Here is a 57,671-nt window from a genome sequence, read left to right on the forward strand (position 1 = left end):
TGAAATTCGGCAACACCGGTTCTGGCGGCAACGGCGGCAGCACCGGCACCGGCGGTGGCGCAGCAGGACGAGGGGCAGGCGCCTCATCCGTGGACGCAGCCTCTCGCACTGGCGGCTGCGGAGGCTCAGGTGAGAGCGGCACAGCCGCAGCGACCGGCCGCAGGAACGGCGGATCGGCGCCGGCCGAGGGCGTGACCACAGGCCGTTCAGGCGCATGCGCAGGCGTGGTGGCGGCCGGTCTGCCGGTGGCTGGCGCGGCGGCCAGCGCGCTTTCCAGCGCGGCCACGCGGCGGCGCAGGCCGGAGATCATCACCAGTGCCACCACCAGCAGCAGCGGGATGGCCAGCAGGACCAGTACGACCAGGGCGATCAGAGCTTCCATTGCGTGCTTCCATTGCGTTCCCGCGCCCCAGCGGCAGCGGTCGACCGGCCCATGCTACGACAGGGCTGGCCCCATAAACGACGAACCCCGGCCAGGCCGGGGTCCGTGTGCGATCTTCGCCGGCCTTACTTGGCGGCGATGACCTTGGCCATTTCCAGGCACTTGTTCGAGTAGCCCCACTCGTTGTCGTACCAGGTGACCAGCTTGACGAAGGTGCCGTCCAGGGCGATGCCGGCGTCGGCGTCGAACACCGAGGTGCAGGTCTCGCCGCGGAAATCGGTGGCCACCACCTTGTCCTCGGTGTAGCCCAGGATGCCCTTCAGCGGGCCTTCGCTCTGTGCCTTCACTTCAGCGCAGATCTCGGCGTAGGTGGCTTCCTTTTCCAGCTCGACGGTCAGGTCGACCACCGACACGTCCGAGGTCGGGACGCGGAAGCTCATGCCGGTCAGCTTCTTGTTCAGTTCCGGAATGACCACGCCGACGGCCTTGGCCGCACCGGTGGACGACGGAATGATGTTTTCCAGGATGCCACGGCCACCGCGCCAGTCCTTGTTGGACGGGCCATCGACGGTCTTCTGGGTGGCGGTGGCCGCATGCACGGTGGTCATCAGGCCGCGCTTGATGCCCCACTTGTCATTGATGACCTTGGCCAGCGGGGCCAGGCAGTTGGTGGTGCACGAGGCGTTGGAGATGATCGCCTGGCCGGCGTAGGTCTTGTCGTTCACGCCGTAGACGAACATCGGCGTGTCGTCCTTCGACGGGGCCGACATGATGACCTTCTTCGCGCCCGCATCGATGTGCTTCTGCGCGGTTTCCTTGGTCAGGAACAGGCCGGTGGCTTCCAGCACCACGTCGGCGCCGACTTCATCCCACTTCAGGTTGGCCGGGTCGCGCTCCTGGGTCAGGCGGATCTTCTTGCCGTTGACCAGCAGGTCGTTGCCCTGCACCGCCACGTCGGCCTTGAAGCGGCCGTGCACGGAGTCGTACTTGAGCATGTACGCCAGGTAGTCCGGCTCCAGCAGATCGTTGATGGCCACGATTTCGATGTCGTCGCCGAAGTTCAGCACCGCCGAGCGCAGGACGTTACGCCCGATGCGACCGAAACCGTTGATACCAACCTTGATTGCCATGTTCTCAAGCTCCTGCGGCCGCGACGGGTGCGGCGGGATGGATAGGGCCCACAAGTCTAGCAAACCGGGGCTGGCCACCGTGGGCCAGCCCCCGGGCCAGAGGGCCGGCGGACAGGATTTGATCCGGATCAAAGCGTTAGCGCGGCGTGAGGCCGAGACTGTCGCCATCCACCCAGCAACGAGATCACCCCCATGCGCAAGACCTCCCCCCTGATCCTGGCCGGCCTGGCCGCCGCCCTGTCCCTCGCCGCCGCCCCGGCCATGGCCCAGTCCAAGGGTGACTGGACCGTCTCGGCCGGCATCCACCAGGTGGCGCCGAAGTCGAACAATGGCTGGCTGGCCGGCCACACCCTGAAGGTCGACGTCGACAACGACGTCAAGCCGACCATCACCGGCGAGTACTTCATCGCCGACAACCTGGGCATCGAAGTACTGGCCGCGCTGCCGTTCAAGCACGACATCAACATCAACGGCCTGGGCCGCGTGGGCAGCACCAAGCAGCTGCCGCCGGTGGTGACCCTGCAGTACCACTTCAACAGCAAGGGCAAGGTCTCGCCGTTCGTCGGCGCCGGCGTGAACTACACGACCTTCTTCAGCGAAGACACCACCGGCGCACTGGCCGGCAGCAAGCTGAAGCTGCAGGATTCGTGGGGCCTGGCCGCGCATGCCGGCATCGACTTCGCGATCGGCGAGAAGGGCGCCCTGCGCGTGGACATGCGCTGGATCGACATCGACAGCAAGGTGAAGCTGAATGGCGAGAAGATCGGCACGGTCAACATCGATCCGCTGGTCTACGGTGCGTCGTACGTCTTCAAGTTCTAAGCGTGTGCTGGGCGCGGGGGCTTCGCCCCCGCTCCCCCGCTAAACGCAACACCCTCGCAGCATGTTGCCCCGGTCTTTGCCGGGGCTTTTTTTGGAAAGCATGCGTAGGCGCGCTCTTCTGTAGAGCCGAGCCATGCTCGGCTATCGCGCGGAGCGCGCAGGTACCCGAAGAAGAGCAGCCGAGCATGGCTCGGCTCTACAGATGCATGAACGGGCCGCCTTTCAGTCGATTATTGGTCCGGCGCAACTTCCACGCGGTTGCGGCCGCTTTCCTTGGCGCGGTACAGCGCTGCATCGGCGCGTGCCAATGCCTGCTCCAGCGTATCGCCACCATCGTCATGCCAGCGCGCCACGCCGATGCTCACGCTCACCACCGGGGCTGCATCCGAATCGGCATGCGCGATCGCCAGCGCCTGCACCTGTTGCCGAAGCTGCTCGAACGGCGCTGATTCCGGTTGCCCCGGCGCCCAGTGCCCAAGCGCTACGAACTCTTCGCCGCCGTAGCGCGCCACCACCGAGTCGCTACCGCGCAGTTGTGCGGCCAGGGTGGTTGCCACTGCATGCAGTACGGTGTCGCCGGCGGGATGGCCGTGGTGGTCGTTGTAGCGCTTGAAGTAGTCGATATCGATCATGGCGATGCGCAGCGCGCCGCGCGCATGCGGTGTACGCAGATAGCGCTGGAAGATCTGGTTGGCCTGGCGATCAAAGGCACGCCGGTTCAGCAGGCCGGTCAGGCCGTCATGGTTGGCCAGTGCATCCAGGCGTTGTTCGGCCCGCCACGTTGCACGCGTCTGCCGTTCGGAAATGTAGCTGCCGAAAATACCGGCGAGGTTGCTGGCCAGCACGAACATCACGCTCTGCAGCATCTGCGCCCAGTGCCGGCCCACCTGCAGCTCGGCCAGCACAAAGGCCAGCGCGATCAGGGTTCCGGTCAGCGTCGCCACCCCGAAACGCAGCCCGCACAGGAAGTAGTTCAACAACAGGAACAGGCTGATGCCTTCGTAGGGGTAGTTCACGCCGGCACGGTGCGCGGTCCAGATCATGGTCACCAGCGCCAGCCCGCTGACCAGCACGACGCTGCCGCCCAGCCACTGCAGATGGCGCCGCAGCACCGGCACGAAGGTCAGCGCGACGCCCAGCAGCAGTGCCGGCAGCAGAACACCCAGCCGCCAGCGCAGCACCGGCGCGTGCACGTCCGGCGGCAACCAGTAGGTATCGAGCACGGCAAAGCCCAGCGAGAACGCGCCGGCCACGGCGCAGGCCCAGCGCATGCGCCAGACCACCTGGGCATTGAACGCATCGGCAAATCCGCCGTCATCCGGATGACCGACCATGATGCGTCTGTCCGTGATCGCCATCAGCCTCTCCCCCGCGTATGCCCGGGTCACCCTAGCGGCCGATGCATCAAGGCCGTGTGGCGAACACCCGGCCCGGTAAAGCCCGTGCCAGCCCCACACCGCTAGAATGTACGCATGAAAGCCCTGCACTCCCTGTTCCTCGCCGCCGCCCTGGCGCCGGCCCTGCTGTCCGCTTCCGCCCCGGCCCATGCCTGGGGCGCACAAGGCCACCGCCTTGTCGCCGAAGTCGCCGACGCCCGCCTCAATCCCACCGCCCGCGCCGAAGTGGACCGCCTGCTGGCCACCGAGCCAGACGCCACCCTGGCCAGCATCGCCCCCTGGGCCGACCAGCTGCGTGCCAAGGACCCCGGCCTGGGCCGTCGTTCGGCCGGTTGGCACTACGTCAACATCGCCGAAGACAACTGCCATTACGAAGCACCGAAGCACTGCAAGAGCGGCAACTGCATTGTCGAGGCGCTGAAAGCACAGAGCGCCATCCTCGGCGACCGCAGCCTGACCGACGGCGAGCGCCTGCAGGCGCTGAAGTTCGTCGTGCACCTGGTGGGTGACATCCACCAGCCGATGCACGCCGGCTACGCCCACGACAAGGGCGGCAACGATTTCCAGCTGCAGTTCGGCAACCGCGGTACCAACCTGCACTCGCTGTGGGACAGCGGCATGCTCAACACCCGCAAGCTGGACGATGCCGGCTATCTGCCGCTGCTGCAGAGCCAGCGCGCGCCGAAGCTGGCGCGCCAGTCCAACCCGCAGCGCGACCCGCAGGCCTGGGCCGAGGCCAGCTGCCGCATTTCCATGCAAGCTGGCGTTTATCCGGCGACGCGTAAAATCGGTGATGAATACACCGAGCGCTACCGGCCGCTGGCCGAAGCGCAGCTGCGACTGGCCGGCGAGAACCTGGCGCAGTTGCTGAACCGCGTGCTCGGCACGCGCTGAGGAGCGTTCCAATGTCAGTCCAGGTGCAGTCGTTCTTCCACCGTGACAGCAATACCTTCAGCTACCTGGCCAGCGACCCGGCCAGCGGCGAGGCGGCGCTGATCGACCCGGTCCTGGACTACGACCCGGACACCGACGCCAGCAGCGAGTCACCGCTGCGCGACGTGCTGCAGGCCATCGAACAGCAGGGCCTGCAGCTGCGCTGGCTGCTGGAAACCCACGCCCACGCCGACCATGTGTCGGCGGGGCGTCGGCTCAAGCAGCGGTTCCCGCAGGCCACGCTCGCCATCGGCGAAGGCATCCGTGCGGTGCAGGCGACGTTTGCACCAGGCTATGGCCTGCAGCTTCCTGCTGCGGATGACATCTTCGACCACCTGTTCAGCGATGGCGAAACCTTCGTCCTTGGCGGACTGGATGGACGGGTGATCGCCGTGCCCGGCCACACCAGCGACAGCATCGCCTACCTGATCGGCGACGCACTGTTCACCGGCGACTCGCTGTTCATGCCTGACGGTGGCACCGCCCGCTGCGATTTCCCGGGCGGCGATGCCGCACAGCTGTACCGCTCGATCCAGCGCCTGCTGGCCCTGCCCGACGCCACCCGCGTATTCGTCTGCCACGACTACGGTCCGGGCGGCCGTGATTTCGCCAACGAAACCACCATCGGCGAACAGCGCGCGCACAATATCCACGTGCATGACGGCGTGGGCGAAGCCGAATTTGTCAGCGTGCGTCAGGCGCGTGATGCGACCCTGGCAGAGCCAACGCTGATGCAGCCAGCGGTGAAGGCGAACATCCAGGGCGGGGCGTAAGCCCTCGCCCCGGAGCCGGACATCACCCGCACACTGCAGGGCTGTTCTGTGCAGCAGTGGGCGCAATGCCACTGCGAATGCGCGCAATGACGACGCTGCGGCCGGTTGCCGGCGTGTTCTTCAGCAAGGTGCACACTGCAGGCCCCTGCCTGCGGTAGAGCGTCGCAGCCATCCCGCTGATTTCTTCACTGGCCATGCCATCGGCCACGATCATGAAATCGATCAGTGCCTGCAGCTGCGCCCGCGTCAGTCGACCACCATCGCGTTCCACCATCGCGTGTACGGCAGGGATCACACGGTCTTCGATGAAGGGTTCGTCTGCATTGCGCGCTGTGTCAGCACGCGCGTCGTGGGCGGCGATGAACCGGGTTGCGATGACCACCATATCGGCGCCCTGGTCCCGCTCCATGGCCAGGCAAGGCGTCATATGCAGCCCCAGGTACACCAGGACGATGGTACCGAGCGCTCTGATCATTCGTAGATCACCTCGTGATAGATGGTTTCCTGCAGCAGCTCATCCTGCGCCGTGCCCACATACATCTGCCGTGACAGCACGTGCTGCGCATCGAAGCGGATACGCACGTTGTAGCTCTCCGACGCGTCGCCGCCCTGCAGGTCCAGCACACCGCCGCCAGCATCTGCCTTCAGGGTTCCGCGATGCAGATCGAAGAGATCGCGGTACACCGAGTACGCCACGGGAACCGGCTGGCCGTCCACGCGCAGTTCCAGATGCGTGACCTCGCGGCATGGCGAGGTGGTCCCGCCGCACGCAACACCGCTTGCGGCCGGTGCATCGGCCGTGCGCATGGCAAGCGTGGCTTCCACCCGCCTGGTGGCAGACGCGTCCGACAGGCGTACCTTCGACGTCTGCGTCAATACACGCGAGGAAGGGTCCTCCAGTTCCTGCAAGGCCTGCCGCAGGCGCTGCAGCTGTTCCGCGCACTGCACCGGCGCTTCCGGTGAATCGGCAGAGGCCGCCTGCAACTGCAGCGCATCCACCTGTGCAGCGGTGATCTCGCCGCGATCGACCTTCATTGCCACGGCGCCGACCAGAAGCGAAAGATCACCGCGCTCTCCCCCATCGAGGATCGCCTGCCGTGCTACCGGCAGGAAGGCCGGCGGCTGGGCGGCGAGCAGTTCGGCGATGCAGGGCGATCGCGGGCGGACCTGCAGCGCTCCCCGCAGATACGCCGCGCGTGCGGGCTCGCCCAGCGCTGCCAGGTAGCTGCCGGCCGAGCAGGCCGGCGGACCGTTTCGATACGCGTCCAGGTCATGGTTGTCCTGCCCATGCGGCGTGCAACCGGCCAGTACGCTGGAAAGCCCGGCCAGCATGATTGTCCAGATCTTCATCCCCAGCTTCCGTTGCCGTATCGCCCGCACTGTACGCCTGCGCGGGCGACGGCGCCTGCCTGGCCGCGCATGGCCGGGCACTACCGCCCCTGGGTACGCACCACATGCTGGCCCTTCACGACCTCGAAAGTGAAGGCGTACTGCAGGGTGACGGCCACCGGTTCGACCCGCTCGGCGCCGCGGCAGTCGCCACGATCAGCCGGTACTTTGCCCGCTGCGAAGTGGCAGACCGCGGCGGACGAGTACTTCCACATCGCAACCGCCTCCTGCGCGGCCTGCAGCAAGGGCGCATTCTCCGGCGCCCCACCCGCACTGCATTCGCTGCGGTCGGTCAACGGCATGCTGCGCTCAACGCTGCCCTGCGCATCCACCACCACCTGCAGGCAGACTGTGGTCGGCGGCAACGACGTGCGAGGATCGCGTTCGCCCACGACCGGGTCCGGTGCCGTATGCAGCTGCGGCATTCGGTAGCCTTCGCTGGCGGCCAGCGTGTAGGGCTGGACCTGGCCGGCGCCTCCTCCTGCATCGGGCCGCAGGCGCTGGTGACCGACATTCTCGCTGCGGGTATCGACGGTGGTCAGGCGATCCTGGGTTGCACACCCCACCAGCAGCGCCGCCATCATCAGCAGCGGCGCCCGCTTCATTTCGCATCCTCGGTCTCATCCATGGCGTAGGTGATCGGTACGCGTACGGCACCGGCCACCGGCTTGCCGTTCTTCACTGCCGGACGATAGCTCCAGCTGCGCGCGGCAGCGATGGAGACGGCGTCGAACACCCCCGGATTGGTCGCACTGAGCACCTGCACATCGGTCGGATGTCCCTGCGCGTCCACTTCGATGCGCAGATTGACCACGCCTACCTGCCGCTGCTCGACAGCCGATTTCGGATAGGACGGCGGCGGCATCTTGTCCACCTGGATGGGACGGTCCAACCCCGCCCTGGCCGCATCTTCCTGCGCATGCTCGAACGGCTCGACACCGATGCGGGTGCCACCGGCCGCACCGCCCTGGCTGGCCCACGCCACCGCGCCCATTCCCACGCACAACCCGGCCACCAGCATCTGCCCCGACACCCACGGCAAGGCCTTCCGCTTGGACTGCTTCAACATGGCGATACGCTCCTTCAACACGGGTTGGCTGCGCCAATGGCAGACCGCTGGCGCAACCGGGTGGACCAGCTGCGCCTTCAGCAGCGTGCTGGCATAGAGGCCGCGCAGCGCAGGCTGCGGGCCGATGGTGCGGGCATCGCAGGCCAGTTCCTGGTCGCGCAGGAAGCGGCGCGCGGCCCACGGCAGCAGCGGGTGGAACCAGAACACCGCGCGCACCAGCAGCAACGCGCCGTTGGCCCAGTGGTCGCCATGGCGGCGATGGCTGCGCTCGTGCTGCAGGATCAGGTTCTGCTCCTGTGCGGTGAACTGCTGGTCGAATGCCGGGCCGACCACGATGCGCGGCCGCCACAGGCCGACCAGCGCCGGCAGCCCGGGATCGCCACTGGCCTGCCAGCTGCCATCGGCACGTGCACGCAATGGGCCCATGCTGCGTTCGAAACGGCGCTGCGCACGCAGGTCGCGCAGCAGGCAGATGCCCGTGCCCAGCGCCCATGCCAGCAGCAACAGCAGGGCCCACGGCAGCGACTGCCCGGTCAGTCCATCCACGGCCCCCGGCGCCACTTTCAGCGGCACTGTCGGCACGTGCTGCAACACCGCAGCTTGTGGCAATGGCAGCAGCAAGGTCACCAGCAGCAACGGCAGCAGCCACCAGCTGCGATAGGCCAGCCCGGCGCCGCCCAGGCTCACCAGCAGCGGTCGCAGCGCCGCCAGCAGCAGCACGCCCACCGCCAGCCACAGGCTGGCCCGCCACAGTCCGTCGAGCAGCTCAGTCATGGTCCAGCTCCTGGATAAGCTTCTTCAGTTCGGCGATGTCCTGCGCGCTCAGCTGGCCACGTTCGCTGAAGTGCGCCACCAGTGGCGCCACGCGGCCCTCGAAGACGCGTCCGATGAAGTCCTGGCTCTGCGCCTCCACCCAGGCCTGGCGCTGCAGCAGCGGCCGGTACAGGTAGCGCCGTCCATCGCGCTCGGCGGCAATCGCACCCTTGGTCAGCAGGCGGTTGAGCAGGGTCTTGATGGTCGGCTCGGCCCAGTCGCGATGGGCCAGCGCGGCCACGACGTCATCGGCACTCCGTGGTGCCTGCTGCCACAGCACCTCCATCACAACGGCTTCGGCTTCGCTGATCGGGGTCATGGTTTACATCCGTAATCGATAATCTGATTACGCGCGTAATCGACCTGGCTGTCAAGCCCCTCGACTCCGGGTTCATCCCGGCTGCGCCAGCATCGGTTCCTCCCACCCCTGGCATCGGATGAAAGCGCTGCCCAAGAAGGACTTCCCGGTCGAGCAGGCACGTCGCTTCCTCGAACCCGGCCCGATCGTGCTGGTCAGTACCGCGTGGCAGGGCCAGCGCAACCTGATGACCATGGGCTGGCACATGGTGATGGGCTTCTCGCCTTCCCTGGTCGCCACCTTCCTGTGGAACGAAAACCACAGCCACGGCCTGGCCGTCGGCAGTGGCGAGTGCGTGATCAACGTACCCGGCGTGGAGCTGCTCGATACCGTGGTGGACATCGGCAACTGCAGCGGTCGCGAGGTCGACAAGTTCGCCCGGTTCGGGCTCGACGCGCTGCCCGCACGCGAGGTCGGCGCGCCGCTGGTCGGACAATGCCACTCGAACTTCGAATGCCGCTTGTACGACGACAGCCAGGTGGCATCGAACAACCTGTTCATCTGGGAAATCGTGCGCGCACACGTGGCACCACGGCCGAAGCTGCCGCGCACGGTGCACTACCGCGGCGATGGGCGGTTCATGGTGGCCGGCGCCGAAGTCTCGCGTCGACGGCGGTTCAAGCCCGACATGCTGTAATGCCATCACTCCCCCCACACGCAGGACCGCCGCGCATGACCGAACACCTCACCGACCTGGACGCCGCTGTCGACTGGTTGTTTGCGCGCGTGGACGGGCCGTTGCGGATCGGGGCACCGCTGGCGCTGGGCAAGCCGCACCGGCTGCTCAATGCCCTGTATGCGCGCGTCGAGCACGACCCGTCGCGGCCGCTGCAGTTGTATACCGCGCTGTCGTTGAACCCGCCGAAGGCGCGCGGCACCGGCTTGGAGGCGCGCTTCATGGCACCGTTCGCGCAGCGTCACTTCGGCGACGATTTCCCGCGCCTGGCCTATGCCGATGCGATTGCGCGCGACGCGCTGCCGGCACATGTGCAGGTGGAGGAGTTCTACATGCAGTCCGGTGCGCTGCTCGGTTCGCGCCAGGCGCAGTCCAGCTATACAAGCCTGAACTACACCCACGCCGCCGACGCGGTCGCCCAGCGCGCGCCGCAGGTGATCGTGCAGAAGGTGGCGATGCGGCCGGATGATCGCCGGCTGTCGCTGTCGTGCAACAACGACATCACCCAGGACACGCTCGATGCCATCGCAGCGCGTGGCCTGCCGCGTCCGCTGCTGATCGCCGAGATCGATCCCCAGCTGCCCTACCTGGGCGGCTCGGCCACGGTCGATGTCTCGTTCTTCGATCTGGTGATCACCCCGCCGCCGCCGTATCCGGCGCTGTTCGGTCTTCCGCGGCAGCCGGTCGGCGATGCCGACTACGCCATTGGCCTGTACGCCAGCGCGCTGGTGCGCGACGGCGGCACCCTGCAGATCGGCATCGGCACGCTGGCCGATGCACTCAGCCATGCACTGGTGCTGCGCCACACCGACAACGTGCGCTACCGCCGCGTGCTGCACGCGCTGGATCCGCAGCTGGCCAGCCACCCGCTGGTGCAGGAAATCGGCGGGCTGGATCCGTTCGAGGTGGGCCTGTACGGCTGCAGCGAGATGCTCAACGAAGGCTTCCGGCGGCTGGTGCAGACCGGGGTGATCAAGCGCAAGGTGCATGACGACCTGGCGCTGATGCAGCGCATCGAGAACGGCAGCACGTTGTCGATCGACCACGCCACCCTGGCGGCCGAGGGCGAGTACCTGCACGGCGCGTTCTACCTGGGCTCGCCGGAGTTCTACGAGTGGCTGCGCACGCTGCCGGAAGACGAATGCCGTGCGATCGGCATGCGCCGCATCAGCGAGATCAACCAGCTGTACGGCGGCAACGAGACGCTGGAGCGCCTGCAGCGCCGCCATGCGCGCTTCTTCAATTCCTGCATGATGGCCACCGCGCTGGGCGCGGCGGTGTCGGATGCGCTGGATGATGGACGCGTGGTGTCCGGTGTGGGCGGCCAGTACAACTTCGTGGCGATGGCACATGCCCTGCCCGAAGCGCGCAGCGTGCTGATGTTCCGCGCCGCGCGTGACGACAAGGGGCGCCGCGAATCCAACGTGCGCTGGAACTACGGGCACACCACCATTCCACGCCACCTGCGCGACATCTACCTCAACGAGTACGGCATCGCCGATCTGCGCGGCTTGACCGACGAGGATTGCGTGCAGGCGATGACCGCGATCACCGAGGCGCCGTTCCAGGGCGGCCTGATGCAACAGGCGCAGGCTGCACGCAAGCTGTTGAAGAGCACCCAGCCGGATCCCGAGCGCCTGCAGCGAAACACGCCGCAGGCATTGGCCGCCGCACTGGCACCGTTCCGTGCCGATGGCAGCCTGCCCGACTATCCGCTCGGCAGCGATTTCAACGAGATCGAACAGGTGCTGGTGAAGGCGCTGGGTTGGCTGAAGGCCAACACGCAGACCCGTAGCGACAAGCTGCGTACGGTCTGGGCGGCGCTGCGGCAACCGGCCGGCGACGGCGACGCGGTGTACCTGCAGCGCATGGGCCTGCAGGCGCCGAAGGATTTCGCCGAGCGCCTGGACGCGCGCCTGCTGCGGCTGGCGCTGGCGCGTACTGCGTAATCACGCGTACGGTAGCGCCGGGCCATGGCCGGCGAAAAAGCATCAGTGCCAACCAGGGTTGGCACCTGCCAGGGCACGGCGGCACGCTATGCTGTGGGGATGAACGATGATTCCCGTTTCCTGCATGATCTGCAGCAGCGCGAGGCTGCAGGCGAAGACCTGCGTTACCTCTGCTTCTGGGGCCACCAGCCGCCGCGCAGCGGAGTTTCTGCGTCCTGTTTCAGCCAGTGGTATGACGCCGGCTTCGAGATCGATGGCGTGCACTACCGCACTGCCGAGCACTACATGATGGCCGGAAAGGCGCGTCTGTTCGGCGCCACCAGGCTGCTTGAAAAGATCGTCGCCAGCACCACGCCGGACAAGGCCAAGGCTTTCGGCCGCCAGATCGAAGGCTTCGATGAAGCGCGCTGGACGCAGGCCCGCTACGACCTGGTGGTGGAAGGCAACAGGGCCAAGTTCGCGCAGAACCCGGAACTTGGGGCGTTCCTGCGTGCGACCGCAGGCTGGGTGCTGGTCGAAGCCAGCCCGGTGGATTTCATCTGGGGCATCGGCCTGGCCAAGGACCACGCCGACGCGCACAAGCCGGCACAGTGGCGCGGATTGAACCTGCTTGGGTTTGCGCTGATGGACGTGCGCGACGCGATGTAACGCTCATCCACGCCTGGCGTGGATCTACTGGCACGGCGGCCGATTCGTTTCGCCCCACAGAAAAACAGAAAGGCCGGCTTGCGCCGGCCTTTCCTTCATCACGCTGCGATGCTGCTTACAGCGCCTTGGCAGCTTCCACCACGTGCGCGGTGGTGATGCCGAAGTGCTTGTACAGCTGGTCGGCCGGGGCCGAGGCACCGAAGGTGTCGATACCGATCACGGCACCGTCCAGGCCGACGAACTGGCGCCAGAAACCGGTGACGCCAGCTTCCACGGCCACGCGCTTGCGCACGGCGTTCGGCAGCACCGATTCACGGTAGGCCGCATCCTGGCGCAGGAACACGTCGGTGGACGGCATCGAGACCACGCGGGTCTTGAGGCCGGCCGCGTCGAGCTGGGCCTTGGCTTCGGTGGCCAGCGAGACTTCCGAACCGGTGGCGATCAGGATCACGTCCGGGGTACCGGCAGCATCGGCCAACACGTAACCACCGCGCTCGATCTGGGCGATCTGCTCGGCGTTGCGCGGCTGGTGCGGCAGGTTCTGGCGGCTGAACACCAGGCAGCTCGGGCCGTCCTGGCGGGTGATCGCGGCCTTCCAGCTCACTGCCGACTCGACCGCATCGCACGGGCGCCACACATCGTTGTTCGGGATGTAGCGCAGCGAGGCCAGGTGCTCCACCGGCTGGTGGGTCGGGCCGTCTTCGCCCAGGCCGATCGAATCGTGGGTGTAGACGTGGATGGCGTGGGCCGGGATCAGCGCGCTCATGCGCACGCCGTTGCGGGCGTAATCGCTGAACACCAGGAAGGTGGCATCGAACGGAATGAAGCCACCGTGCAGGGCCAGGCCATTGGCGATCGCGGTCATGCCGAACTCGCGCACGCCGTAGTACACGTAGTTGGCGTTGGCGTCGTCGCTGGCGACCGACGTGCTGCCCTTCCACAGGGTCAGGTTGGAGTGCGCCAGGTCGGCCGAGCCACCGACGATTTCCGGCAGCAGCGGTGCGTAGGCTTCGATGGCCAGCTGCGAGGCCTTGCGCGAGGCGATCGTCGGGCCTTCAGCGGCGACCTGGGCGATGTAGGCATCGGCCTTGGCAACGAAGTCGGCCGGCAGCTCGCCGTGCGAGCGACGGGTCAGTTCGGCGGCTTCGCCCGGGTACTGGCTGGCGTACTTGTCGAACAGCTGTTCCCACTCGGCCTGGCGCAGGGTGCCGGCGCCATTGGCGCGCCAGCCGTCGTAGATCGCCTGCGGGATCTCGAACGGACCGTATTCCCAGCCCAGCTGCTTGCGGGTGGCTTCCAGTTCGTCCTTGCCCAGCGGGGCACCGTGGCTGGATTCCTTGCCCGCCTTGTTCGGCGAACCAAAACCAATGGTGGTGCGGCAGCAGATCAGGGTCGGCTTGTCGCTCTGCGACAGCGCGGCCTCGATGCCGGCCTTGATGCTTTCCGGGTCATGGCCGTCGACGTCGCGGACCACGTTCCAGCCATAGGCCTCGAAACGCTCCGGGGTGTTGTCGGTGAACCAGCCCTCGACGTTGCCGTCGATGGAGATGTGGTTGTTGTCCCAGAAGCAGACCAGCTTGTGCAGGCCCCAGGTACCGGCCAGCGACGCCGCTTCATGCGACACGCCTTCCATCAGGCAGCCATCGCCCATGAACACCCAGGTGCGGTGGTCGACCACTTCCAGCTCCGGGCGGTTGAAGCGCTGTGCCAGCAGCTTCTCGGCCAGGGCGAAGCCCACGGCATTGGCGAAACCCTGGCCCAGCGGGCCGGTGGTGGTTTCCACGCCCGGGGTCTCGTGGCGTTCCGGGTGACCGGCGGTGTGGCTGCCCAGCTGGCGGAACAGCTTCAGCTGTTCGATCGGCAGGTCGTAACCGCTCAGGTGCAGCAGTGCGTACTGCAGCATCGAACCGTGGCCGTTGGACAGCACGAAACGGTCGCGGTTGAACCAGTGCGGATTGCTCGGGTTATGGCGGAGGTAGTCGTTCCAGAGGACTTCGGCGATGTCGGCCATGCCCATGGGCATGCCGGGGTGGCCGGACTTTGCGGTTTCAACCGCATCGGCGGCAAGGAAGCGGATGGCGTTGGCCAACTGGCGACGGGTAGGCTGCGTCATGGTTCTGTCGGAATCGGGAGGCGGCCGCGGACGTGCGGGCGGCCTATTGTCCCATAGTCGCCGGGCCGGGGGTCGGTTCACCTGGCCTGGTCGTGGCGGCCGCTGGCCGGCAGCGTCGTGGTCTCCGCCGGATTCCGCACATGAAAAGGGATCGGAGCCCTTTCCCTGCGGAAAGGAATCCGACCCCGATCAGGTCGCCAGCTGTGGCGTTGGACTTAGTCCTGCTGCGGGCCCAGCGCCGGGCCGTCGTGGGACTCGCCCTTGGCCACCAGGGTGGTCAGGGCCAGGTCGCCGGTCACATTCAGCGCGGTACGGCACATGTCCAGGAAGTGGTTCACGCCCAGGATCAGGCCGATGCCCAGCGGGTTCACGCCGACCATCGCACAGATCATCGCCACCACCGGCAGCGAGCCCGACGGCACGCCGGCGGTACCGATGCCGCCGAGGATGCAGACCGCCATCACCATGATCTGCTGGCCGATGCTCAGGTCCACGCCGAAGAACTGGGCCAGGAAGATCACCGTCACGCCCTCGAACAGCGCGGTGCCGTTCTGGTTGGCGGTGGCGCCCACGGTCAGCACGAAGCGCGACACGCGCTGCGGCAGGCCCATCTGGTCGGCCACGCGCAGCGCGGTCGGCAGGGTGGCGTTGCTGGAGGCGGTGGAGAACGCCATCACCGTCGCTTCCTGGGTATCGCGGAAGAACGACAGCGGCGAACGGCCGGACAGCCACACAGCGGTGCCGTAGGTCACGACCATGTGCAGGCCCAGTGCCAGCACCACCACGCCCACGTAGGCACCGAGGCGGATGATCAGCTCGAAGCCGAACAGCGCGGCCAGGTTGAACATGAAGCAGGCCACTGCGTACGGCGCCAGGCGGATGACCAGGTTGATCAGGGTCATCGAGATCTCGAACACGCCTTCGATGGCGCGGCGCAGCGGGGCGACCTTCTCGTTGTCGGTCAGCACCATGCCGATGCCGAACATCAGCGCGAAGAACATCAGCGACAGGATCGCACCGTTGTCCGACGCGGCCTGCAGCACGTTGCTCGGCACGATCGACAGCAGCATGTCCATGCCCTTCGGCGTGCCATGGATGCCGGCAACGATTTCCTTGCTGCGCTCGGCGTTCTCCGAAAGCATCATGGCGGCGACCTGCGGATCGACGCCGGCGCCCGGCTTGAGCAGGTTGACCAGCACCAGGCCGATGCCCACGGCGATGCCGGACAGCAGCACGGTGTAGGCCAGGGTCTTCCAGCCGATGCGGCCGAGGGCGCGGATGTCGCCCATCTCCGACACGCCCATGATCAGCGCCGAGAAGATCAGCGGCACGATCAGCATGAAGATCAGGTTGAGGAACAGGCCCGACGCCGGGGTGGTGACGTAGTCCATTACCCACTTGGCACCGGCCTGCAGACCATCGACGCTGCCACCCAGGGCGTGCACGATCAGTCCCAGGACCAGGCCGATCGCAAAGCCGATGCCCATCTTCCAATGCAGGGGCAACTTCTTCTTGTCGGCAGCAGCTGCTGTCATACGCGGGTTTCCTCGAAAAATGAATGCACTCTAACAAAGCCCGCAAGCGGCGCCGGTTCAGGTTCGCCGCGGTGGATACAGCGGCGCCAGGCCAGTGTCAGCGGCCCCCGCAGCCGTCGACCAGTGCGGTCCGTCACGGAAGACCTCGCGCAGACGCGCGCGCAGCGATGCCAGATCGCCCTGCCCGCCCCAGCGTGCCTGCTGCAGGTCCTGCAGCACCTGGCGCTGGGCCGGGTCATCCAACCGTGCGATGACCTGCTCGATGCGTTCGACGCCGGCCATCGCGCACAGCTGTGCCTCGACCTGCTCGAACCCTTCGCCATCCAGTGTGCGGCGCAGTTCGGCCAAGCCGGCACGTCCGCTCGCCACAGTCGGCACAGAGGGCGTGCCGGCTGCCGGCGCCGCTGCACGCGGGCGGCGGCCACGCTGCCAGCCCCACAACAGGGTCAACAGCCACAGCAGCGCCAGGCCGATGGCCGCCGCCATCCACGGCCACGGACGCTCGGCCAGGCCACCGGCGCGCGGATCGGTCGCGGCGATGCGGCTGTCCTGGCCATTGCTGCCGGGCAGCGCGGCATCGGTGTCGATTGGCGGCAGCGGTGCCGGCGAGGTGTTGCCAGCCCCATTGCCCGCCGCAACCGTCAGCGTCAGATCCGGCAGCTTCGCTTCCTGCGCCTTGCCTGCGCGCACATCCCACCATGGCAGGCGCGGCCCCGGCACCACCAGCGAGCCGGGCTGGCGCGGCACGATCGAATAGCGGCGGGTGATCTTCAGCCGCGGCGTGCTGCCATTGAACGATTCTTCGTACTGCGCAGGTTCGGCGAATACCTGCGCATGGGTGCCCAGATCCGGCACCGGCAGGTCGGTGAACTGTGCGCGGGTTGCCCCTTCGGCCGTCGCCTCGACCACTACATTTGCGGCCTCGCCCGTACGGGCGCTGGTCGGCGCACTGGTGTAGCGCAGCTGAAGGCTCTGCAGCGGCAACCATGGCTGCGGCGCCTGTGCCGGTTGCGCCTGCACCTGCAGGGTGCGGTCGGCGCCGGTGGCATTCATGCGGCCGTCCCCACCACCGAAGAAATCATCGAAGAAACCACCGGCGCTGCGGCCGTTGAAGCGCGCACCTGCAAGGCGCAGGGGGCCGCTGCGCTCCGGGATCAGCAGGAAGCGGCGCTCGACCATGTTGTAACGGCGGCCGTTGACCTGGCGCACATCGGTACGGTCATCGCCCACACGCTGCAGTGACGCACCGGCCGGTGTATCCAGCACCAGCTCGCCCGACGCCAGCTGAGATGCGAAGTACAGGCGCACCACCACGCCCACGCTCTGCTGCACATAGGGCGTCTCATCATCGACAACCGTCTCGATGAAGGCCATTGCATTGCTGTCGGGGCCGGCCACGGCAGCCGCGTCCACCTGCAGGGTCAGCGGCGCGGTACGTGCACTGCCCACCTGCAGGCCCGGAATCACAAGCGCGCCGCTGCGCCGTGGCGTCAGTGCCACGCCGTACAGATTGCGCTGCTGCATGCTGCCGTTGCTCCACTCCACCTGGCGGCTGCTGGTCTGCCCGCTCAGGTCGAAGTCGTTGCGCAGCAGGGTGAAGTCCGGCGCGCCCTGGTCGCTCTCGACGTTGAGGGTGACCGTATCGCCCATCGCAATGCGGTCACGGTCAAGCCAGGCCCGCGGTTGCGCCCAGGCCAGCAGCGGCAGCCACAACAGCAGCGCCGCCAATACCTGCCGTAGCCAGCGCCCATGCATGTTGATCGCCCGCGTCATCGCCCTTCCCTCTTCCTGCGTTCGTTTTCCAGCTGGAACTTGGCCCGCAGCAGTGCGCCCGGATCGTCCGGAACACGCCGCATCCACGCTTCCACTGCCTGCTGCTCCTCGCGCTGGCGCGGGGTGCGGCCGTCACTGCCCTGCACCGGCTTGCCGTCCTTGTCCGCCTCGCCCTCGCGCGCCTGCTGCATCGCCTGCTGCATGCGCTGGCGCTGCTGCTCGTCGGCCTGTGCCTGGGCCTTGGCATCCTCAACCTGCGGCGGCGCCTGCTGGCCATCGCGGCTGCGCTCGCCGGACTGCGACTTCGATTGCGTGCTGTCGTCACCCGGCCTGGGCTGGCCCTGCTGCGACTGTGGCTGCCCTTGTCCCGGATCCTTCTGGCCCTGCTGCGGCTGCTGGCCTTGCGGGCTCTGCTGGCCCTGCGATGGGTTCTGCTGCTTCTGCTGCCCGTTCTGCTGCGGCTTCTGCTGGTCCTGGCCCTGCCCCCCCGACTGCTTGCGCTTGCGCGCGGCATCGACCACCGCGCGATTGGCCACCGCATCGGGCATGCCGGGATGCAACGCCAGTGCGCGGTCGTAGGCGGCGATGGCTTCATCGTAGCTGCCCTGGCGCGCCAGCGTGTTGGCCAGGTTGTACCAACCGGCATCGTTGTCGATGCCTTCGAACTGCTTGCGCGCGCTGGCGAAGTCGCCGTTGCGATAGGCCTGCACGCCGTCGGCCAGTCGCTGGTGCTGCACCTGGTCAGCCCGCTTCCACAGGGTGCCCTGCGGCGGCTGCGAAGCGGGCGCTGGAGCTGCCTGCGCCTGCACATCCCCCATCCATGGCAGCAGGCCCACCGCCAGCACTGCGGCCAGCAGCGCGCGGCGGCGGAAGGCGAGCAGCGCCAGCAGCATCACCGGTGGCAGCAGCCAGAATCCTTCATCGCGCCATTGCCTGCCCTCGCCCGGCCGTTGCGCGGCGCTGCCTTCGCGTGCATCGAGCACGCCCAGCGCACGCAGGTCACTGTCATCGGCGGCAATGCGTGCATAGCGACCGCCACCTGCCGTGGCAACGGCACGCAGGCTGCCCTCATCCAGTGCGGCCTGGCGGATCTGCCCACTGCCATCGCGGTACGCCGCACCCGCCGGTGTACCGAGCCCCAGCACCGACACCTGCAGGCCGAGCCCACGTGCCTGCGCGGCCGCCAATGCAGCTTCATCATCGGCTTGATCGGTGACCAGCAGGATCTGTCCCTGCGCTGCAGCGATCTGCCGCATCAGCCGCGTGGCCCAGTCGATGCCACGGTCGGCACGCTGGCCATCACGCGGCATCACATCCGGCGACAAGGCATCCAGATACAGCGCGACGTTGCTGCCGTCATCGGTCAGCGGCGCGACGGTGTAGGCATCTTCGGCGTACACCACCAGCCCCACCTGCCCACCCTTGCGTGCGCGCAGGAGCTCGCCGACCTTGGCCCTTGCCTGCAGCAGGCGCGACGGTGGCAGGTCGGTGGCAGTGATGCGGCTGGACAGATCCAGCACGATCAGCAGCGGTGCGCTGGGCTGGAACATCGGCTGTGCCTGCTGCCGCCAGCTCGGCCCCGCCATCGCCAGTGCTGCCAGCGTCCAACCCAGCAGCACTGCCAATGGCAGCCGCACGTGACGGCGAGCACCGGCCGCCAGCAGATGCGGCAACAGGTGCGCATCCACCGCCTGCCGCCACGCATCGCTGCGCCGCTGCCGGTACAGCGCCACGGCGAGAATCACCGGCAAGGCCAGCAAGGCCCACAGCCATTCCGGGCGCAGGAAGTGCAGTGCGTTCCAGTCCGGAAGATGGGAAGCGAACGCGATCATCGGCGACGCTCCGGCCACGCCCAGGCCAATGCGCCCAGCAGCAACGCCAGGCCCAGCGGCCATGCGTAGCGTTCCTCACGCGGGCGCAGGCTCGGTCCCTTCGCCGCGATCGGCTCCAGCCGGTCCAGTTCGGCGTAGATGCCGGCCAGCTGCGCGGTATCGCGTGCGCGGAAGAACTGGCCACCGGTCAGGCTGGCAATCTTCTTCAACGTGGCCTCGTCGACCGGGTCCTGGTCAGCGGAAATCGGAATACCGAGGAAGCGCATGCTGCCATCGCCACCGAACGCGACGGTGTGGATGCGCACCCCTTCGGCCTGCGCGACTTCGGCCGCACGCAGCGGTTCCAGCACGCCGGCATTGCTGACGCCGTCGGTCAGCAGGATCAGTACACGTTGCCCTTCCGGCTGGCTGCGCAGGCGCTTCACCGCCAGGCCGATGGCATCACCGATGGCCGTCTCGCGCCCGGCCAGGCCGACCACGCTGTCGCGCAGCTGGTCGCGCACACTGGCCAGGTCCGCAGTGAGTGGCGTGAGCGTATAAGCGCGGTCGCCGAAGATCAGCAGGCCGATGCGATCGCCGGCACGACGATCCAGGAAATCGGCCAGCACGGCCTTGGCTGCGGTGAGGCGATCCACCACCTGCCCACCCAGCACCATGTCGCCCTCGCCCATGCTGCCGGACACGTCCATCGCCAGCATCATCTGCCGGCCCTGCTGCGGTGGCGTGATCGCTTCGCCCAGCTGTTGCGGGCGAGCCAGTGCGACGCACAGCGCGCACCAGCCCAGCCACAACAGCAGCGTACGCAGCCACGAAACATCAACGCGGCCGCCACCGGCCAGCGCTTCCAGTTCCGTCGCCGCATAGGGCACGCGCAGCGCAGCGCCGGGATCGGCACGACGCTTCCACCAGCGCATCAGCAACGGCAACGGCAGCGCCAGCAGGGCCAGCGGCCACGCCAGCTGCAGGTTCGGCCATGGCCAGTAACTTGCCAGCAGGTTCATCGGCGGCGCTCCAGCAGCATCGCCAGGTAGCGCTCGCGCGCCCAGCTACGCACGGCCGCCACTTCGCTGGCGTCCACGCGGGGACGATAGGCACCTTCGGCCAGCAGGCTGCGGCGCGCACCCGGCAACGTGCCCTTCGGATCCACGCGCTGCCACCAGGCATCGTCACGCAAGGATTCACTGCCGGGCTGTGCCTGTCGCGCGGCGCGACGCAGCAGGCCGGCGATCGCCGCCAGTTCCGCGGTGGCATCGGCGGTGGTGGCCAGCTCCTGGTCGAACGCCTGCAACCAGCGTTGGCGACGACGGCGGCGTTTCCACCACAGCAGGGCCAGCGCCAGGATCACCAGCAACACCGCGCCGCCGATCATCAGATAGCCGGGGGCCGGCGGCCACCACGACGGTGCCGGCGGCAGCTGTACATCACGCAGCGGAAGGTTGGCGCTCATGCCGGCACCTCGGTCGCCGACGGTGCCAACCAGGCATCGCTGGGCGCATCGGTGGACAACACCTGCACGTCAACGCGGCGTGCACCGAGCTGGCGGCGCAGCGCCTGCAGCGGTTCGACGAAGTGCGCCTGCCAGTGCGACTGCACTTCGCTGCGACGCAGATCCAGGCCAATGCGCTGCTGCGCGGTCTGGAACTGCAGGGCCGCCGAGGGCGGTTGCAGTTCGAGGGGATCGACCAGCAGCACCAGGCTGAGGTCGTGGTGCTGGGCAAGCGCGCTCCAGCGCACGACGGGAATCTTCGCCGCCTGCTGCGGATCGGCCAGCACCAGCATGCGCGCCCCGGGGCGCAGCACGCGGGCGGCATGGTCCAGCGCGCGCTCCAGGCCGAGATCGTCGGCGGGCGGCTGCGCGTACCAGCGGGTGAGTGCGTCGAGCACGCGCAGTACGCCACGCGGCCCACCGGCAGGTGCAATCGGCGCTTCGCGGTCGCTGCCGCGCAGGGCACCCACGCGATCACCGCGACGCTGTGCCGACCACGCAGCGACGGCGCCCGCGCGGGCCGCCTGCACCGACTTGAATCGCACGCGGGTGCCGAAATACAGCGCCGGCGAAGTATCGGCCACGATCAGGCTGACCCGCTCGCGTTCGGCCTGGAAAAGCTTGGTATGGGCACGCCCGGTCCGCGCGGTCACGCGCCAGTCGATATGCCGGGCATCATCACCGGCCACGTACTCGCGTGACTCGGCGTACTCCATGCCACGCCCACGCAGCGGCGACGGCGCCTGCCCGGCATTGCCGGCACGGCCACGGCGCGGCGGCGGCGGCCGCTGTGCCAGCCGGCGCAGCGCCACCAGTTCGGACAGGTGCGGGCGCAATCCGTCGCCATCACTGACGGTGGATGCGGCTTCCAGGGATCGATCGGTCATGCGCAGGCTCAGGGTGCCGGCACCCGGGCCAGCAGCTCCTGCACCAGGCGCTCGCCATCCCAGCCTTCGGCGGTGGCTTCGTAGCTGGGCAGCACGCGATGGCGCAGCACGTCGGCGGCGACCGCACGCACATCGTCGGGGGTGACGAAGTCGCGGCCGGCCAACCAGGCACGTGCACGTGCGCAGCGTTCCAACGCAATGGAGCCGCGCGGGCTTGCGCCCCAGGCGATGCGGCGCCCGAGGCCGGCGTCATAGCGCGACGGATCACGCGAGGCCAGCACAAGTTCGACCAGATAGCGTTCCAATGCCGGTGCCATATGCAGGTCCAGCACTTCGCGGCGGGCATCGAACACATCCTGCATCGGCAGCTTCTCCGGTGCGGGTGCCGCTTCCCCCAGTGCGCCACGGGCACGCTCGCGGGCGAGCCGCAGGATCTCCGATTCGGCCGCCTGGTCCGGGTAGCCGATGCGTACGTGCATCAGGAAACGGTCCAGCTGCGCTTCCGGCAGCGGGAAGGTACCTTCCTGCTCGATCGGGTTCTGCGTGGCCATCACCAGGAACAGCGGCGGCAATGCATAGGTGTGGCGGCCAACGGTGACCTGGCGCTCGCCCATCGCTTCCAGCAAGGCCGACTGCACCTTGGCCGGCGCACGGTTGATTTCATCGGCCAGCAGGATCGGATGGAAGATCGGGCCGGGTACGAACTCGAAGCGCCCTTCCTGCGGGCGCCAGATCTCGGTGCCGGTCAGGTCGGCCGGCAGCAGGTCGGGGGTGAACTGCACGCGGGCGAAATCCGCCTCCAGGCGCGAGGCCAGCGCGCGGATGGCCGTGGTCTTGGCCAGGCCCGGCGCGCCCTCCACCAGCAGGTGGCCGTCGGCCAGCAATGCGATCAACAGGCGTTCGACCAGGGCCGCCTGGCCGACGATTTCGGCCGACAGCGCGTCGCGCAGCTGGTTGAAGGCGCCATGCAGGCGGGAGGTGGCCGGCGCGGGCGGCGGGGAGACGGTTTCGGGCATCGGCGGTGGCAGGTTCATGGGGGCCTTTGACCGGCGCGGGACGGCACGGGTTCCCGACATCATCGCAGGGTGCCTTGCGATTGGCATCAAGAACGGCTGAACGGGCAACTCATCCACGCATGGCGTGGATCTACAGGGGGCATCCACGCATGGCGTGGATCTACAGGGGGCATCCACGCATGGCGTGGATCTACCGGCTCATCCGCGGATTACGTCCGGCATGAACGAAGAAGGGCCGCACATGGCGGCCCTTCTTCGTGTCGCGGGTGCGCTGGCTCAGTTCTGCTTGGCCACGCGCAGCACCTTCGGGGTGACGAACACCAGCAGCTCGGCCTTGTCCTTGCTGCGGCCACGCTTCTTGAACAGGTTGCCCAGGAACGGCACATCGCCCAGGAACGGAACCTTGCTGATGCTGTTGCGGTCGGTGAACTCGTACACACCACCGATGACCACGGTCTGCCCGTCCTCGACCAGCACTGCGGTGTTCACTTCGCGGCGGTTGATCGACGGCACGGTGCCATAGCCTTCCAGCTGGATCAGCCGGTCCACTTCGTCCTTCTTCACCTGCATGTTGAGGAACACGCGGTTGTCGTTGGTGATGGTCGGGGTGACCTTCAGTTCCAGCACCACTTCCTTGAACTGCACGTTCGGCGTAGCGACACCGCCCGCACCGGCACTGATGGTCACATAGCCGATTTCCTTACCCTGCTTGATCAGGGCCTCGCGCTGGTTGGTGGTGACCACGCGCGGGTTGGAGATCACTTCACCACGCGACTCCTCCTGCATGGCCGACAGCTCGACGTCCAGCAGGTAGCCGGCATTGAGGATCGACAGCGCCAACGAGCCCGCCGGGTTGGTGGATGCCGCCGGCATGGCCCAGTTCAGGCCACGGGTGATTGCCGAGCCGACCGGCACCGGCGCCGGGCCCGTACTGCCACCGGCCAGCCAGTCGCGGTAGGCCTTGGCGTTGGCCGCATCGGCTTCGACCTGCGACTTGCGGGTATCGCGGTTGGCCTCCAGATTGCCACTGAAGTAGGCGTTGTCGCGGCTGCCACTGATGCCGAACCGCGCACCCAGCTCACGCGCGAACGTATCGGTGGCGATGACGATGCGGCTTTCGATCAGCACCTGGTCGACCGGGCGGTCGATCACGTTGATCAGCTCACGCATGCGCGCGATCTTCTTCGGAATGTCGCTGATCATCAGCGTGTTGGTGCGCTCGTCGGCAACGATGCGGCCACGGCCGGACAGGAAGCCACTCTCCTCCTGCGACGACCCACCGCCACCGCCACCTGCGCCACCACCGCCACCACCGCCGATGCCCTTGGCTTCGGTCAGGGCTTTGAAGATCTGGGTGGCGCTGTGGTAGTTGATCTGGACGTAATCGGTCACCAGGTCTTCGCGGTTCTCGATGGCGATGCGCGCGTCTTCCTTCTCCTGCTCGAACTTGGCCAGCTCGGCCTGCGGTCCGACCCAGATCACGCTGCCATCGCGTCGCTTGTCCAGGCCCTTGGCACGCAGCACGATGTCCAGTGCCTGGTCCCACGGCACGTTGACCAGGCGCAGGGTCACATTGCCCTGCACCGAGTCGGAGGCCACCACGTTGAGGTTGGACTCTTCGGCGATCAACTGCAGCACGGTGCGCACTGGCACGTCCTGGAAGTTGAAGGTCACCGGCTTGCCGGTGAAGCCACGCTGGCCGACGGCCTTTGCCGCCTGGGTTACGCTGCCGGCGGTCACTGCACCGACGGCGGCCGGAGCCTGTCGCGCGCTGATCTCCACCACATATTCGTTGCCGCTCTGGTAGGCCAGCGACTCCACCGCACCGCCGGTGCTCAGCACCAGCTGGGTGCCGGCGCCGGACGGCTTGGCGTCGATGCGCTGCACCGGCGTGGCGAAGTCGACGACGTTCAACGGCTTCTGCAGGTTGGCCGGCAGACGGGCATTGCCGACGTCGACCACCACGCTGTTGCCCTGCGTGCGCAGGTCCGGGATCGCGCCCTGGCCGTCAAACTGCACGATCAGGCGGCCCGCGCCATCATCGCCGCGCTTGAAATCGATCTTGGCCACCGACAGGCCGGCCGGTGCCGCGGCCGGTGCGACGGTGGTGCCCACCGGCTTCTCCGCCGGTGCGGCGGCCAGCGCCGGAGCGCAGGCCAGCATCAGCGCGACTCCCAACGCGCTGACACGGTTCAAGGTAGAGCGCCGGTTGGGACGCAGCCCCTTGGCTTGGTGAAAGGTCATCGTGCTATCCCCAGTAAACGATCATTGATCTTCAAGCGAGAGCGTTGCCGGCCGTTCCAGCCAGCCACCCGCGCCATCCGGCACCAGTTCGATCAGCTCCACACGGTCTTCGAAGACCGCAGTGACCCGCCCGTCGCTCTGCCCCAGGTAACCGCCCGGGCGCACCCGGTAGGTCACCTTGTCCGGCCCCATCACCAGTGCGACGGTGCCGCCGCCGGTGCCGATGGTACCGACCATGTCCAGTGCGTCCAGCGGGAAGCCCTCCAGGGGCTCCTTGCGCCGATTCGGATCCGGCCGCAATCCGCCATTCCCCTGCGGATTGGTCCAGGCATCGGTGAACGGATCACGCAGGCCCTGCGCGGAGTATTCGAAGGTCTCGAACTGCTGCATCACAGGCAACGGTTCCAGCGGCTGCGCCGGCCGGGCACGTTCGCCTTCCACCCACTTCTCGAGATTCGGCGCATCGCCCGGCGTGCTGGTCACGCCACGGCCGCAGGCGGCCAGCAGCAATACGGCAGCGGCCATCCCGCAGCGTGCAAAGAAGGAACGGATCACTTGCTGCCCTCCTTGCCGGCTTCAGCCTTCTGCTGTTCCTGCACCTCGGTTTCGTCGAGATACCGGTAGGTCTTGACCGTGCCGGACAATTCCAGCGCACCGGCACGCGAACCACCGCCAGCCTTGTCCGCCGGCTTCAGATTGATGTCGTGCATGGTCAGGATCACCACGCGCGGCAGCGAGGCCACGCCACTGACGAACGCACCGAACTGGTGGTAGCTGCCCACCATCTTCAGCTTGATCGGCTTCTCGGCGTAGAACTCCTTGACCTGCTCCTGTTCCGGTTCGAACAGCTGGCTGGTCAGGCCGCTGGACAGCGCAGTCTGCGAAATGTCGATGATCAGGTCCGGCATTTCGGTCTTGCTGGGCAGCTGCCGCAGCATCTGCTGCAGCACCTGCTCCATCTGCGCCAGCTGCTGCTTCAGCGGCCCCAGGTTCACCGCGCGTTCCTGCTGCTTGGAGAACTCGGTACGCAGATCGCTTTCCTTCGATTCCAGGCTGGCCAGTTCATCGCGCTTGCCGCTGATCAGCAGCATCCATGCAACGAACATGATGACCAGGGCCAGCAACGAACAGAAGACGATCTTGGCCTTCTGCGGCCAGTTGCCGATGTCGTTGAAATCCAGGTTCTTCAGATCGATTTTCTGGCTCATGCGCGGTCCCCCTGCAGCGGGGCGTAAGAGGCCTGCGGCGGCTGCGCCAGGCGGCTGCCCTCAGGCCTGGCGGCCGGTGCCGGTGCGGCGGGCTGGTTCGGCTTGGCCGGTGCAGGTGCAGGCGCCGGCGCAGTAGCCGGAGCGCTGGCGGGCGCTGCTGCCGGGGCCGCCGCCGGTTGGGCCGGAGCCGGAGCCGGTGCGGGTGCAGCGGCCGGGGCCGCGGCATCGGGGCCGGCGGCAAGCGGCGCCACGGCAGGCGTCGCAGCCGGCGTGGCCGCCACGCTGCCATCGGCGTTCAAACCGGGGGTGCCGGTCTCCTCACTCTGCGCAGGCAGCTTCACCGTGACCTTGAACATGTACGGCAGCGCCTTGATGTCCGATACCGGGCCGGCTGCACTCTTGTCTCCGGCACTGGCCTGGATGATCGACAGCTCCGGGTTGGTCATCCAGCCGGAGGTTTCCAGGTTGCGCATGTAAGCCGACACGCGGGCATTGGACTGGGTGCGTCCCTCGAGGGTGAGCATGTCCCCTTCCTGCTGCAGGGCGGTCAGCACCACGCCGTCAGGAATCGTGCGCACCAGCGCATCGAACAGGTGGACCATCTGCGAGCGCTTGGCCTGCAGTTCCTCGATCACCTTCTTGCGGGCCAGCAGGCGGTCCTTCTGGGCGTCGAGGCGGTCGATCTCCTTGTTCTGTTCCTTGACCTTCTCGATCTCGGCTTCCAGATAGGCGTTGCGGTCCATCTGGCCGCTCACCTGCCGGTCGTAATAGAACCAGATCAGCAGCGACAGCAGCAGGCCACCGATGGCGGCCATGCCCAGCATTGCGTAGAACTCGCGCTGGCGTTGCTTGCGCCGTTCGGCGCGCCAGGGCAATAGATTGATGCGTGCCATCAGTCGAAGCTCCTCAGCGCCAGACCGGTGGCGATCATCAGCGCGGGGGCATCCTGGGCCAGCGCATGCGCGTTCACCTTCGGGCCCAGGGTCATCTGTGCCAGCGGATTGGCGACCACGGTCGGCACGCCCAGCTGTTCCTCGACCATCTCCGGCAGGCCACCCAGCACGGCGCAGCCGCCGGCCAGCACGATGTGGTCGACACGGTTGAACTCGCTGCCGGCATAGAAGAACTGCAGCAGGCGGCTGATCTGCTGGACCGTGGCTTCCTTGAACGGCTCCAGCACTTCCATCTCGTAGCTTTCCGGCAGCCCGCCCTGGCGCTTGGCCAGGCCGGCCTCCTCGTAGCTCAGGCCGTAACGGCGCATGATCTCGTCGGTCAGCTGCTTGCCACCGAATACCTGTTCGCGGCTGTACAGGCTGCGGCCGCCGCGCAGGACGTTGAGGGTGGTCATGGTGGCGCCGATATCGACCAGCGCGACCACGCCGTCGATGGACACCGGCAGCTCGCTGGCGACCAGGGCGTAGGCGTTCTCGACCGCGAAGGCCTCCACGTCCATCACCTTGGCCTGCAGGCCACCCAGTTCCAGGGCCGACTGGCGCAGTTCCACGTTCTCCGAACGCGACGCGGCCAGCAGCACCTGGACCATCTCCGGGTTGTTCGGGATCGCCCCGATCACCTCGAAGTCCAGGTTCACTTCCTCGATCGGGTACGGAATGTAGTTGACCGCTTCCAGCTCGATCTGGGCTTCCATGTCGTTCTCGTCGAGCTCGGCCGGCATCGGGATCACCTTGGTGATCACCGCCGACCCGGCGACGGCGGCAGCGGCCAGCTTGGCCTTGCTGCCTGAACGGTTCATGGCACGGCGGATGGCCTCACCCACGGCCTCCACTTCGACGATGTTCTTCTCTACCACCGCATTCGGCGGAAGAGGTTCCACAGCGTAATGTTCCACACGGAAACGATTGCCGCTGCGGGACAGCTGCAAAAGCTTTACCGCAGTCGAACTGATGTCGACGCCTACAAGCGGCGACTGACTTTTTGGGATGAGCCCCACGGTTTCTCCCCTGCCGACGGGCACTTGGACGCAAGACCTGCGCCCGAGCATTAATAACGTATTCTTAGCAAATGGCAACGGCCCTGCTGTGAAGTTCCTCACGGATTCACGATGCAGCCCCTGACTGTTCCCCTTGCGCTCCCCGGTGCCGACCCCAGCCGCCACCTTGCGTAATCTATACTCTGCGACCACGAAATTCGCAATCGGAATCTGAACCCGATGACTCGACTCCGCCGCTGGCTGCGCTGGATCTTCCTGATTGTCCTGGTCCTGGCGCTGATCGGCGCGGCCGCCGTGGGCGGTCTGTACTACGCTGTGTCCTCCAAGCTTCCCGACGTGCAGACCCTGCGCGACGTGGAAATGCAGGAGCCGATGTACGTCTATGCTGCCGACGGCAAGCTGATGGCGGTGTTCGGCGAGACCCGGCGCACCCCGATCACCATGAAGGACGTGCCGGAGAAGCTGAAGCAGGCGTTCCTGGCCACCGAGGATGCCCGCTTCTACGAGCATGGCGGCGTGGACTACATGGGCATCGGCCGCGCGGTGTGGCTGCTGGCCACCACCAGCGACAAGCGCGTGCCGGGTGGCTCCACCATCACCCAGCAGGTGGCCCGCCAGTTCTTCCTCAGCTCAGAGTACAGCTACACCCGCAAGCTGGCCGAGATCCTGCTGGCACGGAAGATCGAGTCCGAGCTGAGCAAGGACGAGATCTTCGAGCTGTACCTGAACAAGAGTTTCTTCGGCAACCGCGCCTACGGCGTGGCCGCCGCCGCCGAGTTCTACTACGGCAAGAAGCTGAACGAGCTGGACCTGGACGAGATGGCCTCGCTGGCCGGCATCCCCAAGTTCCCGTCCTCGGGCAATCCGATCTCCAATCCGGAGCGCGCCCGCCAGCGCCGCGACAATTACGTGCTGCAGCGCATGGCCGACCTGAAGTTCGTCAGCCAGGCCGAGGCCGACGCGGCCAAGGCCGTGCCGATGCACGCCACCGCCCATGAGCCGCCGGTGCAGGTCGACGCGCCGTACGTGGCCGAGCTGGTGCGCCAGGAAATGATCGCCCGCTTCGGCGGGGATGTGGTCAACAAGGGTTACCACGTCACCACCACCATCGACTCCACCCTGCAGACCGCCGCCAACCTGGCCGTCCGTGATGGCCTGCTGCTGTACGACCACCGCCACGGCTGGCACGGCGTGGAGAAGCAGGTGCAGGTGGGTGCCGGCGAAGACGCCGCCGCCCTGGCCGAGCACCTGCGCGGCATGTACGGCCAGGCCGGCCTGCTGCCGGCGATCGTCGCCAGCACCGGCGCCGATGGCAGCGCCACCGTGGTGCTGGCCAACCGCAGCGAGATCGTGCTGCCGGCCGGTGCCGCCAAGTGGACCAACAAGCCCCCCGGCAAGCTGGTGCAGCGCGGCGACATCGTGCGCGTGCGCGCCGGTGCCAAGGAAGGTGAGTGGCTGCTGGACCAGATCCCGCGCGGCCAGTCCGCGCTGGTCTCGCTGGATGCCCACAACGGCGCCCTGAAGGCGCTGGTCGGTGGTTTCAGCTTCTCCGGCAACAAGTTCAACCGCGCCACCCAGGCCCGCCGCCAGCCGGGTTCGAGCTTCAAGCCCTTCATCTACGCCGCGGCCTTCGACAAGGGCTACAACCCGGCCTCGATCGTGCTCGACGCCCCGGTCGTGTTCCGCGACCGCCGCGGCAAGACCTGGGCCCCGCAGAACGACGGCGGCGGTTTCCGCGGCCCGATGCGCCTGCGCGAAGCGCTGGTGCAGTCGCGCAACCTGGTCTCGGTGCGTCTGCTCGATGGCATGGGCGTGGACTACGCACGCAAGTACATCAGCGAGTTTGGCTTTGCCGAATCGGAACTGCCGCCGAACCTGTCGATGTCGCTGGGTACTGCTTCGCTTACCCCGCTGTCGGTGGCCCGAGGCTACGCCGTGTTCGCCAACGGCGGCTCGCGGGTGGACACCTGGCTGATCGACCAGGTGAACGACCGCGACGGCAACCTGGTGTTCAAGGAAAACCCCGCCCTGGCCTGCCGCGACTGTGCCGGCAGCAGCGACCAGCCGGTCAACCAGGTCGTGGACGGCTTCAACTTCGGCGCCCCGGCCCCGAAGGTGGACCCGGCCGCTGCGGCAAAGGCCGAAGCCAAGACCGAAACCCCGGCCACGCCGGCCAACCCCGATGCCCGCACCGCGCCGCGCGCGATCGACGCCCGCACCGCCTACCAGCTGGTATCGATGATGCGCGACGTGGTCCAGCGCGGTACCGGCGTGCAGGCCAAGGTGCTCGGACGCGAGGACGTGGGCGGCAAGACCGGCTCCACCAACGACCACCGCGACGCCTGGTTCTCCGGTTTTGGCGGCCCGTACGTGACCACCGTGTGGGTGGGTCGCGACGACTTCCGCTCGCTGGGCTACCGCGAATACGGTGGCAAGGCCGCCCTGCCGATCTGGATCGACTACATGCGCACCGCGCTGAAGGACACCCCGATCGCGCAGAACGAGCCGCCCAGCGGCATGGTCCAGGCCACGCTCAACGGCGCAACCGAATGGGTGAAGGTGGAAGACATGGACCGCCTGACCGACTACGACCTGAACCTCAATACGCCACAGGCCGACGCCGCCGCGTTCGATATCTTCTAAGGCAGGTATGGGTGGGTGCCAACCGTTGGTTGGCACTGCCTTTGTAGAGCCGAGCCCATGCTCGGCTCCGAGGGCCCGCGGTAGAGCAGCCGAGCATGGGCTCGGCTCTACAGGATCAACGGCCCGCCTTGCCCCGGTAGCAGCCAACCTTGGTTGGCGCTCTGTGCCGACCAAGGTCGGCACCTACCAGAGCGTTGGTGGGTGCCAACCATTGGTTGGCATCTCCGCGCCATACCCACGCAGATGTCACATCCGTGCGCTACTCTGTACCCAGGTCGCAACAGGGAGTCATCGCATGCATCGCGCCCGTCAGCATGCTGCCAGCCAGACCCGCGAGCGGCGCCACCGCCTCGCCCACGAAGCCGCCCGCCTGATGGCCGAAGGCGGCATCCGCGACTACCACCAGGCCAAGTTGAAAGCCGCCAGCCGGCTCGGCATCCACGACGATGCCTCCCTGCCCCGCAACACCGAGATCGAAGACGCCCTGCGCGAATACCAGCGGCTGTTCGCTGGCCCCCAGCACGGTAGCGAGCTTCAGCGCCGCCGCGAGGCTGCCATGCGTGCGCTGGAGTTCCTGCACGGCTTCTCCCCGCGCCTGGCTGGCCCAGTGTTGGAGGGCACCGCCGACGCCAACAGTCCCGTGCAGCTGCACCTGCACAGCGACGACCCGGAAGCCGTGCACCGCTTCCTGGACGAGCACGGCATTCCCGCCGAATCGCGGACGCGCCGCCTGCGCATGGACCGCGAACGCTGCCTGGACGTGCCGGTGTGGGTGTTCAGTGCCGAGGAACTGACCTTCGACCTGGCCGTGCTGCCCTACGACGCCCTGCGCCAAGCACCGCTGTCACCGGTGGATGAAAAGCCGATGCGGCGCGCGTCTGTCGCGCAGTTGCGGCAGGTGCTGGCGGAGGCGGAGATCACCGCGTACATCGGCGGATGACGGTTGGGTGGGTGCGGACCGTTGGTCCGCACTTTGCTTCGGGCTTCATGGATGTCTGAGCGAAGAGCAGCCGAGCGTGGGCTCGGCTCTACAGTGGCATTCCAGTGCCGCGCGGGGGCTCGGGCTCGCTCATCCACGCGGCCAGCCACGGCGCCGCAGCGCGCCTGGGATATTCCGCCATCATCCGTGCGTGCATGGTCTGCAGATCATTCAACAACCACGTCTGGTGGTAGATGTCGTTGAACGAGTCCGACCAGCCGCTCCTCACCCGCTGCCGGTCGCTGCTTTCCAGGCTCGGTACCCGATTGCTCGGACCATCCAGAATCCGCTGCAAGGCCTGGTTGATGCCCGCGTTCTCCGCCGCCGCCTCGCGCAACAACGCGATGCGGTCCTGCACCCGCTCGCAGCGGTAAGGCACACATCCATTGGTGGCCTCGATGTAATCCGCGATGTCCGCCAGCAGATCCGCTCTCAGGCGCCATGCCACTTCCCCATCCAGCACCTGCCGCACCCGCATCGTGCGCACGGTGCTGTCCCGGATCTCCTGCGCCGTGGTGAACTCCTGCCCCGGCGTACTGCCACCATGGCGCACCAGCACGATGCGGTGGATCGCCTCGTTGGTGATGCCCTCCACCCGCAGGGCTGCAGCCTGCGGATGCATGCGGGGCGGTGGCACAGTGGTGAAGCGCCAGCAATACCAGAGCAGCATGACCGCACCCGAAAGGCACAGCAGACTGGAAAGCGTCCAGGCATCGAGGTGACGGGTGTAGTAGAAATACCGCGCCCGCCAAAGGTAGAAGCTGCGGTAGCTGATGAATCGGCTCACCCATCGGTACATAGCCATCTCCTCGGCCAGGACCCCGGCGCGGCGGGGTTCATTACGCGCACCACGCCGGGGCTGCATGGCTTACCAGCCGACGCCCACGCCGACGCCCATGCTGCGTTCACCGCTGTTGGTGAACGCGCCATTGAGGCTGAAGGTGGCCGAGCCCTTCTCGTTCAGCACGCGCTGGTAGCCCACGGCCATCGCCGACTCACCCTCGCTGTAGCCCACGCCAGCACCGAGGCGGTTGTAGGTGGCCAGGCCCGCGGTGTTCATCGCCATCGCGGTCTGTGCGCTGCTCATTGCCGCCATGCGGTTGAAACGCTTGTCCATCTTGTCCAGGCGACGCTCGAAGGTGCTGATCGCGCCATCGGTGTACTCGTTGGCACGGGCCAGCATCTTCTCCAGTTCAGCGGTATCGACCTGGGGCTTCGGGGTGTCCTCCTTCTTCGTCTTCGGCTGCGGTGCGGGTTTCTCACCCTCGCCGACCGACGCCACCTGCTGGCCGCCTTCGGCCTGCGGCACCGGCGCTTCCGGTTCGGGCACTGAAGCCACCGCCATTGCCTGCGGCTGCGGCGCATCAATGCGCTGCTCCAGCCCGTCCATGCGGCCGTTGAGCTGCTGCTGCATCGAATGCAGCTGGCCGCCATTGACCGCATCGCGGCTGCCGGCGGCGATCAGGCCATTGGCCACGTTGGAAATGACCATGCCGTGGGTTCCGGCCAGAGTGAGCTGGTTGACACCGTCGGCGCGGGTCGAAGGTGAATCCTGGAAGATCGAGCTGAGCTGACCTTCCACCTTGTCAGCGCGACGGCCGGCGGTGATGACAGCGCCATCGAGCGCCATCAGCGCGTCCTCGACGGTGTTCTGAGTTCCACCCTGCACCATGTAGGTCGGGGCGATGATGTTGCCGCTGGCGTCCATGCCTGCACCGCCGCCGAGCGTGGCGAAGGAGTCCTTGAGCTGGGAGACGGTGGTGACATCGTGGTCAGCCGTACCACGCGCGACGTTCACCAGTCGCCGCCCTGAATCCTTGGTGCCAAAGGACACGGTATCCGACTCCGTTGCTTCAGCACCCGAGCCAATTGCCAACGCGCCAGTCGCCCCGACCCGGACCTTGGCTCCAGCCCCAACTGCAATACTGTGGGCCGCCTCCACCTGGGCACCGGCTCCCAAGGCGAACCCGTTCAGAGAGTCTTTCGAGACTGTCGAGCCGCGTCCGATTGCCACGGAGTTGATGCCATCTGCAACAGATAGCGCACCCAGCGCGGTTCCACCTTCCGTGCCAGCTCGGGCTGAATCACCGATTGCTACCCCGAGCAAACCAGCCTCCGCCCGCTGGCTAAAGGAATCAACACCAACACTCACATACTGGTTGGCGCTCTCCAATGCCGAAACCCGACTGTTGGTCCCGTAGAGCTGTCGGCCCGACACGGCCTCTGTGCTACTGGCATCAATGGAACCATCTGCCACACCACTGATCTTCCGATTGGCATCGGCGCTGTTTCGCACATCCAAGGTCGTACCGCTGTTCTTCTCTCCCAAACGCACATCGCCAGAGGCAGATACCTGCGCCACCAGCCCACCCAGCACCGCTGTTTCGGCCAGCGCCTTGGTCGCATCCTTCTTTGCCGCGGCAGCGTCTTCACCCGCAGACTTGGCCACACCCTCAACCGTCGCCACCTTGTCATTGGTGGCATTGAGCTGCCTGCCGTTGACGGCCTCGTAGCTGCTGGCGCTGACCACCCCATCTGCCACGCCGATCAGTTTCCGGTTCGCATTCGCGCTATTGCGCACATCCAGCACCGTTCCGCTGTTCTTCTCACCCAGGCGGACATTGCCGGTTGCCGACACCTGCCCCACCAGGCCGCCAAGCGTCACCACCTGAGTCAGCGCCTTGCTCGCATCAGATTTGGCCTCTCCCGCAGCGGTCTGTGCCTTGGCAACATTCTCATTGGTCGTGTTCAACTGCCTGCCGGTCACCGCTTCCGTGCTGGAGGTGCTCAGCGTGGCATCGGCCACACCGGTCACCTTGCGGTTGGCATTGGCACTGTTGCGGACATCCAGCGAGGTACCACTGTTCTTCTCGCCCAACCGGACGCTGCTGGTGGACGTGGCCTGGCTGATCAGCCCGTTCACCGTGGTGACCTGGGCAAGCGCCTTGCTGGCATCAGCCTTGGCCGCATCCGCAGCGGTCTGCGCCTTGGTGACATTGCCATTGGTCGTGTTGAGCTGGCGTCCATTCACAGCGTCGGTGCTGGTCGTCGTCAGCGCGCCGTCGGACACGCCACTCACCTTGCGGGTGGCCAGCACCGCATTGCGCATGCTGACTTCCGTGCCGGTGTTGCTGTTGGCGATGCGTACGATGCCGCCTGCGGAATCCTGCTTGATCATGCCGTCAACCCGCTCGTTCATGGCATGCAGCTGCTTGCCGGTGACCGCATCGGTGCTGGAGGCCGTAATGCGGGCGTCCGCCACGTTCACGATGCGACGGCGCACCGAGGCGCTGCCTACCGACACCGTATTGGCTTCCGTGGCCACCGAGCGAACACCCAGGGCTACGGCGCCCTGTGCGGAGGCAGACGCTGCATAGCCCAGCGCAACGCCGTCGATGTACGCGCGCGTATCGCCGCCGATGGCGATGGCACCGGTGTAACCCCAGCTTCCCGCGCGAGCACCACCACCGATGGCGACGCCACCCGTGCCCGCACCGGTGTCGACCATTGCCTTGGCACCCAGCGCCACCCCACCAGCACCGTTTGCGATCGTGCTTGCGCCCAGGGCAACTGCGTCCTCCTGCTGCGCCACGGAACTCAACCCCAGGGCGATGGCATTTGTACGGGTGGCAGACGACTTTGCACCAACCGCCAGCGAACCCGCGGCCGACGTGCTGGAGTTGGCACCCAGAGAGAGGGCGTCCACGCCACGCGACGACGAGCCGCTGCCGAGTGCGATGGCATTTTGTGCCCTGGCCTCTGCTTTGTTCCCCAAGGCGGTGGCACCAATGTAGGCGGCATAGGCATTGGCACCAACGGCCACGTTGTGGCCGCCATCAGCGGTGGTTCTGGCGTTGTAGCCCACCGCCACGCTATCCACGGCATAGGTGCTTGCCTTGAATCCGAAGGCCGCGCTGTTCTGACCGTTGATCCTGGCACCAACACCGAATGCGGCGGTGTTATCGCCATTGACCACGGAGCCCGCACCGAACGTCAGAGTATTCCAGCCCCCTGCCAGTGCGGTAGGAGAGAACTTTGTGTCATCAAAATGACCCGACATCGGAATGCAGTTGATGATGGTTCCATTCCCTACATTGAAAGGATCGCAACCTGGGATCCGCCGCTCCTTCGCGGCTGCGTCCGCGCCCAACGCAGCAAGCAACAGCACCGGCAAACTGCAGATTCCATGAGTTCCTGACGCTCTCTTCCCACAGGGCTTGGCCAGTTCGCTGGCAACGTCCCAGCAGCCTTTGGCGTGATTCCAGATACGACGATAGATTCGATTCATGTGTTTCTCCTTAACAGGACAAGGAAAGCGAGCCCCGTGCCGGGCACGGGGCGGGCAAAGTGCGGGCTCAGGTCGTTGTCGGTGCGATCGTCCGCACGTGTTCGCGATAGCCATCGCGGGTGAGCCGGTAACGCAGTTGCAGCGAGTTGCCCGGCTGAAGCTGGAACGGCAGCGTCAGTGCGGCATCGGGATAGAGGCTGTGCGACACGGGGTGTGGCGTGCAGGCACCCGCGGCCGTGCACTGCTCGGCACCGATGATTCCCACGCGCAGCGTGCCGGTGTTGTGCAGCGTGCTGCCCTGGAGGCGCAGGTCCACCACACCGTCGTCGGGGGTGACATTGACCAAAGCCCCCCAGACCAGGCTGACGCCGATGTTTGCCTGTGCGCCTTCGCCGTCTTCGAGGGGAGCGTCATCCGGCCCGCGCACGCCTTCGAAATAGAGGCGGTAGGCCGTTTCCTTCTGGACCTGCTGCAGCGGAATCACCCGGATCAGGCGGTTGCCGCCGCCGGAAAGTGCGAACTTGCCGGGGGTGATGGCAATCGCCGCATCCGAGGCCTCCATCTCCTGTTCTTCTTCGGCAGGCGTGGCGGGATTGACGATGCGCCGCAGGCGGGTCTGCACGTACTGCGGAATCGTCGACTGCGAGTACACGCGGATCTGGGTGCCGCGCTTGGCATCCACCGCTGCGCGCATCGGGTGAATGGAAAGGTTGGCGTGTGCCGGCAGTGCAAGCAGGGCGCTCACCGGCAGCAGGCAGAACAGCAGCTTCTTCATGGCAGGCTCCTCGGGATCAGGGTTTGGCAGTGGGGACATCGAGCACCACGGTCAGCTCGCCCTCGTACAGGCCGGGACGCTGGCTGGCGATAGGGGTAGGCGGTGTTTCCAGGGTCAGCGGCGTCGGCACGCAGTACACCGGCTGGCTGATGCCCGGCAGCATCACCAGCCGCAGCTGTGCGCTGTCGATGCCGCGCAGCTGCTGCTTGACGTTGTGCTTCATCGCCAGGCGGTGGCCGCCGTAGTCCAGGTGGACCCGATAGTCCAGGCGCTGGCTGGCATCGCTGCCGCCATCGCGGTGCCAGAGCGAAAAATCCGAGCCCGCAGGTGGGCGTGGACCGCTGTCGCGAACCGTGACGTCCAGGTACTCGCTCTGCGAGCCCACACCGTCGTACAGGCACATGTCCACTTCCTTGTAGCCGCCGACCACCTTGCGGATGGGGTCGTAGCGCAGGTTCATGTTGACCAGTGGCGCAGTACCGTCGAAGCCGGGGAAGTAGATCGAGATCGCGTCGTAGTCGGTGACGGTTAAATCGAAGTTGAAGGTAGCTGTGGCGACGGGTGCTGCGGCAGGGTCGGCCTTGATGTTCAGGCGCATTGTGGCCTTCCAATGGCCTGCGACAAGTCGTCTCAGTTCACGAGTAGGTACGATCAACTGAACACCGGTTCCTATAGGCTGATCTCTGCACTCAAACCAACTGGCCGCATACAGATATCGCGGCGTTCTCTCCCAGAAATCTGAACTACAAACCCTTCCGGCCATGATTCGGCTTAGGTGTCCGATCGCCCGAATCTCAACGGACAGGCCAGTTCTCTTCTCGATCATCAGAAGAGCGATTTCCGATTCGCCAAAAGTCAGGTGAGGCACACCTTCCGTCGGGCACTTCCCAAATTCACTATCAGAAGCAGACCCACAAACCACATGGATCTGCCCGTACTTGAACGCCAGGTCGTGACTGAATCCCAACACCGTCCGCGGCGCCCATAACTCCACATCACCCGGTAACGCCGAGCGATCCCAGCTCATCACGATGTCCCGGCTCTGGTCGGCCGGATGCGTTTCCGGCGGCCACTGCGCCCACGCCTGCGGCATCACCAGCGCACACACCAGCATCAACACGAACATCCAACGCCGGTTCATGGCGCACCTCCTGCAGCAGCGGTCCGGGGCGTGGCGGCAATCAACGCGCGTTCCTGCAGCAGCCGGGTCACGCGGGCCTGCTGGCGGATCTCGGCCGGCAGCTGGGCCACGGCCAGCGGCTCGCAGTGCACGGCGCCGACCAGCAGCACCACCTGGCGGCGCTCGCGCACCTGCAGCGGGCAGTGCAGCAGGCGGTCGTCCTGCAACAGGTACAGCGTCGTTTCGCGACGCGGGAAATCGGCGACGAAGCCGCCGTTGGCGCTGGTGCCGGGCACCGGCGCGTTGAGAATGCGGGCGCCGCCCAGCGGCGCACCGGCCAGGTCGCGGGCATGGCCGATGAAGGTGTAGGTCACTTCGATCGGCACCGGCATGCGCATCAGCTTGCCGGGCGTGAGGAACATCGGTCGTGCACCGCCCACGCCGGTCACGCGGATGGCGGCGATGCTGTCCAGCGTGCTGGCGTCCTGCACTTCGGCACGTTGCGATTGATAGGCCGGCAGCGGCAGCAGCCGGCGTTCGCCGATCTGCAGGCGTTGCCTGCGCAGCCCGCCCACCTGCAGTTCGGCGGCCACGCCGCGCAGGTCGGCGTCGTCGGTATCGGCCACCTGCACGGCGAGGCCGGCGTCGGCGCCATTGGCACCGCTCCAGTAGAAGCCGCGACGACCAAGCGCGAAGCCGGAACTGTGTGCGCCGCTGTAGCCGGTCTCGCTGCGGCCACGCTGCTGGTAGCGCGCCAGGCTGGCGCTGGTGTGGCCGATGCCATTCTGCAGCTGGCCGCCCAGTGAAGCGCTGTAGCGCTCGTTGTTGTTGGCGCGCAGCTCGCCGGACAGCTCGCGGTACTGTGTATCCAGTTCCTGGCGCAGGCTCTGGCCGACGCTGTAGTCGATCGCCGGGCGCTGATGCTGCGGCTGGCGCACATCCACGGCATAGCGGCGCTGTCCATCGCCGGCAGCACTGCGGTGCCGACGGCTCAGGCTGAGGTTGACGTAGATGCCACGGTCGCGCTCGGTGCTGCCACGCACGCTGTCGGTGCTGTGCTGCCGCCACACGCCCACGCGCGTGGAGACACTGAAATCCTGCCAACGGTGGCTGCGGCTGAAGCTGGCCTGCCAGGTGCGGCTGAGCAGCGGCTCGCGGCGCGGTTCCAACGGCCCCGGCGGCAACAACGGCTCAAGCCCGAACAACGGATCCTGCTCGAACGCCGGCCGGTGCCAGCCGGTGCGCCAGGTCTGGCGCCGGGTGTAGCCCACGTAAACATTGCCGCCCGCCAGCGGCAGCGACATCGAACCACTGAGCGCGTTGGTGCAGCCCAGCTGGTCGCGCGCCTCGGCCTCGAACTGGCAGGCCTTGCCACGCATGCGCTGCTGGTAGAGATTCCACGACGCCGTGCGCCGGTACGACAGCTGGTGCTGCTGCCCGTTGCTGCCGTCGCTGCCGCGCATGCCGCTGAAGGTGGCGCGTACTTCCTGCGTGGCCATCACCCGGCGCAGGTCCAGGCGCAGCTCGCCGTAGCGGTGCCCGCCGAACGTGGCGGCACCGGCGGTCATGGCCGCGTCGCGGCCCAGCGGCACGCGCACGCCGGCCATCGCGATGCGCTCGCCATCGAAAGCATCGCTGCGGCGCTCATTGCGGTGGCCGCCCTGCACGAACCATTGCCACTGGCTGTTGGTCCAGTCGCCGCCCTTGTCGAAGGGCGCCTCCTCGGTGCGCACCAGCACACCGTCCTCGTAGATGCGCATGCGGACCAGGTAGTTGCCGAACGGGAAATTGCGGGTGTCGACCTGGTTGATGCCGGCCTGCAGGTAGAAGGTCTGCAGCAGGCGCTCGCCATCGAACACGTCCACCCGCGCATCGCGCGCCAGCAGCACGGTCAGTGGGCTGGCCTGCACCGCGGCGTCGGTGTCCACATAGGCCTGGGTGGTGCCCAGGCGTGCGCCCTGGAAGCGGTCCAGCGGCAGCATGCTGAAGCTGAAGGTGCCGCCCTGCGGGCTGGACAGGTTGCGGCGGTCCATGCGCCCGGCCTGCAGGTAGTGCGCCGGCCCCAGGTCGTGGCGGTAATAGACGTTGTCGAACTGGAAATCGTCGTCGCTGTGGCTGCGATAGCGCTGCTGGTTGTAGTACCACTCGGCCGACAGGTGGCCGCGTTCGAACAGGCCCAGCGTGCCGACGCCGCGTGCCGACAGCGACTGGTAGTCACGGCCACCACTGAGGTTGAGCGTCTGCTGATGCAGGAACGCGTTCTCGGCATTGGCGGTGACCGTGTGGAAACGCTCGGCGGCAGGCTTGCCGGGAATCCACTGGCGCGCCACGAACAAGCGCACCGCGCCCTCGCCTTCGTCATACAGCGCGCGCACCTCGTCGGGAGCTTCCGGCGGATCGATGTAGCCGCAGCCGGCGCTGGCACCACCGAAGCGGCAGGCCAGATGGCTGTTGCGCGGCAGCGGCTGCGACAGCGCAGGCAGCAGGGCGGCCTGCGCCTCGGCAGGCAGGTCCAGTGACTGCAGCACGCGCGCGGGATCTTCCAGCTGCACGTGCTCCAGGGTCACGCGCACCGGCGACAGCCCGGCCGAGCGGCCGAACAGCTGGATGTCGAGTTGTTCGGTCTGGCCTTCGACCAGATCTTCAAAACCGGGCGGGACGCCGCGCGCGGCCGCCAGCGGAGTGGACAACGCCAGGGCGAGCGCGACCGCCAGCCGGGTGACGGCGGGGGCGTGTAGGGTCATGGGGGCACCGCTGCAAGCGGCCGGCCCGGGATGCGGGCCGGCGCGGGGGATTACGGCGTAGCCGCCTTCTGGTTCAGCACGACGTTGACCAGGCCGCTGTACGCGCCCTTGGTGAGGATCGGCGCCGGCGTGGTCTGTGCGATGGTCAGCGGCATCGAGATCGAGGCGCCCGGAGTCGAGCCCGCACCGTTGAACAGGTCAGCGGCCTTGTACTCGATGGCGGCTGCACCCAGCGCGCGGTTGTTCAGGCTGATGGTCATCGGCACGGTCACGGTGCCGGTCTCGTTGGCCAGGAAGAAGCTGCCATCGATACGCGCTTCGATATCCGCCTTGTCATCGTTGGAATGGATACGCACGCGCTGCGTGTTCGGAATCAGGCCACGCAGCGGATCGTGGGTCAGGGTGACCATGTCCGGCAGCGGGGTGCCGTCATCGCGCAGCAGCGCCAGGGTCGGGTCGACGTCGGCGTAGACGGAGATCTTGGTTTCCACGGCGTGCGCGGACAGCGAAGCAGTGGCCAGCGCTGCAGCGAGCGCGGCCTTCTTGATAATGGCGTGCATGGGTGTCTCTCTCGGACAGGGGGAATATGAAAGCCCCCCTCCCCTAAGGAGAAAGGGAGGGAGGCGCCGCCCGCAGAGGTGGTTGCGGGCGACGGAGAGAATGTTAGGAATCCATTGCCATGCAGGCCATTCAAGCATTCCTAAAACGTTGGAGGTTAAGGAGGATTCTTGAAGGCGCTCAATGTTTGAGGGTTATGCAAACTCCCTCACTGCTTGAATGCAATAAACCTCATTGCCTTGGGTTTGTAGAGTCGGCTGTTAGTCGACTGCTCTTCCGATACTGCGCGAAGCACACACGCTGCGCGCGTGAGTCGAGTACGGCTCGACTCTACAGCGGGTCATCCACGCATGGCGTGGATCTGCTGGATGGCATCAGGCCGCCCTTCGGCGGCCTGATGAGACATCGCGTTGGCGCACGATCAGAAGAAGATCGCGTACAGGATCAGCAGCGGAATCGGTACACCCAACAACCAGAGCAGAATCATTTTCATTGCAGGTCTCCTTGCGTGGAAGGCGGGTTACAGATCGCGGCGGCGGCCGCCCCAGGTGGCGCTGAGGCTGGCGAAGAACGCACCGATCAGCAGGGTGATGAACAGCCACAACGCGGCATAGGCGGTCGCCTTTCGGGCATCGTCGGCGGCCTGCTTGGCGGTGTTCCTGGCCTTCTCCAGCGCCGCACGCATGCGCGTCTGCACATCGGTCACGCGCGCCTGCGCTTCGGCCGGGCTCATGCCGGTTTCGCGCGCGATCAGCTGCGCCAGGTACTGGGTGTCGGCCGGATCCAGGCCATCGCCCTGCAGGCTGTTGACGATGATGCGGTTCACTTCGGCACGCACTTCGCGGCGGTCACCCATCGGGCCATTACCCGGCATCGGGCGCGGCGGCAGGCCTACGCGCACATCGCGCGGCCCGACGCTTGCAGCCGGCGGCGGTGGGGCCGGATCTGTCGCCGCCACGCCGGACGCTGCATCAGGCGCGCCCGGGGCCGGCGGCGCGCCTGCAGCTGCCGGACCCGCATCGGTAGCGTTGCGGAACAGTGAATCCACCCAGTAGTTGAGGTCGCCTTCCGGGGCCGCCGCGGCAGTGCTGCCCGCGCCCGCGGCAGCAACGCCGGCCGTGGATGCGGCAACGCCCGCGGCGGCACCGGCCACCTTTGCGCCGGCGCCCAGCACGCCACCGATTGCCGATGTGAGCAAGCCCGCGGTCAGCAGCGTGGCGACGGCCCACGACGCGAAGCCATGCGCGGTATCGCGGAAATAGGTTTCATCGCCATGGATCTGCGTCCACTTGGTACGCAAGCGGCCCGCCAGATAGCCACCCAGGCCGGACGCGGCCAATGCGGTGAAGGTGAGCCAGATGATGCTGGACCAACCGAAGGTCTCTTTGCTGACGCCTTCGAACGACCATGGCGACACCGACGACAGGCCGAGGCCAACACCGAGGATCAGCAGGATGAGGGAGAGTGCAGCGGCAGCGGTGGCGCCAGCGAAGATCGCGCCCCAGGAAACGGCGCTTTCGCTGGGAGGGGCGATGATCGGGGCGGTGACGACGGCGGCGACGTCAGGGCCGAGCGGTCCGCGCTCGGCTGGGTCGAATCGGGTACTCATCGGGATGGACGCTCCATTTCAGATGCTGCGGATGCAGCTGGCGTCCTGAGGCTGCGCGAGCGCTTGTGAAGCTGGCGAGACCCTTGAATCACACGGTCTTGGCGCGGTGAAGCGCGTGCCAACCAAGGTTGGCACCTACCGAAGGCGGATGCGGTGGTAGATCCACGCCATGCGTGGATGATTTTTCGCGAACGCCGCAGAGCGTGCCAACCAAGGTTGGCACCCACCACAAGCAAAAAAAAACGCCCCGCGGATGCGAGGCGTTTCATCACGAACTACGGCAGGCGATCAGCCCTGGTAGTCGCGCACGTCGCTGCCGGTGTAGACCTGGCGCGGACGGCCGATCTTCATTTCCGGGTCGACCTGCTGTTCCAGCCAATGCGATACCCAGCCGGAGGTACGGCCCAGGGCGAACATGACGGTGAACATCTCGGTCGGGATCTGCAGCGCCTTGTAGATGATGCCGCTGTAGAAATCGACGTTCGGGTACAGCTTGCGGGCGACGAAGTACTCGTCCTGCAGCGCGGCCTGCTCCAGCTTCACGGCCACGTCCAGCAGCGGGTCCTGCACGCCCAGCTGCTTGAGCACCTTGCTGGTCATCTCGCCGATGACCTTGGCGCGCGGGTCGAAGTTCTTGTAGACGCGGTGGCCGAAGCCCATCAGGCGGAAGCCGGAGGTCTTGTCCTTGGCCTTGACCACGGCGGACTCGACGTTGTCGGCAGTACCGATCTCTTCCAGCATCTTCAGCACGGCTTCGTTGGCACCGCCGTGGGCCGGACCCCACAGCGCGGTGACGCCAGCGGCGACCGACGCGTACGGGTTGGCACCGGTCGAACCGACCAGGCGCACGGTCGAGGTCGAGGCGTTCTGCTCGTGGTCGGCGTGCAGGATGAACAGCAGGTCCAGCGCCTTCACCACGTCCGGGTTCAGATCGTACTGGCCGTCAGCCGACTCGAAGGTCTGCTTCAGGAAGCGGCTGACGTAGTCCAGCGAGGTATCCGGCTTGTTGGCCGGCAGGCCCTTGCCGTGGCGGTAGATCAGCGCCGACAGGGTCGGCACCTTGGCAATCAGGCGCACGGCAGCCTGGCGGCGCTGTTCGGCGTCGGACAGGTCCAGCGAGTCGTGGTAGATGGCCGACAGCTGCGCGATCGCAGCGGCCAGGATCGCCATCGGATGGGCATCCTTGGCGAAGCTGCCGATCAGGGTGTTGATCGAATCGTCGACGTTGGCTTCGGCAGCCAGCTCATCGGTGAAGGCCTTCAGCTGCTCGGCGCTCGGGCGCTCGCCGTTGATCAGCAGGTAGGCCACTTCGACGTAGCTCGACTTTTCCGACAGCTGTTCGATCGGGTAGCCGCGGTACAGCAGCACGCCCTTGTCGCCGTCGATGTAGGTGATGGCGGACTTGCAGCTGGCCGTCGCGGTGAAGCCGGAATCGTAGGTGAAATACCCCGTTTCCTTGGTCAGCTTCGCGATGTCGACGCAGTCGTTGCCAAGGGTGGGTTTGATGACGGGCAGAACGACCGACTTATCGCCGGCGTTGAGCGTGACCTGATCAAGATCGGACACTGTGTGCGCTCCTTCATGGGAAGGCGCCTGCCCAAGCGCATTGGTCAGGCACGTGAATGACGTCCTCGGCCTGTGCCGGGGATCAGGTCATTATCGCACAGCAGCATTTGCCCGGCGCTAGACAGAAGTCGTATGCGACAGGCGGCCAGACGCCGGCCGTTGAGCGGCCCGGATCGGCAAAAGTGCTGTCACACGAACGCAGTGTTCCGTCCATCCAAACGCCCGTTGGGCAGGCGTTGGGGAAAAACAAACGGCCGCGCAAAGCGCGGCCGTCGGTTCGAAGCTGGATCGACAGATCAGCGCGCGTAGCGCTTCTGGAACTTGTCGATACGGCCCGAGGTGTCGATGACCTTGTGCTTGCCCGTGTAGAACGGGTGCGAAGCCGAGGAAATTTCAACCTTCACCAGCGGGTAGTCGTTGCCGTCTTCCCACTTGATGGTTTCCTTCGTCGCCATGGTCGAGCGGGTCAGGATCTTGAAATCGGAGGTGACGTCATGGAAGACGACGTCGCGGTAGTTCGGATGGATATCGGCCTTCATGGGCTCACACCGTAAATGGGCTGGTGGTCAAGAGCGGCATTATAAGCACCGGTTGCCGCCCGGGGCAACCGGTGCCGGGCAATTGACTTCAGTCCGCGCCCAGGGCCTGGCGTACCAGGGCCTCGAAACGCTGCTGGTCGTAGGCCATCAGCAGATCGCAGTTGTCCGGCTGGCCGGTCTGGCGGTTCCAGTCGACGATGGTGGCACCGCGGCTGAACGTGCCGTTCAGTTCCACGTTCAGCGGACGCGATTCGACCTGCAGCTGCCCTTCCGGGTTCAGCGCCCAGGCCATGGCCACCGCATCGGCGGTGTACCAGCGACCGCCCTTGGCGTCTTCCGACAGCGCGCGTGTCTTGCGCGAGATCAGCTCGTAGAAGCGGGCGCGATCGGAGTCGGCCTGCAGCCACGTCTCGGCATCTTCCAGCGGCAGACCATGGGCGACGGTGGCTTCCCAGTCCGACACCAGCAGGTGCTTGAACGAGGTGAACACCACGTGCGCCGCTTCCGGGTCGAAGGCGATGTTGAATTCGGCCGCCGGGGTGATGTTGCCGTGGCAGGTGACCGCGCCGCCCATCACCACGATGCGCTTGATGCGCTCGGGCAGGGTCGGGTCCAGCTTCAGTGCCAGGGCCAGATTGGTCAGCGGGCCGAGCATCACCAGCATCAGTTCGCCGGCGTGCTCGTGCGACAGGCGCAGGATGGCCAATGCGGCGTGTTCGGCTTCGGCCTGGCGGCTCGGCGGCGGCAGGTCCACGTCGCCATAGCCGTCACGGCCATGCACGTGGGCAGCGTCGACGGAGGGATGCAGCAGCGGATCCGGGCTGCCGGCAAACACCGGCACGTCGGTGCGGCCGACGATGTCGCAGAGCTTGAGGGCGTTGCGGACAGTGTATTCGAGGCCGACATTGCCGGCGGCGATGGTCAGGGCGACCACGTCGTGCCGTTCATCGGCGAAGGCCATCAGCAGGGCCAGAGCGTCGTCCACACCGGGGTCGGTGTCGATCAACAGCGGGATCTTGTGGGTCATCGTTGCCGTCTTCAGATCGGCAACGAAGTGTGGACCGGGTTGATGACCGTTGCAAGTACGGGGTGTTGGGGGTCGGCAGGGCTGCGCCCTGCACCCGCCGAATCAACGGCAAACGCCAGAGCAACGGCAAAAGCTGGTTTCCTGGGGGATGGCGGGGTGGGTCCGGTGGCGGGGGACGCCGTGAACCCGTCCATGGGGGCTTGGCCGCGGCATCCATGCCGCGGACACCCCCGCAACCGGACCCACCCCGCCTTCGACAGATCGCTACTGCTGTCGGTAGGTGTCGACCTTGGTCGACATATCCGCGAGATGATCGAAGAGGCTGTCTGTAGAGTCGAGCCATGCTCGACTCACGCGCGCAGCGCGATGTAGATCCACGCCATGCGTGGATGTGTGGACCAAGGTCCACCCCCACCCAGGTGGCATTACGCCGAGGCGTAACGCACGGCGGTGCCGATCCAGCGCTGCACAACGCGATCGGCCAGCGCGGGTTGCTGGGCCAGCAGGCGCTCGGCCAGGTCGTGCACGCCGGGCAGCAGGCCGGCGTCACGGGCGAGGTCGGCGATGCGGAAACCGGCCAGGCCGGTCTGCCGCGTACCCAGCAGTTCGCCGGGGCCGCGCAGTTCCAGGTCCTTCTCGGCAATGACGAAACCGTCGTTGGTTTCGCGCATGGTCTGCAGGCGCTCGCGTGCCATCTGCGAGAGCGGCGCCTGGTACAGCAGCACGCAGCGCGACACCGCCGAACCGCGGCCAACACGGCCGCGCAGCTGGTGCAGCTGGGCCAGGCCGAGGCGTTCGGCGTTCTCGATCACCATCAACGAGGCGTTCGGTACGTCCACGCCCACTTCGATGACGGTAGTCGCCACCAGCAGATCGATCTCGCCGGCCTTGAACGCCACCATCGTCGCCAGCTTTTCAGCGGCCTTCAGCCGGCCATGCACCAGCCCGACGCGCACGCCAGGCAGCAGCGCCTGCAGTGATTCGTAAGTGGCCTGCGCGGGGGTTGCATCCAGTTCTTCGCTTTCCTCGATGAGCGTGCACACCCAATACACCTGCCGCCCTTCCTGGCAGGCCAGCGCAATGCGCTCGATCAGCTCCGGGCGACGATCATTGTTCAGTGCGACGGTCTGCACCGGCGTGCGGCCCGGTGGCAGTTCGTCGATGGCCGAGACATCCAGGTCCGCGTATTCGGACATCGCCAGCGTGCGCGGGATCGGCGTGGCGGTCATCACCAGCTGGTGCGGCACGCTGTTGCCGCCCGCGCCCTTGTCGCGCAGCGCCAGCCGCTGGTGCACGCCGAAGCGATGCTGCTCGTCGACGATGGCCAGCGCCAGGTCCTGGAACACCACCGCTTCCTGCATCAGCGCGTGGGTGCCGACCACCACCTGCGCTTCGCCATTGGCGACCTGCTCCATCACCTTGGCGCGCGTCTTGCCGGTGACCTTGCCGGCCAGCCAGGCGATGCGCACACCGAGCGGTTCCAGCCATCCGCGCAGATTGTTGAGATGCTGCTCGGCCAGCAGCTCGGTGGGCGCGGCCAATGCGACCTGCTTGCCCTGCTCCACCGCCAGCATCGCCGCCAGCGCGGCGACCACGGTCTTGCCGGAGCCGACATCGCCCTGCACCAGCCGCAGCATCGGGCTGGGCCGCGCCAGGTCCTCGCGGATCTGCTTGAACACCCGCGCCTGCGCGCCGGTCAGCGCGAACGGCAATTGCTTCAGCAACGCCTTGGCCAGCTTGCCGGGACCGGCCAGCGGAGGTGCATGGTGTGCCTGCAGCGCGATGCGCTGGCGGCGCAGGCTGAGGTGGTGGGCCAGCAGTTCTTCCATCGCCAGGCGGCGCTGGGCCGGATGGGTACCGGCGGCCAGTGCGGCCAGATCAGCATCCGGTGGTGGCCGGTGCACGGTCAGCAGCGCGCTGCGCAGCGACGGCAGGCCGAGGCCATCAAGCCAGCCGCTGGGCAGCAGTTCCAGCGCGCTTTCCTCGGGCAGGCGGTCCAGCGCCTGCCCGATCAGCTTGCGCATCGTCATCGGGCCCACGCCTTCGACGGTGGGATACACCGGGTCGAGGCGATCGCCGAGTTCGGGATCGTCGTTGCGGCCCAGCACCTGGTAGCTGGGGTGGACGATTTCCAGGCCGAGGTGGCCGGGTTTGGGCGTGCCGAAGCAGCGCAGCCGGTTGCCGACCGCGAACTGGCCCACCTGCTGCTGGCGGAAATGGAAGAAGCGCAGCACCAGGGTGCCCTGCCCCTCATCCTCCACCGCCACTTTCAGCATCGGCCGGTAGCGCATGCCGCGCTCGACCGCGACCACCCGCCCTTCCACCTGCGCCGGTACGCCGTTGCGCAGGTCTTCGATACGGGTCAGCCGGGTCCGGTCTTCATAGCGCAGCGGCAGATGAAGCCAGAGGTCCTGCAGGGTGGCCAGGCCACGCGCCTGCAGTTTGGCGGCCACGGCCGGACCCACGCCAGCGAGCATCGCCAGGGATGCTTCGCCGGACGGTGACAGGACCGGGGTGACCGCCGCCTTGCGTGCCACGTGGCGGTCAGTCGATGACCATCACCGCGTCGACCTCGAAGTTGGCACCCTTCGGCAGGCCGGAGACTTCGATGGTGGAACGGGCCGGGTACGGGGCCTGGAAGTAGTCCTGCATGACCGCATTGACCTTGGCGAACTCACCCAGGTCGGTCAGGTACAGGCCCAGGCGCACGACCTTGTCCAGCGAGCCGCCCGCGGCTTCGGCCACGGCCTTGAGGTTGTCGAAGGCGCGGCGGGCCTGTGCTTCAACGTCACCGGCGCCGACGATGTCGCCGGTGGCCGGGTCGAGCGGGATCTGGCCGGAGAAATACACGGTGTTGCCGGCGCGCACGGCCTGCGAGTACGGGCCGATGGCGGCGGGGGCCTTTTCGGTATTGATGATCTGGCGGGACATGGGTCGCTCCGGTGCTTGGGGGAAAACAGAGCGGTGATTGTACCGGGTGGGGGCGCATCCACGCATGGCGTGGATCTACCGCGCCGCTTCGGTAGTGCCGGCCGCTGGCCGGCAACCTCATGAACGTCGGAAGCACCGCGAAGTTGCCGGCCAGCGGCCGGCACTACCGGGTTCGTGTTACTGGCGGCGCACCGATTGCACGACCGACAGGCGCCGCAGGCGGCGCATCACTTCGGCCAGGTGGTTGCGGTCGCGTATCTGGATGTTGAACGCCAGCACGGCGGCGTTGAAGTCGCGGTCCAGGTAGTCCACCCGTTCGATGTTGGAGTGGCTCTGCGCGATGGCAGCAGCCAGCTGCGCCAGCACACCGGTGCCGTTCTCCACTTCCACAACCAGCGAGGTGTCGTAGTCGCCGGACACGGTGGTGTCCCAGCCGATCGGCACCCAGCGCTCGGGGGACTTGCGCAGCTCGGCCAGGTTCGGGCAGTCCATGCGGTGCACCACGATGCCCTTGCCGGCGGTGTGGTAGCCCATGATCTCATCGCCGGGAATCGGCTGGCAGCAGCCGGCGAAGGTGACCACGCCGCGCTCGCTGCCGTTGATCAGGATCTTTTCCTGCGAATGGTGGCGCGAATGCGGGCCACCACGCAGTTCGGCGTAGGCCATCAGTGCCTGCGCGGCCTGGGTCGGCATCCAGTTGCCCAGCGCGACCTCGGCCAGCAGTGCTTCCAGGCGCGGGAAGCGGTGTTCGGTGAGGAACGCATCCAGGCGCCCCTTCGGCAGCCGTTCCAGCGAGGAATCCATCGCTTCCAGCGCGCGGTCGAGCATGCGGTGACCCAGCTGCACGGCGTCTTCGTGTTCCAGCTGCTTGAGCTGGTGGCGGATGGCGGTGCGTGCCTTGCTGGTAACCACGAATTCCAGCCACTGCGGTTTCGGCGTGGCCGAGCGTGCGGTGATGATCTCCACCGACTGGCCCGACACCAGCTTGGTGCGCAGGGGAACCAGCTTCTTGTCCACGCGCGAGGCCACGGCCATGTTGCCCACGTCGGTATGCACGGCGTAGGCGAAATCGAGCGCGGTGGAGTTGCGCGGCAGGGCCAGGATCTTGCCCTTCGGGGTGAACAGGTAGACCTCGTCCGGGAACAGGTCGACCTTGACGTTGTCGAGGAACTCCAACGAGGAGCCGGCAGCGCGCTGCGAGTCGATCAGCTCGACGATCCAGGCGTGGGCACGGCTCTGCGCGCTGTTGGGCGAATCGCCACCAAACTTGTAGGTCCAGTGCGCGGCCACGCCGCGTTCGGCGATGAGGTCCATTTCCTCGGTACGGATCTGCACTTCGATCGGCGAGCCATACGGCCCGAACAGCACGGTGTGCAGCGACTGGTAGCCGTTGGCCTTGGGAATGGCGATGAAGTCGCGGAAGCGGCCATCCAGCGGTTTGAAGGTGGCATGCACCGAACCCAGCGCGTGGTAACAGCTGGGCACGCTGCGCACGACCAGGCGGAAGCCGAACACGTCCATCACCTGGTCGAAGGATTTGTTCTCGTCGCGCATCTTGTTGTAGATGCTCCACGGGGTCTTGATGCGGCTGATCAGCCGATGCTCGATCCCCTCCTTGGCCAGGCGCTGCGACAGCTGCACTTCCACCTGCGCCATCGCCTCGCGGCGTACCACCGGCTGGCTGCGGATGTGCTTTTCAATGATGGCGTGGCGCCACGGGTACAGCGCCTTGAAACCGAGGTTCTGCAGCTCGCTCTTGACCAGGCTCATGCCCAGGCGCTGGGCGATGGGCGCGTAGATCTCCAGCGTCTCGCGGGCGATGCGGCCACGCGCTTCGCGGCTCTGTGCACCCAGCGTGCGCATGTTGTGCAGGCGGTCGGCCAGCTTGATCATGATCACGCGCAGGTCGCGCGACATCGCCAGCAGCATCTTGCGGAAGCTCTCGGCGGCCGCTTCCTGGCGGTCGCGGAACTTCAGCTTGTCCAGCTTGGTCACCCCATCGACCAGCTCGGCCACGGCTTCGCCGAACTCGGCCGCCAGTGCCTCACGGGTCAGCGGGGTGTCTTCGATGGTGTCGTGCAGGATCGCGGCGATCAGCGCTTCCACGTCCAGGCCCAGCTCGGCCAGCACCTGCGCCACGGCCACCGGATGGGTGATATAGGGCTCGCCCGACTTGCGCGTCTGCCCGGCGTGCGCGGCGGCTCCGACTTCCCAGGCACGGCGCAGCAGGGGCAGCTGTTCCGGCGGCAGGTAATGGGCGGCGCGTTCAAGCTGGAGGACGTAGTCGGGTACGGCGGCAGCGGGGGCTGCGGCGACCTTGGCAGTGGGGCCTGGGTTCATGCCCGAAGCCTATTCCAGCGCGACGTTTACGGCAAATCCTGAATGCGAAACAGCCCGCACGGGGCGGGCTGTTCGGCACATCCAACGATTACGTTGATCGATGCGATCAATCGTCGTTCTTGGACATGTCTTCGTCGGCGACCACTTCCGCGGCAGCCCACTCCAGCGCTTCGCGCTCGGCGCGCTCACGCTCGGCCTTCTCGACTTCGTCGATCAGCGCGTTGTCGATCTTGCGGGCGGCGATTTCGCGCAGCGCCAGCACGGTCGGCTTGTCCTCGGTCTCGCTGTTGTCCAGCGTGGCCTGCACGCCGTTGGCGAGCTGGCGGGCACGCTTGGAAGCCATCATGACCAGTTCGAAACGGTTGTTAACGACTTCCAGGCAATCTTCTACGGTGATGCGGGCCATACGGGCTCCCGGCGACCGGTCGGCCGCTCAGTCGAATGAGGGAAAGGGGACGGAGTGTACTGGCAGGGGCTGGACAAAATCAAGCCAACCCCTACCCGATTCTTTTGGAATCAGTCAGTTGCACCTGGATCGGGGGTCAACAGGGCCTGGATCAGGCCGGCGTGGCGGACCTTCTGGGCCTCCCGGCGCAGGCGGCTGGCGGTGAAGATGGCGCACAGCTCGTCCACGGCGGTGTCGAACACCTCGTTGACGATGACGTAGTCGAACTCGTTGAAGTGCAGCATTTCATCGCGGGCCGCGCCCAGGCGCTGGGCGATGACCGCCTCGCTGTCCTGGCCGCGCTTGCGCATACGGTCCTGCAGGGCCTGCTTGGACGGCGGCAGGATGAACACGGTGACCGTGCCCGGCACCAGCTGGCGCACCTGCTGCGCGCCCTGCCAGTCGATTTCCAGCAGCACGTCCTGGCCGGCGGCCAGCTGCGGCTCCACCGACTGCCGGGCGGTGCCCTTCCAGTCACCGTGCACCCAGGCATGCTCGAAGAAGTCGCCGGCGGCGATCATTTCCTCGAACTTTTCCGCAGAGACGAAATGGTAGTGCTGGCCGTTCACTTCACCCGGGCGCATCGCGCGCGAGGTGAAGGAGATCGACAGGGCGATCTGCGGGTCGCGCGCCAGGGTGGCATTGACGATGCTGCTCTTGCCGGCACCGGACGGGGCGGCAACGATGTACAGCGTGCCGCGCGCAACGGCGTCCGACGGCTTCGACGGGGCGCTCATGCGCGGAACCCAACTGGTTGATTTCGCAAAATTTTTCCTCGGTGTTCCAGACCCGGCGCGGAGGATCGCGCCAGGATGGCGGGGGCTGCGCGGAACATCCTGGAACCAGGCCCGGCAGACGCTTTCCCCGGGGGGCGGGCACGCAACTTTACCAGAGCGGCCCCGTTACGCGCCCGTCTGGCGGGCGCCGGGCCTTGTGCCACATGGGCGTTCGGGGGCCTGTGCTATAACCGGGCCGTACCCAACGACAGCCCGGAGGCCTGCGCCTCCCCGCCATCCCAGGAGAACGGCATGCCATCGATGAGCCGCCGCCAGTTCCTGAAAGTGACCGGGACAACCCTGGTCGGCTCCAGCCTGGCATTGATGGGCTTCGCGCCCGGCATCGCGCTCGCGGAGGTCAGGCAGTACAAGCTGACCCGCGCGACCGAGACCCGCAACACCTGCACGTACTGTTCGGTGGCCTGCGGCATCCTGATGTACAGCCTCGGCGATGGCGCCAAGAACGCCGAGCCGAGCATCTTCCATATCGAGGGTGACCCGGACCATCCGGTCAACCGCGGCACGCTGTGCCCGAAGGGCGCCGGCCTGGCCGACATCATCCACAGCAAGTCGCGCCTGCTCTACCCCGAGTACCGCGCGCCGGGCTCGAACGAGTGGAAGCGGCTGAGCTGGGACGATGCGCTGGACCGCATCGCGCGGCTGATGAAGGAAGACCGCGATGCCAACTTCGTGCAGAAGAACGAAGCCGGGCAGACGGTCAACCGCTGGCTGACCACCGGCATGCTGGCGGCCTCGGCCACCAGCAATGAAACCGCGGTACTGACCCACAAGGTCGTCCGCTCCCTCGGCATGCTGGCATTCGACAACCAGGCACGTGTCTGACACGGCCCGACGGTGGCAGGTCTTGCCCCGACTCTAGGCCGTGGTGCGATGACGAATCACTGGGTCGACATCAAGAATGCCGACCTGATCCTGATCATGGGTGGCAATGCCGCCGAGGCGCACCCGTGCGGGTTCAAATGGGTGACCGAGGCCAAGGCACACAACAAGGCACGCCTGATCGTGGTCGATCCGCGCTTCAACCGCTCGGCCGCGGTGGCCGACGTGTACGCGCCGATCCGCACCGGCACCGACATCGTGTTCCTGGGTGGCCTGATCAACTACCTGCTGACCGAGGACCGCATCCAGCACGAGTACGTGCTGAACTACACCGACATGTCGTTCCTGGTGAAGGACGAATTCGCCTTCAAGGACGGCCTGTATTCGGGCTACAACGCCGAGAAGCGCAGCTATGACCGCTCCAGCTGGGACTACGTGTACGGCGATGATGGCTTCGTGCGCAGCGACCCGACGCTGAAGGACCCGCGCTGCGTCTACACGCTGCTCAAGCAGCACTATGCGCGCTACACCGTGGAGATGGTCGAGCGCATCTGCGGTACGCCGGCAGACAGCATCCGCCAGATCTGGGACATGATCGCGTCCACCGCCGGCAAGGACAAGGCGATGACCATCCTGTACGCGCTGGGCTGGACGCAGCACTCCATCGGTGCGCAGAACGTGCGTGCCGGCACCATGGTGCAGCTGCTGCTGGGCAATATCGGCGTGGCCGGTGGCGGCATGAACGCACTGCGCGGGCACTCCAACATCCAGGGCCTGACCGACATCGGCCTGATGTCCGACCTGCTGCCCGGCTACCTGACGTTGCCGAAACAGGATGAGCAGGACTACGACGCGTACATCGCCAAGCGCACGCAGAAGCCGCTGCGCGCCAACCAGATGTCGTTCTGGCAGAACTACCCCAAGTTCCACGTCAGCCTGATGAAGTCGTGGTGGGGTGATGCCGCCACCGCCGACAACAACTGGTGCTTCGACTACCTGCCCAAGCTCGACAAGCCGTACGACATGCTGCAGGCGTACGAGCTGATGAACGAAGGCAAGATCCACGGCTACATCTGCCAGGGCTTCAACCCGCTGGCCTCGGCGCCGAACAAGGGCAAGCTGATCAGCGCATTCTCCAAGCTGAAGTTCATGGTCAGCATGGACCCGCTGGAAACCGAGACCATCGCGTTCTGGCAGAACCACGGTGCGTTGAACGACGTCGATCCCAGCGAGATCCAGACCGAAGTGTTCCGCCTGCCGACCACCTCGTTCGCCGAGGAGAACGGCGCGGTGGTGAATTCCTCGCGCTGGCTGCAATGGCACTGGAAGGGCGCCAATCCGCCGGGCGAAGCGCGCAGCGACATCGAGATCATGTCCGAGCTGTTCCATCGCATCAAGGCGATGTACGAGAAGGACGGCGGCGCCTGGTGGGAGCCCGTGCGCGACCTGGCCTGGAAGTATTCCAACCCCGAGGCACCGACGCCGGAAGAACTGGCGATGGAATACAACGGCAAGGCGCTGGTGGACGTGTTCGATCCGAAGGACCCGACCAAGCTGGTGCGCAAGGCCGGCGAGCAGCTGGCCGCGTTCGGCGACCTGCGCGACGACGGCAGCACGTCCTCCGGCTGCTGGATCTACATCGGCGCCTGGGGCCCGACCGGCAACATGATGGCGCGGCGCGACAACAGCGACCCGACCGGCATCGGCAATACCCTGGGCTGGGCCTGGGCATGGCCGGCCAACCGCCGCGTCATGTACAACCGCGCCTCCTGTGACGTGGCCGGGCAACCGTTCGACCCGCGGCGCACGCTGCTGGCCTGGAACGGCAAGAACTGGGGCAGCGTGGACGTGCCGGACTTCAAGGCCGACGAAGACCCGGCCGGCGGCATGGGCCCGTTCATCATGAACCCGGAAGGCATCGCCCGCTTCTTCGCCAAGGCCGGCATGGCCGAAGGCCCGTTCCCGGAGCACTACGAACCGTTCGATACGCCGCTGCGCAGCAACCCGCTCAGCCCCGGCCAGGTGCAGACGCTGAACAACCCGGCCGCACGCGTATTCGCCAGCGACCGTGCCCAGATCGGCTCGCCGGACGAGTTCCCGCATGTGGCCACTACCTACCGGCTCACCGAGCATTTCCACTTCTGGACCAAGCACGGCAAGCTCAACGCCATCATCCAGCCCGAGCAGTTCGTCGAGATCGGCGCCGCACTGGCCGACGAGCTGGGCATCAACAACGGCAGCCGCGTGCGCGTGAGTTCCAAGCGCGGCCATATCGAAGCCGTGGCAATGGTGACCAAGCGCATCAAGGCCCTGCAGATCGATGGAAAGACCGTGCACCAGGTGGGTATTCCGATCCACTGGGGTTTCCTCGGTGCAGCCAAGCCCGGCTACATCGCCAATACGCTGACCAACGCCATCGGTGACGGCAACTCGCAGACGCCCGAATCGAAGTGCATCCTGGTCAAGGTCGAGAAGGTGTAGGAGACACGCCATGTCACTGCAATCGCTGGACATCATCCGCCGCTCGGCCACCACCACGCCCTCGCCACAGGCACGCAGCGCACACACCGGCCAGGTCGCCAAGCTCATCGACGTGAGCAAGTGCATCGGCTGCAAGGCCTGCCAGGTCGCGTGCATGGAGTGGAACGACCTGCGCGACGAAGTCGGCAGCTGCGTCGGCAGCTACGACAATCCGCCGGACCTCAGCGACCAGTCGTGGACGGTGATGAAGTTCCGCGAATACGAGGACGAGAAGGGCAAGCTGGAGTGGCTGATCCGCAAGGAAGGCTGCATGCACTGCAGCGACCCGGGTTGCCTGAAGGCCTGCCCGTCGCCCGGGGCGATCATCCAGTACGCCAACGGCATCGTCGACTTCCAGGAAGAGAACTGCATCGGCTGCGGCTACTGCGTGACCGGCTGCCCGTTCGATGTGCCGCGCATCTCCAAGAAGGACCACAAGGCCTACAAGTGCACGCTGTGCTCGGACCGGGTGGCGGTGGGCCAGGAGCCGGCCTGCGTAAAGACCTGCCCGACCGGCGCGATCACCTTCGGCAGCAAGCAGGCGATGACCGAACATGCCGCCGGCCGCGTCGAAGACCTGAAATCACGCGGCTACGATAACGCCGGTCTGTACGACCCGCAGGGCGTCGGTGGCACCCACGTGATGTATGTGCTGCAGCACGTGGACAAGCCCGAGCTGTATGCCGACCTGCCCAAGGACCCGCGGATCAGCCCGATGGTGGAGATCTGGAAGGGCGTGGCCAAGCCCTTGGGCGTGCTGGCGATCGCCGCCACCGCCTTCGCCGGGTTCCTGCATTACATCGGCATCGGCCGCAATACGGTCAATGACGAGGAGGAAGAAGAAGCCGAGCACGAGGCCAAGAAGATCGAAGAGGAGCAGCGGCCATGAAGTACGCACCGCACCCGCGCCAGATCATCCGCTACCGCGCGCCGACCCGCATCAACCACTGGATCGTGGCGATCTGCTTCGTGCTGACGGCCTTGTCCGGACTGGCATTGTTCCACCCCGCCCTGTTCCCGTTGACCCAGCTGTTCGGCGGCGGGCCGTGGACGCGCATCCTGCATCCGTTCATCGGCCTGGCGATGGTGGTGGGCTTTGCGCTGCTGGCGTTCCGCATGTGGCGCGACAACCTGCCGAGCGCCGACGATGGCAAGTGGATGCGCGGCATGCGCGATGTGCTGCGCAACGAGGACGAGAAACTGCCGCCGGTGGGCCGGTTCAATGCCGGCCAGAAACTGCTGCTCTGGGCCATCATCGGTTGCCTGTCGGCGCTGCTGCTGACCGGCTTCGTGATCTGGCGGCAGTATTTCAGTCATTTCTTCCCGATCGGGGTGATCCGCCTCTCGGTGCTTGCCCATGCGCTGTTCGGCTGGGTGCTGATCTGCGCGATCGTGGTGCACATCTATGCGGCGATCTGGATCAAAGGGTCGGTGCGGGCGATGACCCAGGGCAAGGTGACCTACGGGTGGGCGTACAAGCATCACCGGCAGTGGTTCCGGGACATCCTGCGCGGGCGGCGGGAAGAGGGGTAGCGGCACGACCTGCGGCCCTGCACCCGCGGAATCAACGTCAACGTCAAGGTCAAA

General features: G+C 66.7%; 48 protein-coding genes (2 of these 48 cut by a window edge). 11 read left to right on the forward strand and 37 right to left on the reverse strand.

Annotated elements, in window-relative coordinates:
- Together ACZK29_RS17530 and gap are read right to left on the reverse strand one after the other, a co-directional pair.
- A protein-coding gene (locus tag ACZK29_RS17530) for a DUF2339 domain-containing protein (RefSeq protein ID WP_478446297.1) crosses the window boundary here: on the reverse strand, positions 1–382 show its start. The gene continues 2,297 nt to the left of window position 1, outside the view; 382 of the gene's 2,679 nt are visible here — the first part of the coding sequence; it begins with the start codon at positions 380–382; its stop codon lies beyond the left edge, outside the window.
- Positions 383–507: 125 nt separating this feature from the next.
- On the reverse strand, positions 508–1,512 hold the full coding sequence (gene gap / locus ACZK29_RS17535; protein ID WP_005414333.1) for a type I glyceraldehyde-3-phosphate dehydrogenase: 1,005 nt from the start codon (positions 1,510–1,512) through the stop codon (positions 508–510).
- Positions 1,513–1,704: 192 nt separating this feature from the next.
- Between gap and ACZK29_RS17540 the strand changes: the two genes are divergently transcribed.
- Positions 1,705–2,334 (forward strand): OmpW/AlkL family protein, encoded by a 630-nt coding sequence (locus ACZK29_RS17540; RefSeq protein ID WP_049432699.1) that lies wholly within the window; start codon positions 1,705–1,707, stop codon positions 2,332–2,334.
- Positions 2,335–2,564: 230 nt separating this feature from the next.
- Here ACZK29_RS17540 and ACZK29_RS17545 read toward each other — a convergent pair whose 3' ends face one another.
- Positions 2,565–3,692, reverse strand: a complete 1,128-nt coding sequence (locus ACZK29_RS17545; RefSeq protein WP_164147040.1) for a GGDEF domain-containing protein — start codon at positions 3,690–3,692, stop codon at positions 2,565–2,567.
- A gap of 114 nt (positions 3,693–3,806) precedes the next feature.
- Here ACZK29_RS17545 and ACZK29_RS17550 point away from each other — a divergent pair, with 114 nt between their 5' ends.
- Positions 3,807–4,625 carry a S1/P1 nuclease gene (locus ACZK29_RS17550; RefSeq protein ID WP_106550216.1) on the forward strand — a complete coding sequence of 273 codons (819 nt, stop codon included), beginning with the start codon at positions 3,807–3,809 and terminating at the stop codon, positions 4,623–4,625.
- Positions 4,626–4,636: 11 nt separating this feature from the next.
- Complete coding sequence (locus ACZK29_RS17555; RefSeq protein ID WP_478446298.1) at positions 4,637–5,437, forward strand: MBL fold metallo-hydrolase; 801 nt, start codon at positions 4,637–4,639, stop codon at positions 5,435–5,437.
- Between the two features lie 22 nt (positions 5,438–5,459).
- Here ACZK29_RS17555 and ACZK29_RS17560 read toward each other — a convergent pair whose 3' ends face one another.
- The 5 genes from ACZK29_RS17560 to ACZK29_RS17580 form a co-directional block, all read right to left on the reverse strand.
- The gene (locus ACZK29_RS17560) at positions 5,460–5,912 is read right to left on the reverse strand and encodes a hypothetical protein (RefSeq protein ID WP_111205110.1); all 453 of its coding nucleotides are present in this window, start codon (positions 5,910–5,912) and stop codon (positions 5,460–5,462) included.
- Positions 5,909–6,787, reverse strand: a complete 879-nt coding sequence (locus ACZK29_RS17565) for a hypothetical protein (protein WP_478446299.1) — start codon at positions 6,785–6,787, stop codon at positions 5,909–5,911. The genes ACZK29_RS17560 and ACZK29_RS17565 overlap by 4 nt, the downstream gene beginning before the upstream one ends.
- Before the next feature lie 80 nt (positions 6,788–6,867).
- On the reverse strand, positions 6,868–7,431 hold the full coding sequence (locus ACZK29_RS17570; protein ID WP_111205112.1) for a hypothetical protein: 564 nt from the start codon (positions 7,429–7,431) through the stop codon (positions 6,868–6,870).
- A complete protein-coding gene (locus ACZK29_RS17575; RefSeq protein WP_164147041.1) occupies positions 7,428–8,669 on the reverse strand; it encodes a M56 family metallopeptidase in 1,242 nt (413 codons plus the stop codon). The genes ACZK29_RS17570 and ACZK29_RS17575 overlap by 4 nt, the downstream gene beginning before the upstream one ends.
- The gene (locus ACZK29_RS17580; RefSeq protein WP_010484077.1) at positions 8,662–9,027 is read right to left on the reverse strand and encodes a BlaI/MecI/CopY family transcriptional regulator; all 366 of its coding nucleotides are present in this window, start codon (positions 9,025–9,027) and stop codon (positions 8,662–8,664) included. Before ACZK29_RS17580 ends, ACZK29_RS17575 begins: the two co-directional genes overlap by 8 nt.
- Before the next feature lie 118 nt (positions 9,028–9,145).
- Between ACZK29_RS17580 and ACZK29_RS17585 the strand changes: the two genes are divergently transcribed.
- From ACZK29_RS17585 to ACZK29_RS17595, 3 genes are all read left to right on the forward strand, one after another.
- Positions 9,146–9,703, forward strand: a complete 558-nt coding sequence (locus tag ACZK29_RS17585) for a flavin reductase family protein (protein WP_111205114.1) — start codon at positions 9,146–9,148, stop codon at positions 9,701–9,703.
- Positions 9,704–9,738: 35 nt separating this feature from the next.
- Positions 9,739–11,691 carry an acetyl-CoA hydrolase/transferase C-terminal domain-containing protein gene (locus ACZK29_RS17590; RefSeq protein WP_478446300.1) on the forward strand — a complete coding sequence of 651 codons (1,953 nt, stop codon included), beginning with the start codon at positions 9,739–9,741 and terminating at the stop codon, positions 11,689–11,691.
- 99 nt (positions 11,692–11,790) lie between these two features.
- Positions 11,791–12,339, forward strand: coding sequence for an NADAR family protein (locus ACZK29_RS17595; RefSeq protein ID WP_164147043.1), 549 nt, complete (start codon positions 11,791–11,793; stop codon positions 12,337–12,339).
- Between the two features lie 115 nt (positions 12,340–12,454).
- Here ACZK29_RS17595 and tkt read toward each other — a convergent pair whose 3' ends face one another.
- From tkt to ACZK29_RS17660, 13 genes are all read right to left on the reverse strand, one after another.
- Complete coding sequence (gene tkt / locus ACZK29_RS17600; protein ID WP_049437110.1) at positions 12,455–14,452, reverse strand: transketolase; 1,998 nt, start codon at positions 14,450–14,452, stop codon at positions 12,455–12,457.
- A 215-nt stretch (positions 14,453–14,667) separates the two neighbouring features.
- On the reverse strand, positions 14,668–15,987 hold the full coding sequence (locus ACZK29_RS17605) for a dicarboxylate/amino acid:cation symporter (protein ID WP_049432668.1): 1,320 nt from the start codon (positions 15,985–15,987) through the stop codon (positions 14,668–14,670).
- Positions 15,988–16,044: 57 nt separating this feature from the next.
- Positions 16,045–17,760: a BatD family protein gene (locus tag ACZK29_RS17610; protein WP_478446301.1), complete on the reverse strand. Its 1,716-nt coding sequence runs from the start codon at positions 17,758–17,760 to the stop codon at positions 16,045–16,047.
- On the reverse strand, positions 17,757–19,592 hold the full coding sequence (locus ACZK29_RS17615) for a VWA domain-containing protein (protein ID WP_478447097.1): 1,836 nt from the start codon (positions 19,590–19,592) through the stop codon (positions 17,757–17,759). The genes ACZK29_RS17610 and ACZK29_RS17615 overlap by 4 nt, the downstream gene beginning before the upstream one ends.
- The gene (locus ACZK29_RS17620) at positions 19,589–20,593 is read right to left on the reverse strand and encodes a vWA domain-containing protein (RefSeq protein ID WP_478446302.1); all 1,005 of its coding nucleotides are present in this window, start codon (positions 20,591–20,593) and stop codon (positions 19,589–19,591) included. The genes ACZK29_RS17615 and ACZK29_RS17620 overlap by 4 nt, the downstream gene beginning before the upstream one ends.
- Entirely contained in the window at positions 20,590–21,039 is a 450-nt protein-coding gene (locus ACZK29_RS17625; protein WP_111205120.1) for a DUF4381 family protein, read from the reverse strand. Before ACZK29_RS17625 ends, ACZK29_RS17620 begins: the two co-directional genes overlap by 4 nt.
- Positions 21,036–21,965 (reverse strand): DUF58 domain-containing protein, encoded by a 930-nt coding sequence (locus ACZK29_RS17630; RefSeq protein WP_049432652.1) that lies wholly within the window; start codon positions 21,963–21,965, stop codon positions 21,036–21,038. The genes ACZK29_RS17625 and ACZK29_RS17630 overlap by 4 nt, the downstream gene beginning before the upstream one ends.
- 8 nt (positions 21,966–21,973) lie before the next feature.
- Complete coding sequence (locus ACZK29_RS17635) at positions 21,974–22,999, reverse strand: AAA family ATPase (protein ID WP_049432649.1); 1,026 nt, start codon at positions 22,997–22,999, stop codon at positions 21,974–21,976.
- Between the two features lie 258 nt (positions 23,000–23,257).
- Positions 23,258–25,225 (reverse strand): type IV pilus secretin PilQ, encoded by a 1,968-nt coding sequence (locus ACZK29_RS17640; protein WP_111205121.1) that lies wholly within the window; start codon positions 25,223–25,225, stop codon positions 23,258–23,260.
- Positions 25,226–25,246: 21 nt separating this feature from the next.
- Positions 25,247–25,750: a pilus assembly protein PilP gene (locus ACZK29_RS17645; protein WP_044571441.1), complete on the reverse strand. Its 504-nt coding sequence runs from the start codon at positions 25,748–25,750 to the stop codon at positions 25,247–25,249.
- Between the two features lie 26 nt (positions 25,751–25,776).
- Entirely contained in the window at positions 25,777–26,433 is a 657-nt protein-coding gene (locus ACZK29_RS17650) for a type IV pilus inner membrane component PilO (protein ID WP_005410857.1), read from the reverse strand.
- Positions 26,430–27,326, reverse strand: coding sequence for a PilN domain-containing protein (locus ACZK29_RS17655; protein ID WP_111205122.1), 897 nt, complete (start codon positions 27,324–27,326; stop codon positions 26,430–26,432). Before ACZK29_RS17655 ends, ACZK29_RS17650 begins: the two co-directional genes overlap by 4 nt.
- Complete coding sequence (locus tag ACZK29_RS17660; RefSeq protein ID WP_005410860.1) at positions 27,326–28,384, reverse strand: pilus assembly protein PilM; 1,059 nt, start codon at positions 28,382–28,384, stop codon at positions 27,326–27,328. Before ACZK29_RS17660 ends, ACZK29_RS17655 begins: the two co-directional genes overlap by 1 nt.
- A 219-nt stretch (positions 28,385–28,603) precedes the next feature.
- On the opposite strand from ACZK29_RS17660, the gene ACZK29_RS17665 reads away from it, so the two are divergent.
- Positions 28,604–31,027: a penicillin-binding protein 1A gene (locus ACZK29_RS17665; protein WP_478446303.1), complete on the forward strand. Its 2,424-nt coding sequence runs from the start codon at positions 28,604–28,606 to the stop codon at positions 31,025–31,027.
- Between the two features lie 295 nt (positions 31,028–31,322).
- Entirely contained in the window at positions 31,323–31,967 is a 645-nt protein-coding gene (locus ACZK29_RS17670; protein WP_478446304.1) for a hypothetical protein, read from the forward strand.
- Positions 31,968–32,055: 88 nt separating this feature from the next.
- On the opposite strand, the gene ACZK29_RS17675 is transcribed toward ACZK29_RS17670, so the two are convergent.
- From ACZK29_RS17675 to gmk, 15 genes are all read right to left on the reverse strand, one after another.
- Positions 32,056–32,805, reverse strand: coding sequence for a hypothetical protein (locus ACZK29_RS17675; protein WP_111205125.1), 750 nt, complete (start codon positions 32,803–32,805; stop codon positions 32,056–32,058).
- 69 nt (positions 32,806–32,874) lie between these two features.
- Complete coding sequence (locus tag ACZK29_RS17680; RefSeq protein ID WP_478446305.1) at positions 32,875–36,294, reverse strand: ESPR-type extended signal peptide-containing protein; 3,420 nt, start codon at positions 36,292–36,294, stop codon at positions 32,875–32,877.
- 67 nt (positions 36,295–36,361) lie between these two features.
- Positions 36,362–37,069 carry a pilus assembly protein gene (locus tag ACZK29_RS17685; RefSeq protein WP_459048068.1) on the reverse strand — a complete coding sequence of 236 codons (708 nt, stop codon included), beginning with the start codon at positions 37,067–37,069 and terminating at the stop codon, positions 36,362–36,364.
- 16 nt (positions 37,070–37,085) lie between these two features.
- Positions 37,086–38,210: a CfaE/CblD family pilus tip adhesin gene (locus ACZK29_RS17690; RefSeq protein ID WP_478446306.1), complete on the reverse strand. Its 1,125-nt coding sequence runs from the start codon at positions 38,208–38,210 to the stop codon at positions 37,086–37,088.
- Positions 38,207–40,933, reverse strand: coding sequence for a TcfC E-set like domain-containing protein (locus ACZK29_RS17695; protein WP_478446307.1), 2,727 nt, complete (start codon positions 40,931–40,933; stop codon positions 38,207–38,209). Before ACZK29_RS17695 ends, ACZK29_RS17690 begins: the two co-directional genes overlap by 4 nt.
- Before the next feature lie 50 nt (positions 40,934–40,983).
- Positions 40,984–41,493, reverse strand: a complete 510-nt coding sequence (locus ACZK29_RS17700) for a CS1 type fimbrial major subunit (protein WP_012481149.1) — start codon at positions 41,491–41,493, stop codon at positions 40,984–40,986.
- A gap of 518 nt (positions 41,494–42,011) precedes the next feature.
- A complete protein-coding gene (locus tag ACZK29_RS17705; protein WP_478446308.1) occupies positions 42,012–43,100 on the reverse strand; it encodes a hypothetical protein in 1,089 nt (362 codons plus the stop codon).
- Positions 43,101–43,388: 288 nt separating this feature from the next.
- Positions 43,389–44,666 carry a citrate synthase gene (locus ACZK29_RS17710; RefSeq protein WP_049404024.1) on the reverse strand — a complete coding sequence of 426 codons (1,278 nt, stop codon included), beginning with the start codon at positions 44,664–44,666 and terminating at the stop codon, positions 43,389–43,391.
- A gap of 296 nt (positions 44,667–44,962) precedes the next feature.
- Positions 44,963–45,205 (reverse strand): type B 50S ribosomal protein L31, encoded by a 243-nt coding sequence (locus ACZK29_RS17715; protein WP_010484049.1) that lies wholly within the window; start codon positions 45,203–45,205, stop codon positions 44,963–44,965.
- A gap of 88 nt (positions 45,206–45,293) precedes the next feature.
- Positions 45,294–46,232 carry a nucleoside hydrolase gene (locus ACZK29_RS17720; RefSeq protein ID WP_111205132.1) on the reverse strand — a complete coding sequence of 313 codons (939 nt, stop codon included), beginning with the start codon at positions 46,230–46,232 and terminating at the stop codon, positions 45,294–45,296.
- A gap of 425 nt (positions 46,233–46,657) precedes the next feature.
- Positions 46,658–48,769, reverse strand: coding sequence for an ATP-dependent DNA helicase RecG (recG, locus tag ACZK29_RS17725; protein WP_111202681.1), 2,112 nt, complete (start codon positions 48,767–48,769; stop codon positions 46,658–46,660).
- A 7-nt stretch (positions 48,770–48,776) separates the two neighbouring features.
- Positions 48,777–49,163, reverse strand: coding sequence for a RidA family protein (locus ACZK29_RS17730; protein WP_005410875.1), 387 nt, complete (start codon positions 49,161–49,163; stop codon positions 48,777–48,779).
- Between the two features lie 177 nt (positions 49,164–49,340).
- Positions 49,341–51,503 (reverse strand): RelA/SpoT family protein, encoded by a 2,163-nt coding sequence (locus ACZK29_RS17735; RefSeq protein ID WP_111202682.1) that lies wholly within the window; start codon positions 51,501–51,503, stop codon positions 49,341–49,343.
- A gap of 106 nt (positions 51,504–51,609) precedes the next feature.
- Positions 51,610–51,909 carry a DNA-directed RNA polymerase subunit omega gene (gene rpoZ / locus ACZK29_RS17740; RefSeq protein ID WP_005410877.1) on the reverse strand — a complete coding sequence of 100 codons (300 nt, stop codon included), beginning with the start codon at positions 51,907–51,909 and terminating at the stop codon, positions 51,610–51,612.
- A 110-nt stretch (positions 51,910–52,019) separates the two neighbouring features.
- Positions 52,020–52,685 carry a guanylate kinase gene (gene gmk / locus ACZK29_RS17745; protein WP_014038334.1) on the reverse strand — a complete coding sequence of 222 codons (666 nt, stop codon included), beginning with the start codon at positions 52,683–52,685 and terminating at the stop codon, positions 52,020–52,022.
- Positions 52,686–52,976: 291 nt separating this feature from the next.
- On the opposite strand from gmk, the gene fdnG reads away from it, so the two are divergent.
- Genes fdnG through ACZK29_RS17760 form a run of 3 tightly spaced genes read left to right on the forward strand, consistent with a single transcriptional unit; the run spans position 52,977 to position 57,617 of the window.
- Positions 52,977–56,045 (forward strand): formate dehydrogenase-N subunit alpha, encoded by a 3,069-nt coding sequence (gene fdnG / locus ACZK29_RS17750; RefSeq protein WP_146267980.1) that lies wholly within the window; start codon positions 52,977–52,979, stop codon positions 56,043–56,045.
- A 10-nt stretch (positions 56,046–56,055) separates the two neighbouring features.
- Positions 56,056–56,973 carry a formate dehydrogenase subunit beta gene (fdxH, locus tag ACZK29_RS17755; protein WP_111202684.1) on the forward strand — a complete coding sequence of 306 codons (918 nt, stop codon included), beginning with the start codon at positions 56,056–56,058 and terminating at the stop codon, positions 56,971–56,973.
- Entirely contained in the window at positions 56,970–57,617 is a 648-nt protein-coding gene (locus ACZK29_RS17760) for a formate dehydrogenase subunit gamma (RefSeq protein WP_478446309.1), read from the forward strand. Before fdxH ends, ACZK29_RS17760 begins: the two co-directional genes overlap by 4 nt.
- Positions 57,618–57,666: 49 nt before the next feature.
- On the opposite strand, the gene ACZK29_RS17765 is transcribed toward ACZK29_RS17760, so the two are convergent.
- Positions 57,667–57,671, reverse strand: the end of a protein-coding gene (locus ACZK29_RS17765; RefSeq protein WP_478453098.1) for a hypothetical protein. 322 nt of this gene lie beyond the right edge of the window; only the last 5 of its 327 coding nucleotides appear in the window; the start codon falls outside the window, past its right edge — the gene reads right to left on this strand; it ends in the stop codon at positions 57,667–57,669.

It is taken from the genome of Stenotrophomonas sp. 89682_Sma (assembly GCF_056481405.1).

What these genes read in the sequence shown, in the direction of transcription:
- gap (WP_005414333.1), bottom strand. Translation starts at nt 1,512, where the DNA reads ATGGCAATCAAGGTTGGTATCAACGGTTTCGGTCGCATCGGGCGTAAC.
- ACZK29_RS17540 (WP_049432699.1), top strand. Translation starts at nt 1,705, where the DNA reads ATGCGCAAGACCTCCCCCCTGATCCTGGCCGGCCTGGCCGCCGCCCTG.
- ACZK29_RS17545 (WP_164147040.1), bottom strand. Translation starts at nt 3,692, where the DNA reads ATGGCGATCACGGACAGACGCATCATGGTCGGTCATCCGGATGACGGC.
- ACZK29_RS17550 (WP_106550216.1), top strand. Translation starts at nt 3,807, where the DNA reads ATGAAAGCCCTGCACTCCCTGTTCCTCGCCGCCGCCCTGGCGCCGGCC.
- ACZK29_RS17555 (WP_478446298.1), top strand. Translation starts at nt 4,637, where the DNA reads ATGTCAGTCCAGGTGCAGTCGTTCTTCCACCGTGACAGCAATACCTTC.
- ACZK29_RS17560 (WP_111205110.1), bottom strand. Translation starts at nt 5,912, where the DNA reads ATGATCAGAGCGCTCGGTACCATCGTCCTGGTGTACCTGGGGCTGCAT.
- ACZK29_RS17565 (WP_478446299.1), bottom strand. Translation starts at nt 6,787, where the DNA reads ATGAAGATCTGGACAATCATGCTGGCCGGGCTTTCCAGCGTACTGGCC.
- ACZK29_RS17570 (WP_111205112.1), bottom strand. Translation starts at nt 7,431, where the DNA reads ATGAAGCGGGCGCCGCTGCTGATGATGGCGGCGCTGCTGGTGGGGTGT.
- ACZK29_RS17575 (WP_164147041.1), bottom strand. Translation starts at nt 8,669, where the DNA reads ATGACTGAGCTGCTCGACGGACTGTGGCGGGCCAGCCTGTGGCTGGCG.
- ACZK29_RS17580 (WP_010484077.1), bottom strand. Translation starts at nt 9,027, where the DNA reads ATGACCCCGATCAGCGAAGCCGAAGCCGTTGTGATGGAGGTGCTGTGG.
- ACZK29_RS17585 (WP_111205114.1), top strand. Translation starts at nt 9,146, where the DNA reads ATGAAAGCGCTGCCCAAGAAGGACTTCCCGGTCGAGCAGGCACGTCGC.
- ACZK29_RS17590 (WP_478446300.1), top strand. Translation starts at nt 9,739, where the DNA reads ATGACCGAACACCTCACCGACCTGGACGCCGCTGTCGACTGGTTGTTT.
- ACZK29_RS17595 (WP_164147043.1), top strand. Translation starts at nt 11,791, where the DNA reads ATGAACGATGATTCCCGTTTCCTGCATGATCTGCAGCAGCGCGAGGCT.
- tkt (WP_049437110.1), bottom strand. Translation starts at nt 14,452, where the DNA reads ATGACGCAGCCTACCCGTCGCCAGTTGGCCAACGCCATCCGCTTCCTT.
- ACZK29_RS17605 (WP_049432668.1), bottom strand. Translation starts at nt 15,987, where the DNA reads ATGACAGCAGCTGCTGCCGACAAGAAGAAGTTGCCCCTGCATTGGAAG.
- ACZK29_RS17610 (WP_478446301.1), bottom strand. Translation starts at nt 17,760, where the DNA reads ATGACGCGGGCGATCAACATGCATGGGCGCTGGCTACGGCAGGTATTG.
- ACZK29_RS17615 (WP_478447097.1), bottom strand. Translation starts at nt 19,592, where the DNA reads ATGATCGCGTTCGCTTCCCATCTTCCGGACTGGAACGCACTGCACTTC.
- ACZK29_RS17620 (WP_478446302.1), bottom strand. Translation starts at nt 20,593, where the DNA reads ATGAACCTGCTGGCAAGTTACTGGCCATGGCCGAACCTGCAGCTGGCG.
- ACZK29_RS17625 (WP_111205120.1), bottom strand. Translation starts at nt 21,039, where the DNA reads ATGAGCGCCAACCTTCCGCTGCGTGATGTACAGCTGCCGCCGGCACCG.
- ACZK29_RS17630 (WP_049432652.1), bottom strand. Translation starts at nt 21,965, where the DNA reads ATGACCGATCGATCCCTGGAAGCCGCATCCACCGTCAGTGATGGCGAC.
- ACZK29_RS17635 (WP_049432649.1), bottom strand. Translation starts at nt 22,999, where the DNA reads ATGAACCTGCCACCGCCGATGCCCGAAACCGTCTCCCCGCCGCCCGCG.
- ACZK29_RS17640 (WP_111205121.1), bottom strand. Translation starts at nt 25,225, where the DNA reads ATGACCTTTCACCAAGCCAAGGGGCTGCGTCCCAACCGGCGCTCTACC.
- ACZK29_RS17645 (WP_044571441.1), bottom strand. Translation starts at nt 25,750, where the DNA reads ATGGCCGCTGCCGTATTGCTGCTGGCCGCCTGCGGCCGTGGCGTGACC.
- ACZK29_RS17650 (WP_005410857.1), bottom strand. Translation starts at nt 26,433, where the DNA reads ATGAGCCAGAAAATCGATCTGAAGAACCTGGATTTCAACGACATCGGC.
- ACZK29_RS17655 (WP_111205122.1), bottom strand. Translation starts at nt 27,326, where the DNA reads ATGGCACGCATCAATCTATTGCCCTGGCGCGCCGAACGGCGCAAGCAA.
- ACZK29_RS17665 (WP_478446303.1), top strand. Translation starts at nt 28,604, where the DNA reads ATGACTCGACTCCGCCGCTGGCTGCGCTGGATCTTCCTGATTGTCCTG.
- ACZK29_RS17670 (WP_478446304.1), top strand. Translation starts at nt 31,323, where the DNA reads ATGCATCGCGCCCGTCAGCATGCTGCCAGCCAGACCCGCGAGCGGCGC.
- ACZK29_RS17675 (WP_111205125.1), bottom strand. Translation starts at nt 32,805, where the DNA reads ATGTACCGATGGGTGAGCCGATTCATCAGCTACCGCAGCTTCTACCTT.
- ACZK29_RS17680 (WP_478446305.1), bottom strand. Translation starts at nt 36,294, where the DNA reads ATGAATCGAATCTATCGTCGTATCTGGAATCACGCCAAAGGCTGCTGG.
- ACZK29_RS17685 (WP_459048068.1), bottom strand. Translation starts at nt 37,069, where the DNA reads ATGAAGAAGCTGCTGTTCTGCCTGCTGCCGGTGAGCGCCCTGCTTGCA.
- ACZK29_RS17690 (WP_478446306.1), bottom strand. Translation starts at nt 38,210, where the DNA reads ATGAACCGGCGTTGGATGTTCGTGTTGATGCTGGTGTGTGCGCTGGTG.
- ACZK29_RS17695 (WP_478446307.1), bottom strand. Translation starts at nt 40,933, where the DNA reads ATGACCCTACACGCCCCCGCCGTCACCCGGCTGGCGGTCGCGCTCGCC.
- ACZK29_RS17700 (WP_012481149.1), bottom strand. Translation starts at nt 41,493, where the DNA reads ATGCACGCCATTATCAAGAAGGCCGCGCTCGCTGCAGCGCTGGCCACT.
- ACZK29_RS17705 (WP_478446308.1), bottom strand. Translation starts at nt 43,100, where the DNA reads ATGAGTACCCGATTCGACCCAGCCGAGCGCGGACCGCTCGGCCCTGAC.
- ACZK29_RS17715 (WP_010484049.1), bottom strand. Translation starts at nt 45,205, where the DNA reads ATGAAGGCCGATATCCATCCGAACTACCGCGACGTCGTCTTCCATGAC.
- ACZK29_RS17720 (WP_111205132.1), bottom strand. Translation starts at nt 46,232, where the DNA reads ATGACCCACAAGATCCCGCTGTTGATCGACACCGACCCCGGTGTGGAC.
- ACZK29_RS17730 (WP_005410875.1), bottom strand. Translation starts at nt 49,163, where the DNA reads ATGTCCCGCCAGATCATCAATACCGAAAAGGCCCCCGCCGCCATCGGC.
- ACZK29_RS17735 (WP_111202682.1), bottom strand. Translation starts at nt 51,503, where the DNA reads ATGAACCCAGGCCCCACTGCCAAGGTCGCCGCAGCCCCCGCTGCCGCC.
- rpoZ (WP_005410877.1), bottom strand. Translation starts at nt 51,909, where the DNA reads ATGGCCCGCATCACCGTAGAAGATTGCCTGGAAGTCGTTAACAACCGT.
- gmk (WP_014038334.1), bottom strand. Translation starts at nt 52,685, where the DNA reads ATGAGCGCCCCGTCGAAGCCGTCGGACGCCGTTGCGCGCGGCACGCTG.
- fdxH (WP_111202684.1), top strand. Translation starts at nt 56,056, where the DNA reads ATGTCACTGCAATCGCTGGACATCATCCGCCGCTCGGCCACCACCACG.
- ACZK29_RS17760 (WP_478446309.1), top strand. Translation starts at nt 56,970, where the DNA reads ATGAAGTACGCACCGCACCCGCGCCAGATCATCCGCTACCGCGCGCCG.